Origin of the sequence: Pandoraea anapnoica (assembly GCF_902459765.1) — a bacterium.
GTDB lineage: Bacteria > Pseudomonadota > Gammaproteobacteria > Burkholderiales > Burkholderiaceae > Pandoraea > Pandoraea anapnoica.
Genome location: NZ_CABPSP010000012.1, coordinates 57,672 through 114,384, shown reverse-complemented (window position 1 = coordinate 114,384; position 56,713 = coordinate 57,672). Strand labels below are relative to the sequence as shown.

Here is a 56,713-nt window from a genome sequence, read left to right as displayed (position 1 = left end):
TTCGGGCACCGCGACACTCGAAATCGGCCTTCGCATCGCCGGCGTGCAAAGCGGCGATGAAGTCATCACTACGCCGCTGTCGTGGGTCGCCACGTCCAACGTCATTCTCGAAGTGGGCGCCACGCCGGTGTTCGTCGACGTCGACCCTGCCACGCGCAATATCGACCTCGACCTGCTTGAGAAGGCGATCACGCCCAAGACCCGTGCGATCATCCCCGTCTACCTCGCCGGCCTGCCGGTCGACATGGACCGTCTGTACGACATAGCGCGCCGCCACAAGCTGCGCGTGGTCGAAGACGCCGCTCAGGCTATGGGCGCGAGCTGGAACGGCAAGCGCATCGGCTCGATCGGCGATCTCGTCTCGTTCAGCTTCCACCCGAACAAGAATCTCACCTCCATCGAAGGCGGTGCGCTGGTATTCAACACGGACGACGAAGCGCGTCTCGCCGAGAAGTACCGCCTGCAGGGCGTGACCCGTTTCGGTCTCGACGGTATGGATGTCGATGTGCTGGGCGGCAAGTACAACCTCACGGACGTGGCCGCGCGTGTCGGCCTCGGCCAGATGCCGCATCTGGCGGCATTCAACAACCGCCGCACCGAACTGGCACGCCAGTATTTCGACAAGCTCGCGGGCGGTGCCGCCGTCGCACTGGGTGTTGGCCTGCCGCACGCCGATTTCACGAATTCGAACTGGCATATGTTCCAGATCGAACTGCCGCTGGCGAACCTCACGATCGACCGTGCGGGCTTCATGGAACAGTTGAAGGCGCGCGGCATCGGCAGCGGTGTGCACTACCCCGCCATCCACCTGTTTACAATGTATCGTGCACTGGGTTTCAAGGAAGGCCAGTTCCCGCATACGGAACGTCTGGGCCGTGCCATCCTGACGCTCCCGCTGTACCCCGCCATGACGGATGCCGACATTGCGCGCGTCTGCGAAGCCGTAAATGCTATTTGCGCTGATTACAAAAAATGAATCGACCACAACTCTCCGTCGTCATCCCCGTATACAACGAAGAGGCTGGCCTCGCCGCCCTCTTCGCACGGCTTTACCCGGCGCTCGATAAGCTGGGTGTGACCTACGAAGTGGTGTTCGTCAACGATGGCAGCCGCGACCGTTCGGCGGCCCTGCTTGCCGAGCAGTATCGTGCGCGCCCGGACGTGACGCGCGTGGTGCTGTTCAACGGCAACTACGGTCAGCACATGGCCATTCTGGCGGGCTTCGAGCACACCCGTGGCGAATGGGTCGTCACGCTCGACGCCGACCTGCAAAATCCGCCGGAAGAAATCGGCAAACTCGTGGCGCAACTGGCCGCCGGACACGACTACGTGGGCACGGTGCGCATGAACCGTCAGGACACGTGGTTCCGCCGTCACGCCTCGCGCGCCATGAACCGTCTGCGCGAGCGCATCACGCGCATTCGCATGACCGATCAGGGCTGCATGCTGCGCGGCTACAGCCGCCACATCGTCGATACGGTCAATCAGTGCCGTGAGATCAACACGTTCATCCCGGCGCTGGCCTACACGTTCGCCCAGAACCCGACGGAAGTGGATGTCGCCCACGAAGAGCGCTTTGCCGGCGAGTCGAAGTACTCCCTGTATTCGCTCATTCGTCTGAATTTCGACCTCGTCACCGGCTTCTCGGTCGTACCGCTGCAATGGCTCTCGGGTGTGGGTATCACGCTGTCGGCCGCCTCGGGCGTGCTGTTTGTCGTGCTGATGGCGCGACGCTTCCTGTTCGGCTCGGAAGTTCAGGGCGTGTTCACCTTGTTCGCCGTGACGTTCTGCCTGCTGGGTGTGATCCTGTTCGGCATGGGCCTGCTCGGCGAGTACATCGGCCGTATTTATCAACAGGTTCGCCAGCGCCCCCGCTATCTGGTGCAAGCGGTATTGCAGGCCCACGAGGCGCATGATGCTCACCCCGTTGCCCATGGCGACAAATCGGGCTCGCAGAGCGCCACGCTGAGCACCGGCGCGACCGAGCTGGGGTCACACACGTCATGAGCAATACGTCCATAACGTCGGCAGCCAAAGCGGTTGTCTTCGCGTATCACAACGTCGGCGTTCGCTGCCTGCAGGTGCTGCTCGCACGCGGTGTCGACGTTGCGCTCGTCGTCACGCATCAGGACAACCCGAACGAGAACATCTGGTTCGGCAGCGTCGCGAGCGTCGCCGCCGAGCACGGTATCCCGGTCGTCACCCCCGACGATCCGACCGATCCGGCCCTTGCCGAGCGTATCCGCGCCATCGCGCCGGACTTTATTTTTTCCTTCTACTACCGCCACATGATCCCGGTGGCCTTGCTGGATATCGCCCCGCGCGGCGCGTTCAACATGCACGGCTCGCTCCTGCCGAAGTATCGCGGGCGCGTGCCTGTCAACTGGGCGGTTTTGCGAGGCGAAACCGAAACAGGTGCCACGCTGCACGAAATGGCGCTGAAGCCGGACGCCGGGGCGATAATTGACCAGACGTCGGTGCCGATCCTGCCGGACGACACGGCGGGTGAAGTGTTCGAGAAGGTCACGGTCGCGGCAGAACAGACGCTTTGGCGCTGCCTACCGGGCCTGATCGCCGGGACTGCCGCTCGCCTGACCAACGATCTCGCCGCCGGCAGCTACTTCGGGGGGCGCAAGCCCGAAGACGGCCGAATCGACTGGACGCAGTCGGCGCAGAGCGTCTACAACCTGATCCGCGCCGTCGCACCGCCCTATCCTGGGGCCTTTGCTGACGTCGGCGAGCGCCGTTTCGTGGTCAATCGGGCCCGTCTGTCCCGCTCGCCCGCCCCGGCCGGTTTGCCCTGCGGACTGCAAGTAGTGGATAATGCGCTCCTCGGCATTTGCGGCGACGGAAATGCCATCGTCATTCATGAACTAACGCTGGACGGCAAGCCTCTCGCGCCGACACAGTTTTCCCAGCTCAATCACTGACCGTAATATGAAAAAAGTCCTGATTCTCGGTGTCAACGGGTTCATCGGCCACCATCTGTCGAAACGCATCCTGGAGACGACCGACTGGGAAGTTTATGGCATGGACATGCTCACCGATCGCCTCGGCGATCTGGTCAACCACGAGCGCATGCACTTCTTCGAAGGCGACATCACGATCAACAAGGAATGGGTCGAGTACCACATTCGCAAGTGCGACGTGATTCTCCCGCTGGTCGCCATCGCAACGCCGGCCACCTACGTGAAGGCACCGCTGCGCGTGTTCGAACTCGACTTCGAAGCGAACCTGCCGATCGTCCGCTCGGCCGTAAAGTACGGCAAGCACCTGGTGTTCCCGTCGACCTCCGAGGTCTACGGCATGTGCACCGACGGCGAATTCGATCCGGAAAACTCGCCGCTGATCTACGGCCCGATCAACAAGCCGCGCTGGATCTACGCTTGCTCGAAGCAGCTCATGGACCGTGTGATCTGGGGCTACGGCATGCAGGAAGGCCTGAACTTCTCGCTGTTCCGTCCGTTCAACTGGATCGGTGCCGGCCTCGACTCGATCTACACGCCGAAGGAAGGTTCGTCGCGCGTGGTCACGCAGTTCCTCGGCCACATTGCCCGCGGTGAGAACATCAGCCTGGTCGACGGCGGCAACCAGAAGCGCGCCTTTACCGACATCGACGACGGTATCGACGCCCTGGTTCGCATCATCGACAACAAGGACAATGTTGCGAGCGGCAAGATCTACAACATCGGCAACCCGACGAACAACTTCTCGGTGCGCGAACTCGCCAACATGATGCTCAAGCTGGCAAGCGAGTATCCGGAATACGCCGAGACGGCCAAGAAGGTTCAGCTCATCGAAACGACGTCGGGCGCCTACTACGGCAACGGCTATCAGGACGTGCAGAACCGCGTGCCGAAGATCGAGAACACGATGCAGGAACTCGACTGGAAGCCGACCACGTCGATGGAAGACGCCCTGCGCAAGATTTTCGAAGCGTATCGCGGTCACGTCGCCGAAGCTCGTCGTCTGGTCGAGGGCGAATAACGCCAGTGCTCTGCGCCGGTCTGACGCTGCGACGCGCTCGCGACATGGCGGCATGACCGGAACACCGCACGACACGCCCGGTGCGCCCTCGGCGCATCGGGCGTTTTTGACTCAGCAGTTTGACTGGGTAATCTGATTCGACATTCGGGACATCGCGCACCTCGGCAGCGATGGCTTCGATGTACCACTCAAGGGCGGCTATGGCCAAGATTGTCCTGAAGATCGACGTCGACACGCTGCGCGGCACCCGCGAAGGCGTGCCCAATCTGCTCGCCGCGCTGGCCGAACACGAGGCGATGGCGACGTTCCTGTTCAGCCTCGGCCCCGATCACACAGGCTGGGCGCTCAAGCGTGTCTTCCGCCCCGGCTTTCTGAAGAAGGTCTCTCGCACGTCGGTGGTGGAGCATTACGGCTTCAAGACGCTCATGTACGGCACGCTGCTGCCCGGCCCGGATATCGGCAAGCGCGCAGCGGACGTCATGCGCACTGTGCAAAGCGCGGGCCACGAGACCGGCATCCACACATGGGACCACACGTACTGGCAGGACAACGTGCGCACGCGCGACGCGGCATGGACGCAGCGCCAGATGTCGCAGGCGCACGCACGCTTCGCGCAGATCTTTGGTGCGCCCCCGCTCACGCACGGCGCGGCCGGCTGGCAGATGAACAATCACGCGTTCCGTCAGATCGACGCCTGGGGCATGAAGTATTCCTCGGACGGGCGCGGTGCCGCACCGCACTACCCGATCGTCGACGGTGTGCGCCTGAACCATGTCCAGATGCCCACCACCCTGCCGACGGTGGACGAACTGCTCGGCGTCGACGGCCGCGACATCAACGGCGTGGCCGAGCATCTGCTTGCCCTGACCCGCGATCCGGCGCAAGATCACGTGTTCACGCTTCACGCGGAGCTCGAAGGCCAGAAGCTGGCGCCGCTCTTCCGTCAGTTGCTTGCCGGTTGGCGTCGACAGGGGCACGATCTGGTGACGATGGGCGACTATTACGCGACGCTGGATCTGGCCGCACTGCCCGCACATCCGGTCGTGTGGGGCGAAATTCCGGGCCGCTCGGGCGACCTGATTCTGGAAGGCCAGGCCGCCTGAACCACACCCCCATATTCGAAAGACTTTCCGAACCGGCCCTGCGAGGCCACCCAAGGAGACCATAGTGACGGTAGCCATCGACACTCCCGTGCCCGATTTCACCGCACCGGCCACCGGCGGCGATTTTTCGCTCAAGGCCCATCGCGGCCAGAAGGTGGTGATCTACTTTTACCCGAAGGACAACACGCCTGGCTGCACGACGGAAGGCATGAACTTCCGCGATAGCTACGACCAGTTTCAGGCGGCCGGCGCACAGATCATCGGCGTGTCGCGCGACAGCCTGCGTTCGCATGAGAACTTCAAGAACAAGCTCGAACTGCCCTTCCCGCTGATCTCCGATGGCGATGAAGCGGTCTGCAAACTGTTCGGTGTCATCAAGCTGAAAAAACTGTATGGCAAAGAACATCTTGGGATCGAGCGCAGCACGTTTCTGATCGACGAGAAAGGGATTCTGCGCAAGGAATGGCGTGGTGTGCGTGTACCCGATCACGTGGCGGACGTGCTGGCTGCCGTGCAGGCGATCTGAGTCGGCAAGCGCGCACGACCCTCGCATGAAGCGGGTCGGCGGGCACGCGTGCGAGCGCTATTCGGGTCGGTGTTGCGCAGGGGCCGATAGCGACCGCCAGTGAGGACATTCGACGCTATACAAGCACGGCAAGAGACGTTATAGTCGGCCGTAATGATCAAGCGCATTGAACGAGACTATTGCAGGCGTCGCCACGGCGGCGCCTTCAGCCAAGCCGCCTCTCCGGTGCGTCCGGGCAGGCGGCTTTTTTGTTGCCGGGACGTGATGTATTGCCGTTTGCCCCGGCCGAGTAGTGTTGTGTTTTCTTGAACGGGAAATCTATGCCATTGCCATCGGCGCCGACCAAACCGGGCTCGCTGCTTGCCCCGGAACAATTCCCCACTCGCCTCAAACCTTCGCGCACGGAGGCCAAGAAACCGATCCCCTCGTCTGAACAACAAGCACTGGGCGAAACGTCCGGTGCCGCGGGAGCCGCCAGCGCGACTGAGTTGAAGGTCGTCCCCAAAACCGCTCCGGCGACGCAGACTGCACCACAGCCGTCGCCCGCTGCACGTTCGCCCCAGTCGCCGCCTTCGGCAGACTCCAGCGGCGCCAGCCCGTCCCTCAAGGCCGTGAAGTCGACGGCGACGGGCCAGGGTTCGAGACGTACACGCGGTAAAGATCAGGAACCGGCGAAACTTTTCGTGCTCGACACCAACGTGCTCATGCACGACCCGAGCAGCCTGTTCCGCTTCGAAGAGCACGACGTCTATCTGCCGATGATGACGTTGGAAGAGCTCGACAATCACAAAAAGGGCATGTCGGAAGTGGCGCGCAATGCGCGTCAGGTGAGCCGCACGCTCGACGGGCTGGTCGCGGAGAGCGGCACGAAGTCGATGGCCGAAGGCATTCCGCTCTCGCGGCTCGGCAATAAGGACGCCACCGGGCGTCTGTACTTCCAGACCGATCTGCCCGAGGTTCCGCCGCTCGAAGGCCTGCCGCAAGGCAAGGCCGACAACCAGATTCTGGGTGTCGTGCGCGCGCTGCAGGACAAGTTCCGCGATCGTCAGGTCGTGCTGGTGTCGAAGGACATCAACATGCGCGTCAAAGCGCATGCGCTCGGTCTGCCCGCGGAAGATTACTTCAACGACAAGGTGCTCGAGGACAGCGATCTGCTCTACTCGGGTGTGATGGCGCTGCCGCCGGACTTCTGGACGAAGCACGGCAAGGGCATGGAGAGCTGGCAGGACAACCGGACCGGCACCACGTTCTATCGCATCACCGGGCCGCTTTGCGCGAGTTTCCTCATCAACCAGTTCGTCTATCTGGAAACGAACAACGGTGAGGCACCTTTCTATGCGCAAGTGCGGGAGATCAACGGCAAGACGGCGTTGCTGCAAACGCTGCGTGACTACGGCCATCACAAGAACAATGTGTGGGGCATCACGGCACGTAACCGCGAGCAGAACTTCGCACTGAACCTGCTGATGAATCCGGAAGTGGACTTCATCACGCTGCTGGGTCAGGCAGGCACCGGCAAGACGCTGCTAGCGCTCGCCGCCGGGCTGGCGCAGACACTCGACGAGAAGCGTTACAACGAGATCATCATCACGCGCGCGACCGTGCCCGTCGGTGAAGATATCGGCTTCCTGCCGGGCACCGAGGAAGAGAAGATGCAACCGTGGATGGGGGCATTCGACGACAACCTCGAAGTCCTGCAAAAGACTGATGACTCCGCCGGCGAATGGGGCCGTGCAGCCACGCAGGAACTGATTCGCTCGCGACTTAAGGTCAAGAGCATGAACTTCATGCGCGGCCGCACGTTCGTGAACAAGTTCGTCATCATCGACGAGGCGCAGAACCTGACGCCGAAGCAGATGAAAACCCTCGTCACACGCGCCGGTCCCGGCACCAAGCTGATCTGCCTGGGCAACATCGCGCAGATCGACACGCCGTATCTGACCGAAGGCAGCTCGGGCCTCACTTACGTGGTCGATCGCTTCAAGGGCTGGGGTCACAGCGGACACGTCACGCTCGCGCGCGGTGAACGTTCGCGGCTGGCGGACTACGCGGCGGAAATTCTCTGACGTCGGTTCATGCCATCGAGCGCTTCGACGCTCCACACGACGGCGCCTTCGGGCGCCGTTTTTTATGGCTGGGACACCGCGTGCGACACCTCATCATTCATCGGCCCAAGATGGCAAAATCGTCCGGCAAGCGGCCAATTTGTGACGTCGATGCCACAGAACGCCCGGATTTGGGCACTTTTGCGATGCATTCGTGCGCTAAGCGTCGTAAACTCGGCGCATGCGAATCCAGCGCCCTCTGAGCATGTCTCGATCTCCGACTCGTCCGATGGCCCGATGCACGACGCAGCTCGCAACGTCCGCCCAGACTTCATGGGTGCCGTGGCGCTCGGCGGGGGTACTGGCGCTCACGCTGCTGGTCGCCGCATGTTCCTCCGGCCCGACGGTCCGGCAAGGCGGCAACGCGAACTTCGGCAATCGCACGGTCGGCCCCGAGCGCAGCGCAGGTCAGGAGGAAATCACGCTCGAAGCGATGAGCCTCGTTGGCATTCCTTACCGTTACGGCGGCAATACCCCAGACTCCGGATTCGATTGCAGCGGCCTCGTGCGCTATGTGGTGGCGCGCGCAGCTGGCGTCAATCTGCCGCGCACGACCGCCGACATGAGCGGCATCGGCACCGTGCTCGAACGCGACGACCTCGCCTCGGGCGACCTCATCTTCTTCAACACTACGGGACGCGCCCATTCGCATGTGGGCATCTACGTGGGACAGGGCAAATTCGTACACGCGCCGAATTCGGGCGGCACGGTGCGGCTAGAGAGCATCTTCATCCCCTACTGGGCTAAGCGTATCGACGGCGTAAGGCGGGTCGCGGCCAACAAGGCGCCAGCGGGCAATACAACCTACGTCAATCGTTCTGCACCTGACACGGTTGCGGCAGCGCCATTGGCGGCTCCTGCACCCGCCACGGCTACGGTGGCACCTGCCAGCCCGGCACCGAACCGTCCGCTGACAGCAGCGACACCGTCGCCGCTCGGCGCACCGCAGACCGCATCGCCGAGCAGCACGGCCAATCTCACGACGTCGCCTTCGCAGGACGACGATCCGATCGCCCGCTTCGCCAACAGCGCGATGTAATCACTTTCGCCCGACGAGATACTGCACGCCTGCCGGACCATAACGTTCGGCATGCGGTTCTCCGGCGGCCAGATGGAAGACGTCCCCCTCGCCATATCGACGCTCGACGTCACCCACCTGAATCACGATCTCGCCGGACAGAATCAGCGCCTTCGCTTCGAACGGATGCGTATGCGTATCAAGCCCACCCGCTTCTCTCGTCACCGTGACGAGCGCCGTGAAGCCCTCATTGGCGAGTTCTCGCTCGAATACATTGCGTTCCATACGCCCTCCGTTCTGGCGGCTGCGATGCGCTGGATGATCATCGCAGATGGGCAAGCAGCGTTGCCGCACCCCCGATATTGATGGCCGCGCCCATCAGCATGCTCAACGGACGGTGGCGCAAGGATTGAATCAATGACGTCATAGTAGCCTCAGGTGTGATTGAACAAAAACTATTGAAAAATGATAATAAATCACAATAAACTATTAAAATTGATTCTCCCGATGGCGTCGATTAGCGCTTTCAATCCTCCTTGCCCGCACCGAGCACAGACGTAAAAAAAGCGGCCGAAGCCGCTTTTTCCATTCGGTAGCTCATCCGTCAGAGGATTTGCTTGCCGACCCACCAGGCGATGGCGGCGATAAATGCCGATGCCGGAATCGTCAGCACCCAGGCCCAGACGATGTTGCCCGCCACGCCCCAGCGCACCGCCGATAGCTTGCGGGTCGCGCCCACGCCAACGATGGCGCCCGTGATAGTGTGCGTCGTCGAGACAGGCACGCCAAGCCACGAAGCGAAGAAGAGCGTGAACGCCCCACCTGTCTCGGCACAGAAACCGCCCACCGGCTTGAGCTTCGTAATCTTCTGACCCATCGTGCGCACGATCCGCCAGCCACCGAACATGGTGCCCAGACCGATTGCCAGATAGCAGCCGATGATCACCCACAGCGGCGGCTCGGCAGCTTCCTGCGGCCACATGCCCGCAGCGATCAGCAGCATCCAGATGATGCCGATGGTCTTCTGAGCATCGTTACCGCCGTGTCCGAGGCTGTACATACCCGCGGACACCAGTTGCAGGCGACGGAACCAGCGGTCCACGCGTGCGGGTGGCGTGCGGAAGAATAGCCACGACACGAGCAGCATGAAGAACGATCCGAGCACGAAACCGAGCAGCGGCGAGACGAAAATGAATGCCACGGTTTGCAGCAGGCCGCTCGCCACGAGCGAGCCCGTGCCGGCCTTGGCCACCGCCGCGCCGACCAGACCACCGATCAGGGCGTGCGACGAACTCGACGGAATACCGTAGTACCAGGTGATGATGTTCCAGGCGATGGCACCCACGAGCGCGCCAAAGATCACATAGTGATCGACGATCTCGGGGTGTACCGTGCCCTTGCCCACCGTCGCCGCGACTTTCAGGTGAAAGACGAACAGCGCGATGACGTTGAACATGGCGGCGAAAGCCACCGCCTGATGCGGTTTAAGCACGCCCGTCGAGACCACCGTAGCGATCGAGTTGGCGGCGTCGTGAAAACCGTTCATGAAGTCGAACAGGAGCGCCAGTGCGACCAATAGTCCGACCAGCCAAAGGCTGATGTGCAGCGTTGCCATCGAAAGTCTCCGCTCAGGCGTTTTCCAGCACAATGCCTTCGATGATGTTGGCAACGTCTTCGCATTTGTCGGTCACCGACTCGAGCAATTCGGACACAGCCTTCTGCTTGATCAGCTCTTTCACGTCGGCCTCTTCACGGAATAGCTTCGACAGCGATGCGCGCAGCAGGCGGTCGGCTTCCGATTCGAGACCGTCGATCTCTTCGCAGAACTTCAGAATTTCACGGGCACGATCCATGTCGTTGAGCAGTGCGACGGTGCTTTGCACACGCTCGCAGCATTTCACGCAGATTTCGCCCAGCATGCGGGCCTCAGACGGCACGCTCTTGATGTCGTACATCCACACGGCCGTCGCCACGTCTTCCATCAGATCCAGGATGTCGTCCATCGTGCTGATCAGCTTATGGATCTCGTCGCGGTCGAAAGGCGTGATGAACGTCTTGTGCATCAAGTCGATGGTCTCGTGCGTGATGCGATCCGCTTTCTTCTCGTTGTTCTGCACGGCAACAGTACGTGCCTCGGCGTTTGGCAGGTCGTTGAGCATGGCGGACAGCTCGCGGCTGCCTGCGACCATGCACGCCGCGTGCTGGTTGAACAGGTCAAAGAACTTGCCCTCGGTGGGCATGAAGCGACCGAACATTATGGGGAAACTCCGGGTATTAATAGGGGACGGGTCGACACAAAAACGTCACATTCTACCTCGTCGGAGGCATGCGATGCCGCATGCGCATCCGAACAGATGGAAATCGGTGCGTCAGTATTGCGGACCGGCCAGATTATCGAACTTCGTGTAGGCACCGATGAACGCCAGACGGACGTGGCCGATGGGACCGTTACGCTGCTTCGCGATAATGATTTCGGCCGTGCCTTTGTCTGGGGTGTCGGGGTTGTAGACTTCGTCGCGGTAGATGAACAGGATGATGTCCGCGTCCTGTTCGATAGCGCCCGATTCGCGCAAATCCGACATGACCGGACGCTTGTTCGGGCGTTGTTCGAGACTTCGGTTGAGCTGCGAGAGCGCGATTACCGGCACGTTCAACTCTTTGGCAAGGCCTTTGAGCGAACGCGAAATTTCGGAAATTTCGGTCGCACGGTTTTCGCCGCCGCCCGAGCCGCTCATCAGCTGCAAGTAATCGATGATGATCAGACCGAGCTTGCCGCACTGACGTGCCAGACGTCGCGCACGCGCACGCAATTCCATCGGGTTGAGCGCAGGCGTTTCGTCGACGAACAGTTGCGTCTCGTTCATCTTCTGCATCGCGTGCGTGAGCTTCGGCCAGTCTTCGTCGACCAGCTTGCCGGTACGCAGACGATGCTGATCGAGACGCCCCACCGAACCCAGCATACGCATGGCCAGCTGCGTCCCCGGCATTTCCATCGAGAACACGGCAACGGGCAAGCCCTCTTCCACCGCGATGTGCTCACCGATGTTCATCGAGAACGTCGTTTTACCCATCGACGGACGACCGGCCACGATGATCAGATCGCCGCCGTTGAAACCGGACGTCATGCGATCCAGATCGACGAAGCCCGTTGGAATACCGGTAATGTCGCTGCCGCCTTCGCGGTGGTACAGCTCGTCGATACGCTCGACCACTTGCGTGAGCAGCGGTTGCAGTTCGAGGAAGCCGTTGGTGCTGCGCGAACCCTCCTCCGCAATCGCGAAGACCTTCGCCTCCGCCTCGTCGAGCATCTGACGCACTTCTTTGCCCTGCGGATTGAAAGCATCCGAAGCAATTTCGTCGGCCACCGTCACGAGCTTACGCAGCACGGCTCGGTCGCGCACGATTTCCGCGTAACGGCGAATGTTCGCCGCACTCGGGGTGTTCTGCGCGAGGGCATTCAGGTAGGCCAGACCACCCACGTCCTCGGCTTTGCCGGCGGAAGTGAGCGATTCGAAGACGGTGATGACGTCGGCAGGTCGGTCGCTGGAGATCAGACGCCCGATGTGCTGATAGATCTGACGATGGTCGTAGCGGTAGAAGTCCGACTCGGACAAGAAGTCGCCGATGCGATCCCAGGCGCTGTTATCGAGTAGCAGACCGCCGAGCACGGATTGCTCCGCCTCGATGGAGTGCGGTGGCACCTTGAGCGAATCGAGCTGGGGATCGGGCGCGTTCATGCCGGGCATTATACCGTCCCCGCGATCCCGGTCAGTCCCGGCAAAATCGCGCTTGCGCGACGACTTTTCAGGACGTTGTTTGTTCAGCAGTTTCCCTGGAGGCAGCATAAGGTGGCGCTATCGAACGATGACTTGGATGGAAGGGAGCGAGCAACCGGGAGGCGGTCGGCGTACGGCAGTGCGAGACCGGCGACCGGATATTCCGGCAGCCAACACAACGGAACGGACAGACATAAAAAAACGGAAGCCGGTACTCCGACTTCCGTCTTTTATTCGCGTCGGGAAGCTGACGCGGGTACGACTTAGGCGTGCTCGCCCAGCACCGACACGGTGACGTCGATCACGACGTCGGTGTGCAGCGCCACTTGAACCGGGAAATCACCCACGGTCTTGAGCGGGCCGTTCGGCAGACGCACTTGCATCTTCTCAACCTTGAAACCTTGGGTGCCCAGGGCTTCGGCGATGTCGAAGTTGGTGACCGAACCGAACAGACGGCCGTCAACACCAGCCTTCTGCGAGATTTGCACGGTCAGACCCGACAGCTTTTCGCCTTCGGTTTGAGCAGCAGCCAGCTTGTCGGCGGCAGCCTTTTCCAGTTCGGCGCGGCGAACTTCGAATTCGGCGATCGCGTCCTTGGTGGCGCGGCGAGCCTTCTTCGTCGGGATCAGGAAGTTACGTGCGAAACCATCCTTGACCTTCACGATGTCGCCCAGGTTACCCAGGTTGACGACCTTTTCCAGCAGAATCACTTGCATTATCTATTCTCCTTCGTCGACTGGCGATTAAGCACCGTGCAGATCGGTGTACGGCAGCAGCGCGAGGAAACGCGCGCGCTTGATAGCCGTATCGAGCTGGCGCTGGTAGTGCGCCTTGGTGCCCGTCAGGCGAGCCGGGGTGATCTTGCCGTTGTCGCCGATGAAGTCCTTCAGCGTTTCGACATCCTTGTAATCGATCTGCTCGACACCAGCGACGGTGAAGCGGCAGAACTTCTTGCGCTTGAACAGCGGGTTTTGCTGTTGGCGGCGGCGATCAAACTTCTTGTTTTTACCGTTAGGACGCGGCATGTTCAACAATCCTTTTCAAATGCTTGCAATGCTGTGATGTGAAACACCAGGGTGCGGCTATTGCGATGCTTCTTAGCTAGAAACCCTGCCCACTGGGCCGGTTTCTCGAGTCCCAGCGCCATGACTTTGGCACTGATGGGACCGATCGCAACTGCCGGTATCGAGAACTCGACCTGACGGGCCACGCCCGCCTCTTCGGCTGTTCCCTCGTGCGCCAGCGTGACATCGATCACGGGAAGCCCGGCCGGGGTATAGCGCAGCGTGCCGATTTCGACGATGCTGGCCTCGAGCCGTAAGCGATTCACGCGTTCAATGTTTCCGTTGGCACCCTGATGCGTTCCGGTGCGCTAATTACGAAGCGGCAGCTTCGGTCGCGGGCGTCGCGGCAGCCTTCTTGGCTTCTTCGCGGGCCACTTCCTTCATCATCGGCGACGGTGCGGTCTCAGCCTTCTTCATCTTGACGACGAGGTGGCGCAGAACGGCGTCGTTGAACTTGAATGCGTGTTCCAGCTCGTCCAGGGTTTCCTGGTCGCATTCGATGTTCATGCAAACGTAGTGAGCCTTGGCCAGCTTTTCGATCATGTAGGCCAGTTGACGACGGCCCCAGTCTTCGACGCGGTGGATCTTGCCCTGACGGGTTTCGACCGTGCCACGATAGCGCTCGATCATTGCAGGCACTTGCTCGCTCTGATCGGGGTGAACGATAAATACGATTTCATAATGACGCATAGGGTGCTCCTTATGGACAAAGCTGCCTGGGCGTCAGAACCAGTGCAGCAAGGTTGCAGAACCCGCGATTCTAGCGGATTTCATGTCGAGCATCAACTCCCGCTCGATTAGTGACGTTCATCGCCCCGCCTGATCACCTCTCGGGCCTGGCTTCCCATCAATGGAAGATCGCCGTCGATCACAGGCGGCATCGACATCAGCCGCTCGTCAGCCGTTCTCCAGCCAGTAATTCGGGCGCGCGTAAATCTGCCGCAACTGTTCGATGAACAGCCGCACCCGCGCGGGCTGGAAGCGCTGCTGCGGGTACACGGCGAGGATGTCGTAATCCGGCAGCGCATATTCGTCCAGCACGGTCTCCAGTTCCCCGGACTGCAACTCGCGCTGAATTTCCCACGTCGAGCGCCAGCCGAGTCCCAGCCCTTCGAGCGCCCAGCGGTGCAGCAACTCACCGTCGTTGCAGTCGAGACTGCCAGCCACGCGAATGGTCACGAGCTTACCCTGCCGTTTGAAGTACCAGCCGCGCTGCTGCCCGCCCTGAAGGTTGAACGCCAGACAGTTGTGCTTCGCCAGATCCTCCAGCGTCTTCGGACGGCCGTGGCGCGCAAAGTACGCCGGGGTGCCGCACACCACGCGCCGGTTCTGCGCGAGTTTGACGGCCACGAAGTTCGGGTCGACGGAGCCGCCGATACGAATCCCCATGTCGTAGCCCTCGCGCACGATATCCACCACGCGATCCGTCAAATTGAAAGAGATCTGCACTTCGGGATGCAGGCGCAGGAACGCCGGTGCGTGCGGGGCCACGTGCTTACGGCCGAATGCCGCTGGGGCCGAGACGATCAGGTGACCGGAGACGGCGTGCCGCCCGGCGCTGATCTCGTTCTCCGCCATCTCCCAGTCGCCGAGCAACTGTTTGCAACGCTCGAGAAATGCGCCGCCCTCTTCCGAGAGCGCCAGCCGGCGCGTCGAACGGTACATGAGCTTGATGCCGAGACGCTTTTCGAGCGCGTCGATGCGCCGCCCGAGGATCACCGGCGAGACCCCCTCCTTGAGCGCCGCCGCGGCCAGACTGCCGGCTTCGGCCACCTGCACGAAGGTTTCGATCTGTTTGTAGCGGTCCATCACGTCTCCATTCGATACTTTTTGTTCTTAAAAAAACGATCTTTTGTGATCTTATCAAACAAATCGTACCGGCTTAAAGTGACCTCCAACAAGGTTCATCCCTATTCGTCCCGTATTCGTCATTACCCATTGGAGGAGTCACATGGCCAAGATGACCGCCGTAGAGGCCGCCGTCCGCGTGCTGGAGAAGGAAGGCATCACTACCGCATTCGGCGTGCCCGGCGCTGCCATTAATCCGTTCTATTCGGCCTTGCGCAAGGCTGGCAGCGTCGAGCACGTGCTTGCCCGCCACGTCGAAGGCGCATCGCACATGGCCGAAGGCTACACCCGTGCAGAAGCCGGCAACATTGGCGTTTGTATCGGAACGTCGGGACCCGCAGGCACGGACATGATCACCGGCCTGTACTCGGCACAAGCCGACTCCATCCCTATTCTGTGCATTACGGGTCAGGCCCCGCGCGCCCGTCTGTACAAGGAAGATTTCCAGGCCGTCGACATCGAGTCGATCGCCAAGCCGGTCACGAAGTGGGCCGTGACGGTCCGTGAGCCGGCCCTCGTGCCGCGCGTATTCCAGCAAGCGTTCCACCTGATGCGCTCGGGCCGTCCGGGTCCGGTGCTCATCGATCTGCCGTTCGACGTGCAGGTCGCCGAGATCGAATTCGATCCCGACACGTACGAACCGCTGCCGGTGTACAAGCCCGCCGCGACGCGTGCTCAGGCCGAGAAAGCCATTCAGATGCTGGTCGCGTCGGCGCGTCCGCTCATCGTGTCGGGTGGCGGTGTGATCAACGCCGACGCCGCCGATCTGCTCGTCGAATTCGCCGAAACGGTGAACGTGCCGGTCGTGCCCACGCTCATGGGCTGGGGCACCATCGCCGACGACCATCCGCTCATGGCTGGCATGGTCGGTCTGCAAACGTCGCACCGCTTCGGCAATGCGACGATGCTCGCGTCCGACTTCGTGATGGGCATCGGCAACCGCTGGGCGAACCGTCACACCGGTAGCGTGGATGTCTTCACGCAGGGTCGAAAGTTCGTGCACGTCGATATCGAGCCGACGCAAATCGGCCGCGTGTTTGGCCCGGACTACGGCATCGTCTCCGACGCAAAGGCCGCCCTCACGCTGTTCGTCGAAGTCGCCAAGGAACTGAAGGCCGCCGGCCGTCTGCCGGACCGCTCGCAATGGGTTGCCGACTGCCAGAAACGCAAGCGCACCATGCTGCGCCGCACGGACTTCGATCAGGTGCCGATCAAGCCGCAACGCGTGTATCAGGAAATGAACGCGTTCTTCGGCCGCGACGTGCGCTACGTCTCGACCATCGGTCTGTCGCAGATCGCCGCCGCGCAGTTCCTGCACGTGAACAAGCCGCGTCACTGGATCAACTGCGGTCAGGCGGGCCCGCTGGGCTGGACCGTGCCGGCCGCCATCGGTGCGAAGGTCGCATCGCCGTCGTCGGACGTCGTGGCCATCTCGGGCGACTACGACTTCCAGTTCATGATCGAAGAACTGGCCGTGGCAGCGCAGTTCAAGGTGCCGTACATCCACGTCGTGGTGAACAACTCATACCTGGGTCTGATCCGTCAGGCACAGCGCAACTTCGACATGGACTACTGCGTGCAGCTCGCGTTCGAGAACGTGAACTCGCCGGAACTGAACGGTTACGGCGTCGACCACGTGAAGGTGGCTGAAGGCCTCGGCGTGAAGGCGATCCGTGTGTTCCAGCCGAACGACATTCAGCCTGCGTTCGCTCAGGCACGCAAGCTGATGGCCGAGTTCTCCGTGCCGGTGATCGTGGAAGTGATTCTCGAGCGCGTGACCAACATCGCGATGGGCACCGAAATCAACAACGTCAACGAGTTCGAAGAAATCGTCGACGTCGTGGAAGAAGACGACGCAGTGTCGGCATAAGCCTGCCAGCACTGCCAATGGTTTGCGGGGCGCATGCGTCCCCTCCGCTTTCGGCTAGACCCCGTGAAACGGCCAAAGCACGCGCTCCGCAACCTTGCCGTACCCCGCATGACATTAGCTTCACCCAGCATTCACCCTTGCATCGAATCGTCGAAACCACCCCCTAAAAAGAGAGAGAGGAGTCAGCGCAATGCCGAAATTTGCCGCCAACCTGACCATGCTGTTCAACGAGGTGCCGTTCCTCGACCGCTTCAAGGCGGCCGCCGCAGCGGGCTTTCGCGGCGTGGAGTTCCTGTTCCCGTACGCGTTTCATCGCGACCAGATCGCCGACAAGCTGAACCAGTATCAGCTCGACCTCGTGCTGCACAACCTGCCCGCCGGTAACTGGGATGCAGGCGAGCGCGGCATCGCCATCTTCCCCGATCGCGTGGCCGAATTCCGCGACGGCGTGGGCGAAGCCATCACCTACGCCAAGGCGCTGGGTGTGAAGCAACTGAACTGCCTCGTGGGCAAGCAAGGCGCCGATCTGTCGACGCAGGCCGCCACCGAAACGCTCGTGGGCAACCTGCGCTTCGCCGCCGATGCCCTCAAGGCCGAGGGCATCCGCCTGCTGGTCGAGCCGATCAACACGTACGACATTCCGGGCTTCTTCCTGAACCGTACGAAGCAGACGCTGGAACTCTTCGACGCCGTCGGCTCGGACAACCTATTCCTGCAGTACGACATCTATCACATGCAACGCATGGAAGGTGAGCTCGCCAAGACCATCGAGACGAATCTGGCGCGCATCGCACACGTGCAGCTCGCCGACAACCCGGGCCGCAACGAGCCGGGCACGGGCGAGATCAATTACGCCTACCTGTTCGCGTTCCTCGACCGCATTGGCTACACGGGCTGGATCGGCTGCGAGTATAAGCCCGCAACGACCACCACCGACGGCCTCGGCTGGTTCAAGACCGCAGGCCTGCGCGAAGCCGCGTAAGCGGACGTAAGTCAGCGTAACCCTCGCAATAACCGACTGGGTTTCGACGAGGAAGGGCCCCGCCGGCCGCATGCAGGGGGCATGCGGCCGGAGCACGGGGGATGCGTGAACGCTCATTGCCTGTAGCACTCGCGCACCCATGCCCTGCCCGTCCCACGGTCGGCAACAACAACTTCAAACTTTGGCAACAAGGAGTCTCGAAATGGCACAACTCGGTTTTATTGGTCTGGGCATCATGGGCGCGCCGATGGCGAAGCATCTTCAAAACGCCGGTCACAAACTGTTCTTGTACGAGCGCCGCACGCCCCCGCAAGACCTGATCGACGGTCAGGCCACCGTTTGCACGTCGGCCAAGGAAGTCGCCAAGCGCGCCGATATCGTGTTCGTGATGGTGCCGGACACCCCTGACGTCGGCGCCGTGCTGTTCGGTCAGGACGGTCTGGCAGAAGGTCTGACGGCTGGCAAGATCGTCGTCGACATGAGCTCGATCTCGCCGATCGAAACGAAGGAATACGCGAAGAAGATCAAGGCACTCGGCTGCGAATACCTCGACGCTCCGGTCTCGGGCGGCGAAGTCGGCGCGAAGGCCGCGTCGCTGTCGATCATGGTCGGCGGCTCGCAAGCTGCGTTCGACGACGTGAAGCCGTTCTTCGAACTGATGGGCAAGAACATCACGCTCGTGGGCGACAGCGGTGCCGGACAGACCTGCAAGGTCGCCAACCAGATCGTGGTGGCACTGACGATCGAAGCCGTGGGCGAAGCCCTGCTGTTCGCGTCGAAGGCCGGTGCAGATCCCGCGAAGGTGCGTGCAGCCCTGATGGGTGGCTTCGCTTCATCGCGCATTCTGGAAGTGCATGGCGAGCGCATGGTCAAGCGCAACTTCGAACCGGGCTTCCGCATCGCACTGCACCAGAAGGATCTGAACCTGGCGCTGCAAACGGCGAAGACCCTCGGCGTGTCGCTGCCGAATACGGCCACCGCGCAGGAACTGTTCAATGCCTGCGCAGCCAACGGCGGCGCAGCATGGGATCACTCGGGCATGGTGCGCGCGCTGGAGATGCTCGCGAACCACACCGTCGCCTGAAACTGAACGACAGGCCCCGCCGCGGCGTCATGTCGCGGCGCGAGGCCACACCGCGCATTTCGCGAGAAGACGAAGAAAGCGGCCGTCAGAAAAGCCGTCAGCAATAGCAGGGAGAGGTGGGAAACAGGGCGAGCGCGTCGACCGACGCCACGCCGAGCGTCACGGCGCCAGTCAAGCGAAAGCGCGACTCGCGCCGTATTTTTTTGGCGCCGATTAATACTCGTCGAAAAGACTCTGCATGCGCTCACGCGGCACGCCCGCTTGCAGCGCCAGCATCAGCAGCACGCGCGCCTTGTACGGATGCAGGTTGCCGGTGCTCACGAACCCGTACTGATCGTCCGGCGCGGCGCCGTTATGCATCACGTGACCACTACCCACGCGCGACGCACGCACCACCGTCACACCGCGCTGCACCGCCTCGGCCAGCGCCTGTTGCAACAGCGAGTGCAGCGAGCCATTGCCGGTACCGGCAACCACAATGCCCTGCACACCCGCTTCCACCAGCGCGTCGACCGCAATGCGCGACACGCCCGCATAGCTCGATACCACTTCCACCGCAGGCAACTCACCGGAGAGCCCGACAAATTCGCTCTCGACGGTATGGTACTGAAGCGGCTCGCGCTGAAACGCCACGCGCTCGTCCTGCACCCAGCCGATCACGCCGATTTCCGGCGAATGGAAGGCGTCGACCTTGTACGTGCTCGTCTTGATGACGTCGCGTGCGCAGTGGATCTGGTTGTTGATGGCGACCATTACACCGCGCCCGGCCGAAATCGGGTCGGTTGCCACCCGCACGGCGTTGAGCAGATTGAGCGGGCCGTCGGCCGAGAGTGCCGTCGCAGGCCGCATGGCAGCGGTCATGACAACCGGCTTGCGGCTGTTGATCGTGAGATGCAGGTAATACGCTGTCTCTTCGAGCGTATCGGTGCCGTGCGTAATCACGGCACCGGCCACGTCGGGCTGCGCCAGCAAGGCGTTCACGCGGGCGGCCAGTTTCTGCCATAGCGAAACGCTGATGTCCTTGCTGTCGATCTGTGCAACCTGCTCGGCGTGAATGTGGGCCACGTTACCCAGTGCGGGCACGGCGGCGAGCAGATCCTGAACACCAAGCGCTCCGGCCTGATAACCGGCGGTGCGCGTGGCGTCGGCCGCGCTGCCCGCGATCGTGCCGCCCGTGGCGAGCAGCGCAATGCGCGGCAATTCGCCCGAGGACACGGTGTAATGAGGAATCGGGTTGAATGAGGTCAATGTCATGCAGCGATTGTATCCAATACTGCCCCGCTTCCCAATCGCTGAAAACATCGATCCCGCCACCAGAGCGGGATCGGGCTCAGCAGGACGCCAGCATCCGGCGGAAAACGTCAGGCGGCAAACTCCAGCGCCTCGCGCAACTGCGTCGAGATTTCCTGCTCCTTGAGCGCAGGCGCGAGCATTTCGATGAAACGGTACGCGTACGAGCGCAGGAACGCACCGCGTCGCAGGCCGATGCGCGTCGTGCTCGGCTCGAACGCATTTTCGAGTTCCAGCACCGCCAGATCCTGATCCTTGCGCGGATCGACGGCCATCGCCGCCACAATGCCGATGCCCAACCCCAGTTCGACGTAGGTCTTGATGACGTCCGTATCGAGCGCGGTGAGCACGATATCCGGCACCAGTCCTTGATCGGTAAACGCCTTGTCCACGTGCGAGCGCCCCGTGAAATCGCCGTCATACGTGATGATCGGGTATTCGGCGATATCGGCGAGCGTCAGGTTCTCGCGTCCGACCAGCGGGTGCTCCTTGGGCACAACGGCCACGTGATGCCATGAATAGCACGGAAACGTGACGATGTCGGGAAAGCGGTCGAGCGCCTCGGTCGTGATGCCGATATCCGCTTCGCCGTCGATGACCATCTGCGCGATCTGGCGCGGGCTGCCCTGGCGCAACGCCAGATGCACCTTCGGGAAGACGCTCGTGAACTGCTTGATCACCTGCGGCAGCGCATAGCGCGCCTGCGTGTGCGTGGTGGCGACCACAAGGTGCCCGCTGTCCTGATCGGCGAACTGACGCGCCACGCGGCGCAGGTTCTCGGCGTCGAGCAGCATGCGCTCGATCAGTTGCAGCACCGCCTTGCCCGGTTCGGTCAGGCCCGTGAGACGTTTGCCGCGGCGCACAAAGACATCCACGCCGAGTTCGTCCTCCAGATCCTTGATCTGCTTGCTCACGCCCGATTGCGACGTGTACAGCGCACTGGCCGCTTCCGTCAGATTGAGGTTCTGCCGAACCGCTTCGCGCACGTAGCGCAATTGCTGGAAATTCATGATTTAACTCCGCCCTGTTGCTTGTCTGTCCGTGACGTCTATGGATGAAGTACCGCTTGTAGTTTTGATGTGTACCGCTCGTTATGCCTGCGCCGAAAACACCCGCAACTGACGCGGCACCGCGCGCAGCGTCGTGCCTGCATCCGCGCCGAGAGCCTTCCAGCCCGAGCGTGTGAGTTCGGCCTCCCACACGGCGTCGCCGGGTGCCGCAAGCTCCACGCGCACCGTGCCGCCCAGCGGAATCGCGCGGCGCACCGCCACGTCGATACCGGGGCCGCCGTCGCCCGCAGGCACCAGCGCCAGATCGTGCGGACGCACATACGCAATCGCCCGACCGTCCTGCGGCACGGCAGGCAGATCGTCCTTGTGCACGGTGACGCGATACTTGCCCGCGTCCGCAATGAAATCGTGCGTCTGCAACTCGCCCGACAGACGGTTCGCCGCGCCGAGAAACTCAAACACGAAGGCACTCTCCGGGGTGTCGTAGACGTCCTGCGGTGCACCGATCTGTTCAACCTTGCCGCGATTCATCAGCACGATGCGATCGGCCACTTCGAGCGCCTCTTCCTGATCGTGCGTGACGAAAATCGTCGTGATGTGAAGCTCGTCGTGGAGACGGCGCAGCCAGCTGCGCAATTCCTTGCGCACCTTGGCATCGAGCGCGCCGAACGGCTCGTCGAGCAACAGCACCTTCGGCTCGACGGCCAGCGCACGCGCGAGCGCAATACGCTGACGCTGCCCGCCCGACAGCTCTGCCGGGTAATGATCGGCCAGCCAGTCCAGTTGCACGAGACCCAGCAGCTCATGCACCTTGTTGCGAATCTGTGCGTCCGATAGGCGATCGCGACGGGACTTCACGCGCAGACCGAACGCCACGTTCTCAAACACCGTCATGTGACGGAACAAGGCGTAGTGCTGGAATACGAAGCCGACCTGACGCTCGCGCGTGCCTACCGAAGCGACGTCCTCGCCGTTGAGGACCACGCGCCCCGCGTCGGCAAACTCCAGTCCGGCGACGATGCGCAGCAGCGTCGTCTTGCCGCAGCCCGACGGCCCGAGCAGCGCGACCAGTTCCCCCGTAGGGAATTCGAGACTGACGTCGTCGAGTGCGGCGAAATCGCCGAAACGCTTGGAAACCTGTTGTACCTGGATGCTCATTTGTCTTGCTCCTCGATGCTGTTCGACGCGACTTGTCTGCTGTGCGTGAATACCCGCTCAGGCCTGCACGGCGTCTTCGCGACGCGCGGCCTTGTCCTGCGCCAGCTTGCGTTCCGCCCAGAGCTTCAGCCCCAGCGTGGCCAGTGCGAGCAGCGCCAGAATCGACGCCGCAGCGAATGCGCCGACCGTGTGGTAGTCGTTGTATTCAATTTCCACGTGCAGCGGCAGCGTGTTCGTCTCGCCGCGAATGTGCCCCGAGACGACCGACACCGCCCCGAACTCGCCCATGGCGCGCGCGTTGCAGAGAATCACGCCGTACAGCAGGCCCCACTTGATCTTCGGCAGCGTCACGCGCGTGAACACCTGCCAGCCGCTTGCGCCCAGCACACGGGCCGCCTCTTCTTCCTCGCTGCCTTGCGCCTGCATCAACGGAATCAGTTCGCGGGCCACGAACGGGAACGTGACGAACACCGTTGCAAGCACAAGTCCCGGCAATGCGAACACGATCTTCAGGTTGTGCGCGTCGAGAAAGTCCCACAGCGGACCCTGACGACCGAAAATCAGCAGGAACGTAAGCCCTGCGATGACCGGCGAGACCGAGAACGGCAGGTCGATGAGCGTAGTCAGCACGCTCTTGCCCTTGAAGTCGAAGCGCGCAATCGCCCACGACGCCGCCACCCCGAACACCAGGTTGAGCGGCACGGCGATGAACGCGATGAGCAACGTCAGACGGATCGCCGAGAGCGCGTCGTCGTTCGTCAGCCCTTCCCAATACGGCGCGAGCCCCTTGCCCAACGCGGTGACGAAGACCGATGCAAGCGGCAGCACCAGAAACAGTGCGAAAAACACCAGCGCCACAGCGATCAGGATGGCTTTGACGTACGCGGGTTCGTCGGTCGGATCGGCTTTGCGTGCCTTCACCGTTTGCGGCAGGGCCTGCGAGAGTGCGAGTGAATCGGACATGATCGAAACGTTCTCTTCGTGATTTCCGGGTAATCCTGTGTCACACGCCGCTGGCGCGTCGGCCTGAATGACGGCGTTGCAGCCACCATTGCAGGGTATTGATGAGCAGCAACAGCACGAACGAGATCAGCAACATCACCACGGCCAGCGCCGCCGCGCCAGCAAAGTCATATTGTTCGAGCTTCGTCACGATCAGCAGCGACGTGATTTCCGAGACCATCGGAATGTTGCCCGCGATGAAGATGACCGAGCCGTATTCACCGACCGCACGGGCGAACGCCAGCGCAAAGCCCGTGAGCAAGGCCGGCAGCACCGCCGGGAGAATCACGTGACGCAGCGTCTGCCAGCGCGTCGCGCCGAGGCAGGCTGCCGCCTCTTCCTGCTCGCGCTCGAACTCTTCGAGCACCGGTTGCAGGGTGCGCACCACGAACGGCAGGCCGATGAACGTGAGCGCCACGAAAATGCCCAGCGGCGTGAAAGCGATCTTGATGCCGAGCGGTTCGAACCAGCGTCCGATCCAGCCGTTCGGCGCGTAGATGGCGGCCAGCACGATGCCTGCGACCGATGTCGGCAAGGCGAAAGGCAGGTCGATCAGCGCGTCGACGAAACGCTTGCCCGGGAACGTGTAGCGCACCAGCACCCACGCCAGGATGAAGCCGAAAAATGCGTTCAGCGTCGCCGCCGCGAGCGAGATGCCGAACGTGAGGCGGTACGACGCCAGCACGCGCGGCGAACTCACTGCGCCGACGAAGCTCGCCCAGTCGAGCGAGCTTGCCTTGATAAAGACCATCAGCAACGGCACCAGCACCACAAGGCTCAGGTACGCGACGGTGTAGCCCATCGTCAGGCCAAAGCCCGGCAAGGCACTTGGCTTGCGCCACATTGGAAAGAGTGCGGTACTCATGCGATGGCCCCTACCCTTACTTCTTGGTGTAGATCTGGTCGAAGATGCCGCCGTCGGCGAAGTGCTTCGCCTGCGTCTTAGTCCAGCCGCCCAGATCGGCGTCCACCGTATAGAGCTTGAGCTTCGGATACTGCGACTCGTACTTCTTTGCGATTTCCGGCGAGCGCGGACGATAGAAGTGCTTCGCGGCGATCTCCTGCCCCTGCGGCGAGTACAGCCATTGCAGGTAGGCTTCGGCGGCCTTGCGCGTACCGTGCTTGTCGACGTTCTTGTCGACGATCGCCACCGGTGGTTCCGTCAGAATCGACGACGACGGCACCACGATGTCGAACTTGTCCGGACCGAGGTCCTTCACCGACAACAGCGCTTCGTTTTCCCAGGCGATCAGCACGTCGCCGATGCCGCGCTCCACGAAGGTCGTGGTCGCGCCGCGCGCGCCTGAATCCAGCACGCCGACGTTTTTGTAAATGGCCTTCACAAAATCCTGCGCCTTCTGCTCGTTACCGCCCGGTTGCTTGAGCGCGTAAAGCCATGCGGCGAGGTAGTTCCAGCGCGCGCCAGCCGACGTCTTCGGGTTCGGCGTCACCACGCTGATGCCCGGCTTGGCGAGGTCGTTCCAGTCCTTGATGCCCTTGGGGTTGCCCTTGCGCACGAGCAACACGATGGTCGACGTGTACGGCGTGGCGTTGTCCGGCAGACGCTTCTGCCAATCCTTGTTCACGAGACCGGCGGTGGCCAGTTCGTCGATATCGGCGGAGATGCCAAGCGTGACGACGTCAGCAGGTGCGCCGTCGAGCACGGTACGGGCCTGCTTGCCCGAGCCGCCGTGCGAAGCTTTCACCGTCACCGTGTCGCCAGCGACTTGCTTGTAGTGGGCCTCGAAGGCCTTGTTGTAGTCGGCGTACAGCTCACGCGTCGGGTCGTACGACACGTTGAGCAGCGACAGGCTTGCGGCCTGCGCCTGAATCGTCATGCCGGCGGCCAGCGCCAGACCACCCAGCGCGACTGCCAGCTTCTTAGCTTTCCATCCCCGTGCTGCTTTGTTCATGACTTGCACTCCTTGTTTGCTTCTCGTGTGTAGGAGGCCAGTCTATGAGGGCGTCTAAATAATTAAAAATAATATTTTCGCTTTTGTTTATGCCGGAATAAGGATTAGAGAAATTGTGCTGACGAGGAAGCCATCAGACGTAGGGGGTGCCGGTCAGTGCGGCAGCAACGCCTGCACAGCCCCTGTCTACAAGGCTCAGGAAGGATTTCTGTGCAGCAACGGTGTCCTGCGTCAGGCCGAACGTGCGATGGGCGCTAAGGAAGGCAACCGTCCACGCGGCGAGCAACAGCCCAGCGGCCAGTTGCGCGTCGACGTCCGGCGTCGGCCGGTCGACCGTTTCGGCGAGCGCCTGCGCCACAACGTCGGCCAGCTCGTCCCGGATCGCCCGGGCGCGTGCCTTGAGCGTCTCACTGCCTTCGATCGTTCGGATGAAGCCCTGGCTCTGGGCCGAAAAGTTCACAAAGGGGCTGTTCTGCGCCACCAGACGATGCGCCAGACGCCGCAGCGCCTCGACGGGCGAGACACCGGCGTCCCGCTCATGGATGGCTTGCCGAAGCGCGTCGCGCCCCTCCTCGTCCCGGTCGAAGAACATGTCTTCCTTACGGGGGAAGTAATTGAAAACGGTCATGCGCCCGACGTCGGCGGCCGCCGCGATCTGGTCGACCGTCACATGATCGAAGCCGTGTTCGTGGAAAAGCCGTGTCGCGGCATTGGAAATGCCCTGCCGGGTAGCAAGGCGCTTTCTCGATCTCAAATCGGTTGGCGTTGACATGAGGTTCCTGATGGCCTAGTTTACATATACTCAGTACATATTTATACGAAGTATATGACAAACTCCATAGATGTTGTAGTGGTCGGTGCCGGTCCCGTCGGGCTGCTCGCCGCCATCGAACTGACGCTCGGCGGCGCACGCGTGCTCGTGCTCGAACGGCTGGCGTCGCCCAGTCAGGCGATGAAGGCGCTGTCGTTCGGGCCACTTGCGGGCGAAGCGCTGTTGCGTCGTGGCATGCGCATGGCCATCGACGACGCACAGCAGCGCAACGCGCAGGCGATGCAGGCGTTCACCCAGCAGACGGGCGCAGATCTGAGCGTCCGTGCTTCGAAGTTTAATGGCCATTTCGCCGGGCTTTCCCTCATTCGGCGCGACGCACAGGTCGACCCCGACAGGCGACCGCGTCACGTCGATCAGCCCGCACTGGAAGCCATGCTGGCCGCACGAGCGCAGGCACTTGGCATTGAAGTGCGGCGCGAACATGAAGTGACGGGGATTGAGAATTCCGATGACGGCGTAGAGGTCTCGTGGGTCTCGCCCACCGGGCCCGGTCGCGTGCGCGCGGCTTACCTCATCGGGTGCGACGGCGGGCGCAGCACTGTGCGCAAGATGTGCGACTTCGCGTTCCCCGGCACCACGCCGACGCTCACCTTTTATCAGGCGACGGCCGACGTCGATTACCCCGAGCGCTTGTTGCCTATCGGATGGAATCGCACCGAGCGGGGGGTGTTTTGCTACGGACCTGTGCCCGGACGCCTGTTCATGCTCGACTTTTCCGGGCCGCCTGAGGATCGGCAAGCGCCTGTCACGCGCGAAGAGATCGAAGCGGTCCTGCGCCGCACCAGCGGCCAGGAGGTGCGCCTGAGAGCGCTGCATGCCGCCAGTCGCTGGGCAGACAACACGCGTCTCGTCGACACCTACCAGCAGGGACGCGTGTTCCTCGCAGGCGACGCCGCACACGTTCACTCGCCGTTCGGCGGCCAGGGCCTGAGCCTTGGCCTGCTTGACGCTGCCAACCTTGGCTGGAAACTCGCCGCCGTCATTCGCGGCGATATGCCTGAAAGCTTGCTCGCGACTTACACCGCAGAGCGGCGTCCGGTAGCCGAAGCGGTGCTGGGGAATACACGGGCGCAAGTGGCGATCCTGCGTCCAGACCCGCAATCGGGCGCAATGCGCGATCTCATCGCCAAACTGATGGACTTCGACGACGTCAACCGCTTCATAGGGGAGATGATGACCGGTGTGTCGACACGATACGAGCTTGTGGCGTCCGAGGGCTCGCACCCGGATGTCGGTCGTCTGGCGGGCGATTGGCAACTCGCAGACGGCGCGCGCGTTTTCGACACCATGCAAGACGGTCACGGTGCCCTGCTCGACGGCACCGGGGATCGGCGTGCATCGCAACGCGTGACATCCATGACGTCACAGGTACGCTGTATCCCCGTTGCGGAAGGCCCGTCCTGGCTGCTGCGACCCGATGCTTGCATTGCATGGCGCAGTGAGCCGGATTGCGCCGACGAACTCGCTGGGCTGGAAGACGCGTTGTGCCGCTGGTTTGTCGTCTGAGTCCGCCGCGCGGATGAACGACGTAGTGATACACGACGACGGACTCGGCGTTTCAGTATTGCTATACACCTCGACCGGTATGGTGATGCTCGTTCACGGCGCGATGAGCAACATCGCCATGCCTGCCATCACGATGGCCTACAAAGCGAAGGACGCTGCCATGGCCAAAAGTGTGCACGCGGGCGACAAGGTCCGGGTACGCGTGGAGAACGTGGGCGGAACGCTGACGATCGTTCGCATGGACAAGTATGCGTAACGCCGTGGCGCGACGGACGACAGGCGTCCCATGACGTAAAGCCTGTCGTCCGGCCCACGGCGGCGGGCACGTGTGGCGGAAACTTCACGCAGTACATGAAGTTTTCCCTTGCGTTTTTGCAAACACTGTACAAAAATACAGCCACCTGTGCTTCCATACAGTGATGCCATGATCAAACTTACCGCCCGTCAACAGCAGGTCTACGAACTGGTTCAGCAAGCGATCGAGCGCACCGGCTTTCCGCCGACGCGCGCGGAGATTGCCGCAGAACTGGGCTTCTCCTCCGCCAACGCCGCCGAGGAGCACCTGCGGGCACTGGCGCGCAAAGGTGTCATCGAGCTTGCCGCCGGTCAATCGCGAGGCATTCGCCTCAAGCGTCTGGACGACGCGGGCGGCACGCATCAGTTCACGCTGCCGCACATGGGCCTCATGCAGTTGTCGCTGCCGCTCGTCGGCCGTGTCGCTGCGGGTAGCCCGATCCTGGCGCAGGAACATATCGAACGCAACTTTCAGTGCGACCCGAACATGTTTGCGCGTCAGCCCGATTACTTGCTGAAGGTGCGCGGAATGTCGATGCGCGACGCGGGCATTCTCGACGGCGACCTGCTTGCCGTGCAGAAGGCTGCCGACGCGCGCGAAGGTCAGATCGTCGTGGCACGCATCGGCGACGACGTGACCGTCAAACGTTTTCACCGCGTGAAGGGCGGCGTCGAACTGATCGCCGAGAACCCCGACTTCGAGAACATCAATGTCGACGAAGGCAGCGGTGATTTCGCGCTGGAAGGGATTGCGGTCGGTCTGATTCGCAACAACGATCTATGAGCGGCCGCTGACGGTCGCCCATCGCGAACCGGGGCAACGCGACTTAGCGACTCGCCCCACTCCCTGAAGATTTGCATTTGATTGCGCCGGGCTGGGTCCGGCGCCCGTGCCCTGCTGCGCCTGCGATTTGTGAGATAAGCGCCATTCGCAGCAAGACATGTCCCTCTGACCCGCTTTGAAAGAAGGATCGCATCATGGCTCGACTCTTTGGTTTGCTGCGTACGTCTCTCGGCCAATCGCCCGTTCGCGTGTCATCGCAGACCCGCCTCTCTGCGGTATACGGTCTCTCTGCGCTGTCTGGGCCGTTCGCTTCGGCACCCGCCATCGCCCGCTCCTACACCGTGCCCACCCGCACTCGCACGACCACGCTGCCGCGCACAATTGCGGCCGCCGTCGCGTCGGCTACCCGCCGAGGCTGCCCCGCCGGAAAAGCCGTGAAAGCGTTGCGCAACGTTCGGGAACAGCAGGCACGTCGTGAAGCGCATGACACGCAGGAAGGTCACGATGTGCGCGTCTATCGCGACAGATCGCACATCGTGATGGTCGGCACGTTCGCCGACATCTGCCGCAAACTCGATCAGGCCGTTGGCGAACAATTCTGCCAGGCGGCGGTTTGATGAATTGCGTTGGTCCTTTAGCTCGTTAGCGCGTTACGCGAATACGGGCTGAAGCTACCGTAGCGCACTGGTTCGTGCAGCTTATTCGCTACGACGACCGGCGGACGGGTTCACTTGCCTTGCAAGGCGCGCGCGCCGTGAATCACTGCCCGAGCGTGAGCAACGGATTATCGGCACCGTGGCGCTCGCCGCCGAAGAAGCGCGCAACGTCTTCCGGCTTTACGGCTTCGATGTTCGCGTGCTGCCAGCGCGGCTTGTGGTCCTTGTCGATCACCATCGCGCGAATGCCCTCGACGCCTTCGGCACCGGTGCGGCCGTCCAGATTGAAGACGCTGCGCATCATCAACCACTCTTCACGCAGTTCGTCCGCGAGGGACAACTTGCGGGCACGACGCACCTGCTCAAGCGCCACGCATGTCATCAACGGCGACCGCTTGGTGCGCAGCAGGTCCTCCGTCTCCTCCGCCCAGCCCGAGTATTCGCAACGCGCTTCGAGTTTTAGGCCCTTCAGAATCGCAGGCATGTCTGCGAGACCGAAGTGTTCATCGATCACGCTGCGCAACGGTGCGAGCTTACCGGGTGCGAGACCGGCAGGCGGCAGACTTTCGCGCGCGAACGTACGTGCCGCGTCAAGCACGGCATCGCTATCCTGCCAGTGGCCATTGGCCAGCCGGTCGCACAACTCGGGCAACGACGTGCGCGGCACCACCACGTCCGCCAAACCGATTTCACACGCATCGACTGCACCGAACACGATCCCCGTGGTGCCAAGGTACTCACCGAGATGCCCCGCGAGATTCGCAAGGAAGAACCCGCCGCCAACATCCGGAAACAGACCGATAGCCGTCTCGGGCATCGCCATGCGCGTCGCCTCGGTGACGATGCGCAACGTCGCGCCTTGCGAGATGCCCATGCCACCGCCCATGACCACGCCGTCCATCAGTGCGATGTACGGCTTCGGATACGACGCGATCTTGTAGTTGAGCCGATATTCGTCGGTGAAGAAGTCCATGATGTCGGTGCGGCCTGCGCTGACGGCCTCATGGAAGTAGCGAATATCACCTCCCGCGCACAGCCCCTTCTCACCCTCACCTTGCAGTACGACGCCCAGCACCTTGGGATCGTCGCACCACTGATCGAGCGCGGCAGCCATCGCACGAATCATGTCGTGCGACAACGCATTGAGTGCCTTCGGGCGCGTCAGCGTGATGAAGCCGATACGGCCACGGATTTCGGTTCGAACAAAATCGGTCATGTCAGGCAAGGACTCCGGAAACGTCAACGGATTGGGGGATGAAAGTTCGGGATGACAAAAGCAAAAAGCCGGCGCATGGCACCGGCTTTTCTTCCAACAGACGGATCCCGCAGCGCGACGGACGTTTCATCCGTTGCGCCGCGCTACCATCGCCGGCGTTACTTCTCTTCGCGCGAAGCGCGCTTGCGCTCGTGTTCGATCAGGTGACGCTTGCGCAGGCGAATCGTCTGCGGCGTGACTTCGACCAGTTCGTCGTCGTCGATGAATTCCACCGCGTATTCGAGGCTCATCGCGATCGGCGGCACCAGACGCACGGCTTCGTCGGTACCCGACGCACGCACGTTCGTGAGCTGCTTGCCCTTGATCGGGTTGACCACGAGGTCGTTATCGCGGCTATGAATACCGATGATCATGCCTTCATAGAGGGCGTCACCCGGCTTCACGAACATGCGACCCCGATCCTGCAGCTTCCACAGTGCGTAGGCCACGGCATCGCCGTTGTCCTGCGAGATCAACACGCCGTTACGACGCTCACCCAGCGAACCATCCTTGACCGGTGCGTACGCATCGAAGATGTGGCTCATCAGGCCCGTACCACGGGTCATCGACAGGAAATCGCCCTGGAAGCCGATCAGGCCGCGGGCCGGAATGCGGTATTCAAGACGCGTACGGCCACGACCGTCCGACACCATGTCCAGCATTTCGCCTTTACGACGACCGATTTCTTCCATGACGCCGCCCTGGTGTTCGTCTTCCAGGTCGATGGTCAGCATTTCGTACGGCTCGTGCTTCACGCCGTCGATTTCCTTGATCACCACGCGCGGACGCGACACGGCCAGTTCATAGCCTTCGCGACGCATGTTCTCGATCAGAATCGTCAGGTGCAGTTCGCCACGGCCCGACACTTCAAAGACCGAGTCGCTGTCGGTGTCCTTCACGCGCAGCGCCACGTTGTGATTCAGTTCCTTGTCCAGACGGTCGCGGATCTGACGGCTCGTCACGAACTTGCCTTCACGGCCGGCGAGCGGCGACGTGTTCACGCAGAAGTTCATCGTGAGCGTCGGCTCGTCGACGGTCAGCAGCGGCAGCGCTTCCGGCGTATCCACGTCGCAGATGGTCACGCCGATACCCACGTCTTCAATACCGTTGATCAGCACGATGTCGCCAGCTTCGGCGCCTTCGTCCGACATCACGCGCTCCAGACCCTTGAAGGTCAGCACTTGATTGATCTTGCGCTTGAGAATTTCACCGTCCGGGCCCGAACGCATCACCACTTGCTGGCCCGGCTTGACGCGGCCACGCGTGATACGGCCGATACCGATACGGCCGACGAACGTCGAGTAGTCGAGCGAGCTGATTTGCAGCTGCAGCGGGGCATCCGGATCGGCGTCGCGAACCGGCACGTGTTCGAGAATCGCGTCGAACAGCGGCTTCATGGTGCCTTCGCGGACATCCGAATCAAGGCTTGCGAAACCGTTCAGGGCCGAAGCGTAGACGACCGGGAAGTCGAGCTGTTCGTTGGTGGCGCCAAGCTTGTCCATCAGGTCGAACGTCTGGTCGATGACCCAGTCCGGACGCGCGCCCGGGCGGTCGATCTTGTTGACCACGACGATCGGCTTCAGACCGAGGCCCAGGGCCTTGCGAGTCACGAAGCGCGTTTGCGGCATCGGGCCTTCGACGGCGTCGACCACCAGCAGAACGCTGTCGACCATCGAGAGCACACGCTCCACTTCACCGCCGAAGTCCGCGTGTCCCGGGGTATCGACGATGTTGATGTGCGTGCCTTCGTATTCGACGGCGCAGTTTTTGGCGAGGATCGTGATGCCGCGCTCTTTTTCGATGTCGTTCGAGTCCATCACGCGTTCAGCGACTTGCTGGTTTTCGCGGAAGGTGCCCGACTGGCGCAGCAACTGGTCGACGAGCGTGGTTTTGCCGTGGTCGACGTGCGCGATGATGGCGATATTACGGAGAGCGCGGGTCATGAAAGGGGTGCTCGAAAAAGCCTTTGAGGAATCCGCGATTCTACCACTTGCGCATGTCTCACGTCATGGCCTTTCTGCATTGCAACAACGGCATGCCTCTCTGATTCGCCGATTGACCCACATTCGTCACGAAACAGACCGGCGATTCTCCTCCCCTCCTCGTCCCCACATTTTCGATGCTACGCACCAAATTAGAGCATTTCGTCTAATTTCCATCGCAATATTTGCCTAGTCAACTATTGCATCGACTTGAAATTAATTAAGTACCCGCTATAATCGTGACAAGTCAACTATTGCAGCTGCACGAAAATGTCCGATCCTTCCGTCACTTTCTCCGCGACCGCGCCGACGTCTCAGCCGGAAGCGCCGCAAGCCGATCCCCCGCGTAACGGTTACGACATCGACGATTCCCTCGGGTATCTCGTGGCGCGTGTGCGTCAGCTGATTCTGGCGGAACTGACGAAGGAAACCTCGCAGTACGGCCTTACCAGCACGCAGGCGACCATGCTTTACAAGGTGGCGACAGGCAAGAGCAAGACGGCGGCGGACCTCGCCCGTGACTACTGTATCGATGCAAGCGCGGTCACTCGCCTGCTCGACCGGCTCGAAGCCCACGGATTGCTCATTCGCGAGCGCAGCAAGATGGACCGCCGCACCGTGAACCTGAGTGCAACGGAGGCTGGCAATGCAATGGCCGACCGGATGCCCGACATCTTCACCCGTGCTGCCGACCATCTGATGAGCGGTTTCAGCGTCGAGGAAATCGGGTTTCTGAAGAGTCTGCTGCGACGGGTGATCGCCAACGGCGAAGGCGGATGACGGCGCGAGCCCCCGAGAAATCCATCTGAATTGCCTCGATTCCCGTTCAGAAAAGCTTGTCGAGTCCACTATTGCAAGTCCTCGTCAGCCCCTGATTCCCGATTATTGTCAGTACAAGACTTCACTCGTAAAGGTTTTGCGATGAAAGCGGCCTCACCGTTCCTCCCGCATCTGCGGGCCCGCTCAGCGATTTCCGCCCTCTGTCTGGCGGCTGTGACGCTGGGTTTTGCCGGTTGTGCGAACTTCGCCGGCATCCATAGCGACAAGCAGATCACCGCACCTGAGCACTATCAGACCCAGCGCAGCCTGCCCTCTGAGGGTGGCCAGTGGCCGGGCACCGATTGGGCCCAACGCTTCGGCGATCCGCAACTCGTCTCCCTGATCGACGAAGCCCTCGCCGGCAACCCCGATCTCGCCATGGCCGCCGCCCGTCTGAAGGCTGCGCAGGCGCAGACGGAAGGTGCCGCTGCCGCGCTGCTGCCGTCGGTGAATTTCAACGGCGACGTGTACCGCCAGAAGTTCACCGAAAACACCATTTACCCGCCGGGCTACGGTGGCACGTGGTTCACGCAGGGTGATCTGAACGCGTCGCTGTCGTGGGAACTCGATCTGTGGGGCAAGAACCGTTCGGCACGCGCGCAGGCCACGTCGGCCGAGCGTGCCGAAGAAGCCGAAGACCAGGAAGTGCGCCTCGCGCTGTCGACCGCCGTCGCCCGTTCTTACAACCAGTTGGCGCAGCAATACGCGTTGCACGACGTGCTCGACCGAATCAGCAAGCAGCGCCAGAACCTCGGCAAGCTGACGGCCGATCGCGTGCGCGCCGGTCTCGACACGCAAGTCGAACAGAAGCAGGCCGACAGCAACAGCGCCGACATTCAGACGCAAATCGCACAGCTCGACGGTCAGATTCTGCTCACGCGTCACCAGCTCGGCGTGCTGCTGGGCAAGGGTCCGGATCGCGGCCTGGAAATCGCACCGCCGAAGCTCGCACAGCTCGCAACGCCGGCCCTGCCGGACAACCTGCCGCTCGCCCTGCTCGGCCGCCGCCCGGACATCGTCTCAGCCCGCTGGAGCGTGGAGTCGCAACTGCAAGGTGTGGACGTTGCAAAAGCCCGCTTCTATCCGGACGTGAACCTGAACGCCGCGTTCGGCTTCTCCACCTTCGGGCTGGGCAAGCTGATCGATCCGAGCAGCCAGAACATTCAGGCCGGACCGGTGATTACGCTGCCGATCTTCGACGGCGGACGCCTGCGCGCCAACCTGAAGGGTCAGTATGCCGCGTATGAAAGCGCCGTGGCGAACTACGACTCGACGCTCAACAAGGCGCTCGGCGACATCGCGGACCGCATGTCGTCGATCCGTTCGGCCGACAAGCAGATGGTGTCGCAACGCGTGGCGCAAGAAGCCGCACAACGCGCCTACGACCTCGCCATCGACCGCTACAAGGCGGGGCTGACACCCCAGTTGACCGTGCTGACGGCCGAATCGTCTCTGCTGGCGCAGGAACAAGCGCGCGTGAACATCGACAGCGCACGTCGTGACCAGCAAATCGGCCTGATCAAGGCGCTCGGCGGCGGTTTCGACGCGCAATCGGCGGGACTCGTCGTCGGCCAGGAGCGCGCGGCAAAGACCGACGCAGACGCGGCTAACGCCCAAACGCACTGAGCACACTGAGCGCACTGAACGTCACGCAAAACAAGACAAACGTCAAAAGCACATTGAGAGATTAGTACGGAGCAAATGATGAGCGACAACCAACAACAAGCGCCTGCCCAACCGGCACCGAACAATGGCAAGCGCCGCCGCATGATGCTGACGCTGACGGCCGTGATCGCCATTGCGGCTATCGGCTACGGCGCCTATTACGCGCTGTATGCGCGCTACTACGAAGACACCGACGACGCGTATGTCGCCGGTAACGTCGTGCAGATCACGCCGCAAGTGGCCGGCACCGTCACCGGTGTTAAGGTCGACGACACGCAAATGGTCAAGGCTGGCCAGCCGCTGGTCACGCTGGATCAGACGGATGCCCGCGTCGCCCTGCTGCAATCCGAAGCCAACCTCGCGCAGACCGTGCGTCAGGTCCGCACGTACTTCGTGAATAACGATGCGTACGCCGCCACGGTCGCGATGCGTCAGTCGGAACTCGCGAAGGCGCAGGCCGACGTGAAGCGCCGTGAAATGGCAATCGCCACGGGCGCCGTGTCGCGCGAAGAACTGGCCCACGCGCAAGACGCCGTGAAGTCGGCACAGGCCGCGCTCGAACAGGCACGTGCACAACTGGTGTCGAACAAGGCGCTCACCGACAAGACGTCGGTGACCACGCATCCGAACGTGCAACAGGCGGCCGCCAAGGTGCGTGCGTCGTATCTCGACTACGCCCGTACGTCCATCCCGGCACCGGTCGACGGCTACGTCGCCAAGCGCTCGGTGCAGGTCGGCCAGCGTGTCGCCACGGGTGCACCGCTCATGGCACTCGTGCCGCTCAACGAAGTGTGGGTCGACGCCAACTTCAAGGAAGTGCAGATCTCGCACATGCGCGTTGGCCAGCCGGTCACGCTCACCGCAGACGTGTACGGTTCGTCGGTGGAATACAAGGGCACAGTGGCTGGCTTCTCGGCCGGTACGGGCAGCGCCTTCTCGCTGCTGCCGGCACAGAACGCCACGGGCAACTGGATCAAGGTGGTGCAACGTCTGCCGGTACGTATCGCGCTGGACCCGAAGCAGTTGCAGCAGCATCCGCTGCGCGTGGGTCTGTCGATGCAGGTCAAGGTGAACGTGCGTAATACCGACGGCAAGGAACTGGGCGAAGCACCGACCCTGCCGGTGTATTCGACCGACGTATACGACAAGGTCGGCCACGACGCCGACGACATCGTCGCCAAGATCATCACCGAGAACGCCGGTGCCGCGGCTGCCAATGCAGGCGCGAACGCAGGCGATGCCAACGACACGCGTAACCAGCCGGCCCGCGCTCGTCCCCTGTAAATCGGAGGGGGGTGCCCCCACCCCCTTTGACAACTCATGGCAACTCAAAACGCTCCTGCCCCGCTCTCGGGAGGGCAACTGGTACTCGGCACCATCGCGTTGTCGCTCGCCACGTTCATGAACGTGCTCGACACTTCGATTGCCAACGTATCGATTCCCGCCATTTCCGGCGACCTCGGTGTCTCGTCGAGCCAGGGAACGTGGGTGATTACGTCGTTCGCCGTCGCCAACGCCATTTCGGTGCCGCTCACAGGCTGGCTCACCGAGCGCTTCGGCGCGGTGCGACTGTTCATCACGTCGATCCTGCTCTTCGTACTGGCCTCGTGGCTGTGCGGCATGGCGCCCACGCTCGAAATTCTGCTGGCCGCCCGCGTGTTGCAAGGTGCCGTGGCCGGACCGATGATTCCGCTGTCGCAGTCGCTGCTGCTCTCGAGCTATCCGCCCGCGAAGAGTTCGATGGCCCTCGCCCTATGGGGGATGACGACACTGGTCGCCCCGGTGATGGGCCCGATTCTCGGCGGATGGATCTCGGACAACTACCACTGGCCGTGGATCTTCTACATCAACATTCCAGTGGGTATCGCGGCCGCTTACGTCACGTGGATGATCTACAAGAAGCGTGAGACACCGACACAACGCAAGCCGATCGACACCGTCGGTCTGGCCTTGCTCGTGCTGTGGGTCGGCTCGTTGCAGGTGATGCTCGACAAGGGTAAGGAACTCGACTGGTTCAACTCGTCGACGATTGTCATCCTCGCGCTCGTTGCGCTGGTGTCGTTCTGCTTCTTCGTCGTCTGGGAAATCACCGAGAAGCACCCGGTGGTCGATCTCACGCTGTTCAAGCGGGTGAACTTCACCGGTGGCGTGGTCGCCATCTCGGTCGGTTACGGATTGTTCTTCGGCAACCTCGTGATCCTGCCGCAGTGGTTGCAGATCTATCTCGGCTACACGGCAACGGAAGCCGGTCTGGTGATGGCCCCGGTCGGGCTGTTCGCGATCATCCTGTCGCCGATCATCGGCAAGTTCCTGCCCAAGCTCGACGCCCGCTGGGTCGTGACCGTCTCGTTCCTGTTGTTTGCGCTCGTGTTCCTGATGCGCTCGCACTTCAATACGCTCGTCGACACGCGCACGCTGATGATCCCGACGTTCCTGCAAGGCGTACCGATGTCGATGTTCTTCATCCCGCTGACAGCCATCATTTTGTCGGGTCTGCCGGCGCATCGCATTCCGGCGGCGGCGGGGTTGTCGAACTTTGTGCGGATTACGTGCGGTGCGGTCGGCACCTCGATTGCGACGACTGTGTGGGATAACCGCATCTCGCTGCACCACGCACAACTGACGGAGAATCTGACGCCCTACGACGCCACGTTCAACGGCTCGGTCCAGTCGCTCAATCAGCTCGGCATGTCGACCCCGCAGGCCCACGGTTACATCGACCGACTGGTCACGCAACAGTCGGCGATGCTCGGTGCAAACGATATTTTCTGGATCTCGGCGGTGCTGTTCGTGCTGATGATCGCGATGGTGTGGATCACGCGACCGATTCGAGGTGGCGGTGGTGGCGGTGCAGATGCCGCAGCCGGTGCCCACTGAAGTCAAGACTTCCCCCCGAGTGCCCGGCCCTGCTCTGTACTACCGGGCACTTCTTGAACCCCGCTGAAGCTAGCGGGGTTTTTTTATGGGTGCTGAGAAATGAGCAGATGTGCAGTGCACACAGGGGTGGGGGGAAGGCAGATAGCCGCTTAGCCGACGAGGTAACGCAGTGCCCCCGTCGCCGCGATGCTGATGACGACAGTGGGCAACAACGAGAAGCGCAGCGAGACGAGCAACGTCACAGCCAGCGCCAGCAGATCGGCTGGGCGGTCCGATACGAAGGACGGCGCGATCACCGAGATCAGTACGCAACCCGGCAGGCACTCCATCACCGAGCGCGTGCGCGGACTCAGCACGCGATCGCGCAACAACAAAAAGCCGACGATGCGCGTGGCATAAGTGGTCGCCGCCATCAGCGCCACCGTCGCAATGGGCAGAAACACTGCGGCATCAATCATGGCGCGGCTCCACCAGCACGGCGGCCAGCAAGCCTGCGATCGCCCCGGCTGCCACGTACCAAGACCCCGGCACATACAAATACGTCAGCGCAGCGGCGACGAGACTCACCAGCCACGGCAGACTCTTGCGCATGCCGCGCCACATCCCGCGAAGCAGTACGAGGAAGACAGCGGCAAACGCCATATCGAAGCCGTACTGTTCGATGTCGCCGAGCACCGGCCCCAGCACCGCGCCGAGCGCAGTAAAGGCAATCCATGCGAGCCAGAGATTGATGGCGACGCCCAGGTAATACGGCAGGCTGATACGGTCGGCCTTGCGCGCCTGCGTGTCGGCCAACGCCATCGCCCACGCCTCGTCGCACATCAGAAATAGCGACGGCAGCGCACGACGCAGCGGCACGTGACGCAGCAACGGCGCGAACGCGGCCCCCATCAGAATGTGACGCGAATTGACGAGGCACGACATGGCGACGATCAGCGCGAGATGCGGCGGCGAGGTCCACAAATGGACCGCCGTGAACTCGGAACCACCGGCGAAATTCATGCCGGTCATGAGCGGCACGAGCCACGCGGGCATGCCTTTCTGAGTGGCTTGTGCGCCGAGCACCATCGCGAATGGCACGAATCCCAACATCACCGGCAACGAAGCGCGCATCCCGCGCGCAACTTCGAGTTTGACATCGGACTGCGCTGTCGACGCAGCCGAAGAAGACATTCCAGACACAAATACTCCTGCAATAACGACTGATAACCACTGGCATCGCAGGATAGCGAACTCGACTTGCCATCGTCTTGTATGTTCTTGCGGTTTTGGGAGAGCGGGCGTGGCGTTTGGGATCGTCAATGCTCCACAAGCTCAAGTGAATCGACATAAACACTCTGAAGTGCCTCAGGATCTACAGTGTCGCCAACGTCTGCGCCCCCACCACCGCTGGCCTCTGACTGCGCAGGCTTCACGAGCGACTCGGCGCTGGCCGCTGCCAGCTTTGTCGCGGCCCCCGCCTTCTCCAGCCACATGTAGAAATCCAGCAGCCCTGCAGGCAGCGACACCGTGTCGTCGCTGAACGGCAAGCGCGCAATCAGAATCACGAACGCCGCGGCAGACGCCTGTCGAATTTGCCTCGCGATGGACTTCTGCCATTCCGGATCGTCGTGATGTGCCAGCGTGTTGCGAAGTTTGTCGAAAAGCCCCGATACCGCGCGTTTGGGTAACGACATCTTTACGGGCAAATCACCTCCTGGGCGTTCATGCGTTCCCGGCCCTAACACGTCCAGCACCTTCGTAAACCCGCCATGCGAATTGATCCATGAGATCAGATTCGCCAGGCTGTCGCCCTGAAACGGCTGACTGCCGGGGTTCCGGAATTCCTTTCCCCAACAGATCAGGTCGCCTAGCGCGAGCACAGCGAAGTACGGCGCCACCATCATCCCCGGCGTAAATACCGCGTTACCGACGCGCAGCACCTTGCAACTCGCCTCCCGGGTCACTCGCGGTTTCTCCGGCCGCACCAATTCGCAGACCATGACGTTCGCCCACAGGGAGAAGAGATCGGGCGCAATGTACGGTGACAGGCAACTCACCAACTGACTCGCCAGATTAGCGACGTGGGTCGCCACCACAGTGATCCCGAGCAGCCTGGGATAGCTGGGCGATGTTGCGACGGGGACGGGTTCGGATGGCCCGGCGGGCGCGAGGGCGTCTATGGGGGGTGACAACGACGGTAGGGATACGCCCGGGACCACCAATGGATGAGGCAGGTCTGAACCGCCGTCTTCGACTTTCGAATTGTTGTCGCCGTCATTGGCGTGCAGGGCTTTCGCGGCGAACTGTCGCGCCATCACTTCGCGCACAATCGTGCGCATCCCAGCTTCGATGTCTGCTATCGAACTATCGTCGCCAAACCGCGCATCGGACGTCGCAGACGCGCTCGCATTGCGTGCATGTTCGAAGTCGTTGAGCAAGGGAACCGTCGACGCGTCGTGCTCGTGCGGCAAGGTCTCGGACGAAGGCATCCGTTGACACTCGATCGGAATGCAAACGTGTGGCGAACCACCTGGAGTCTGGATCATCATGCACCGCCCTGCCCGTTGAATTCGGCCTTCACAAGCTTCGCAACGAACGAGGCCCGCGTTGGCACAACCGCGACACTCTGCGCCGCGCGCCGCACCGGGCGCTTGCGGAATTCGCTCCCGGGTACCAGGTCGGGAAAAGGTAGATGGGCCGGGCGTCGGCAGGTGTCACGCAATCGCAGTATCATTGCGCATCCCCCGGCCCGACGCCCCCACGGTCATACGCCGTTCGACGGCCGGAAAGTACTATCCGTCAGCAAAAAACAAAACACCATGAATACCCCGCAGAACCCGATCGAACGCTCCGAAGTCACTTTCCGCTTTCTGGCCGAACCGGCTGCCGTCAACTTCGGCGGCAAGGTGCACGGGGGCTCGCTGATGAAGTGGATCGACGAAGTGGCCTACGCTTGCGCCGCGACGTGGTCGGGCCGCTATTGCGTGACGGTCAGCGTCGGCAATATCCGCTTCCGCCGTCCGATTCTGGTGGGCAATCTGGTGGAATTGCGCGCGCGCATCGTGGCTACGGGCCGCACGAGCATGCACATCCACGTGTCGGTTCACGCGGGCGACCCGAAGTGGGGTGAACTGCGTCAGACAACCGACTGCCTGATGGTGTTCGTCGCGGTCGACGAGAGCAACCACCCGGTGGGCGTGCCGTCGTTCGAACCGAAGACGGAAGAGCAAAAGGCGCTGGCCAAATACGCGATGGATGTGAAGGCGGCGCTTGACGCCATCGTCGAACTCAAGCCGGAAAACGTCGCGAACTGACGCGTTCGATGCGTTTCGCGGACGGCACTGCCGTCCGCACCCCAGTAGCAGAGGAAGGCATCAGGTTTCGATTTGTCGCTTTGAAGGGGAGCGAATCATGCCGCGCGGAACCGTCAAACTCTATTACCCCGAGAAGGGTTACGGCTTCATCACCCCGGAACACGGCGGCGAAATCGTCTTCGTCCATGAAAGCGAAGTCTGCATACCGGGTGTGACGCACCTCCAGAGTGGCCAGATCGTCGAGTACGACACGACGCGCGGCGACGCCTATCTGCTCGCGACCAACGTTCGCGACGCGTCGGACTGACCGATCAGTCTCCCATCCGCTTCAAGTACCCCACATTTGCGCTTGCATCGTAACTGTCAACGTTGACAGTTACCGAGTGCCGTCTTTAGTGCTCGAATGGCATTGCACACGTCATGTGTCCGGGCATCATCCAATGGTTGAATGGGCACCGAAACTTCGACGATTGCTGCGTTGCGTCCCATCGCTTCTTCAAGGAGATCGATCATGGCCCACGGGCAAGGAACGTTCGCCAACCCGGCTGACCACCTCTGTGGTGGTGCGAAATGGCTCCCCTTTGCTACGCTCTGAAGCGTGTCGTGATCGCGGGTTTCGGCGTCCTCATCGCCCTGCTCGCCTCACTTCTCTTCGCGTCACCGGCCAACGCACTTACGGGCACGGACATTGCGGCGCTCGTCAACGCCCGATACAACGACACCCGATCGGCATGTGCCGTCAATAAGCCCGCCTACTTTTGCTCGGGGGTGGTCGTTCGTCCACTCGACGGCGCCAGTGCACAGGCCTTCTGGGCACCGACACCCGGCGAAACCGCGGCGCTGTCGATGTCGTTCGCTTATTTCCGGCGCGATATCGATGTCGGCCGCCTGCCCTATAGCGCGGGCTTTATCCTGTCGGATTATTTGACTGCTGTCGGGCAACACAAGTCGATGGAAGTGCGCTGCGCTTATCCACTCGACGATCCTGTCACCGGTGGCAGCGGCGATTACGGGTGCAATCTTGGAGGCGGCAATTCCGGTGCCCCCGACCTGAACTCGTGCGATGCGCTTGGCGTGGTGAATGTTGCGGACTGGATCAATCACTTTGCCGCGAGCGGATGGCAATGCTCGTTCAGCACCGCCAGCGCTTCGAAGTTCTACACGGCGTTGCTGGCGCACAAGGCCTACGCCGCGACCACGCGGATTCCATCGCTGCTCATCGCGCCCTGGACTCACGACGCACCCCGTTCGATGCCGATTCAGGCGATTTACTTCGACGTCTCGAATGGCGGGCAACTCTCGCAGGCACAGCGATATCAGAACGCATATTTCAACGCGACAGGGGAATGGCTTGCGATCTTGCGGATGTCGTTCGATGCCGTTGGAAAGGCGTCGTTTGGCTTCGCCGAGGACGATCAGTTGGACGTCGGATTCGCAACAGCCGACGATCTGAATCGGCGGTTCAATGAGACGCCCAAATCGTGTCCAGGCGCAAAGGCCTCGGTGTTTTGCAGCGGTGTTGTCATCCGGGCTGTGGTCGCCAGCAATACGGCTTGGAACCCCAGTGCGGACGCGATCTCCAAAAATGGCGTTTCGACGTCGTTCCTGCGCACCGATGCTCAGTTTCACATCCCGTTCCGTCCGCAAGGTATCGTCTTTAAGCCTTTGGATGCCCCTTCGGCCTACCGCCTTACGCCGCGATGCATGTATCCCCCCGACGGCAATCTGCACATACGGGCAGATGGTTGCGGCCCATCCAATGCGGGGCCTGCGACAGGGCCATGCGCCGCCATCGGCGTCGACACACTGGACAAATGGCGCACCCATTACGCACAGTACAGCACCACCGGGTGCTCATTTGCCATCACCGTGGACGCCTTTGATTTAGCCTTGCAAGCACGACGGACCTTCGGATGGCCGCCGCCCGCAGGATACGAGTCGAGAAACGAACTCGTGATTGCCGCCTGGCCAGCGAACATTCCCGGATCACTACCGCTTGAAGCGTTTTTCTACACCGGTGCCACCGTGAGTGATGCGCAAGTGCTCCAGCAGGCCTACTACGGGATCACAGGTCGCTTTTTGCCGGTGGTCCGGATGGAAAATCCGCTTCCGATCTCGGGCACGGTCTTTACGTACCGCGTCGAGGACCAGATCACGCCGCGCGGTGCAGTTGCAACGAGCCTGACAGCGCCATCCGCTCCGTTCGAACGAGATGACGATGCCCCTGATCCGATAGAGCCGGATCTCGACGTCTCCATCTCCCGTCCCTGACCTTTTTCCAGGCGACGTTTCGGGCCTGAAAAATAAGACAAGACAAGACGCGACACGGCGTCTCGTCAGGAATGTGGCGATTACTGTGTCTTCAGCAGACGTTGCGGTGTGAGCAGCGCTTCGCCGTCCAGCCGGGCGACACCCAACAGTCGCGCGGCCGCGTCTGCGGTGGCTTCGGCGTAGACCTTCACTTCGATGCCGTCATGCGACGCAGCGCACTCGCGCAGGGCTTGCGGGCATCGCACCGCGTCAAGACGCAAACGCTGACCGTGACTGAACCGCTTGGCCAACGTCTCGTCGAGCGACACCACCGGGAGCGTCTTGAGTAACGCATCGACCGGCGCAAGCTTCTCCACGCGTTGCGCATGATCGAGCGCACTCAGGTCTTCGAGCGTCACCGCGCCGTCGAGTGTCAGCGGGCCGACCGCCGTGCGGCGCAATGCGCGCAGATGCGCGCCACATCCCAACGCTTCGCCGATATCTTCCGCCAGCGTGCGCACGTACGTGCCCTTGCTGCACGTCACCCGGAAGGTGAATTCGTTCTCGTCCGGCAACGCGCACGCAGTCATCTCCAGCAGATGGATCGTGACGTTGCGGGCTTCGCGTTCGAGCGTCTGCCCTGCACGCGCATATTCGTACAACGGCTTGCCGTCGCGCTTGAGCGCGGAATACATCGGCGGGACTTGCGAAATCGGACCGGTAAAGCGCGGTAGCACAGCGCGGATCGCCGCTTCGTCCACCGTCACCGGACGCGTTTGAAGCACCTCACCTTCCGCATCGCCCGTGGTCGTTGTCTCGCCGAGACGCACGCGCGCCTCGTAGGTCTTGTCGGCTTCGAGCAAGTCCTGAGAGAACTTCGTCGCTTCGCCGAAACACAACGGCAGCAAACCCGTCGCGAGCGGATCGAGCGTACCGGTATGGCCCGCCTTCAATGCCTGAAGCAGACGTTTGGCCTTGATCAGGGCGTCATTGGACGACAGGCCCAGCGGCTTGTCGAGCAGCAACACACCGTCGAGCGGGAAACGAGGGAGTTTTTGGCGGGGTGCCTGCGAACGCGGGTCCGTCATGTGTGGGAGTACTTGAGAAATTCTTGCGGGATGTTGCCAGGCCGCCGTCTCGGAGGCACAGGCATCGCAGGACTACCGGGCGCGCTTGGCGTTGGCCCGGCAGGCTGCGTCGTCAACGGACGGCTTACTTGCCGTCGTCTTCCTTGTTGCTGCCGCCATGGTCGCTATCGACGTTGTCACCGTCCTCGCCCTCGGCCGCTTCCGCATCTTCCTTCGCGCGGGTCGCGTTGGCCGTGTCGATCAGACGCGACATCTCGATGGCACGTTCGATCGACTGATCGAAGTGGAAATGCAACGTCGGCACCGTGTGGATGTGCAACCGCTTGAACAGCAGATTGCGCAGGTAGCCAGCCGCTTCATTGAGTGCTTCGCCGGTCGCTTTCGGATCGCCGGTGAGCGTCGTGTAAAACACTTTCGCATGCGCGTAGTCGGGCGTCACTTCCACGCTTTGCAGCGTGACCAGACCAATGCGCGGGTCCTTCACTTCGCGTTGAATCAACTCCGAAAGATCACGCTGGATCTGATCGTTGATGCGAAGATTTCGACCGGGAACGCCACGTTTCTTTGCCATAACAAACTCGCTAGTAATGCAATGGCCCACGCCACCGGTTTCCCGGCTTGGTGGGCCATTCCACATCTGTTGTGCAAATCGCGTTACAGCGAGCGCGCAACTTCCGTGATTTCAAACGCTTCCAGTTGGTCGCCTTCCGTAATGTCGTTGAAGTTCTTCACCGACAGACCGCACTCGAAGCCTGACTTGACTTCCTTGACGTCATCCTTAAAGCGCTTGAGCGAATCGAGCTCGCCCGTGAAGATGACCACGTTGTCGCGCAACACGCGCACATGCGACGAACGCTTGACGAAGCCGTCGAGCACCATACAACCCGCGACCTTCCCGATCTTCGGCACGCTGAACGTCTGGCGCACGTCGACGAGACCCGTGATCACTTCCTTCTTCTCCGGCGCCAGCATGCCCGACATTGCCGCCTTCACCTCATCCACTGCGTCATAGATGATGTTGTAGTAGCGAATGTCGATACCGTTCGACTCGGCCAGCTTGCGGGCCAGTGCATCGGCACGCGTATTGAAGCCGATGATGACCGCCTTCGAAGCCGTTGCCAGGTTGACGTCGCTTTCGCTGATGCCACCGACCGCAGCGTGCACGATCTGAACACGCACTTCCGGCGTCGAGAGCTTGTTGAGCGATTGAGCCAGTGCTTCCTGCGAACCCTGGACGTCTGCCTTGATGATGAGGGGCAGCGTCTTGACTTCGCCTTCGGCCATCTGCTCGAACATGTTCTCGAGCTTCGCGGCCTGTTGCTTGGCCAGCTTCACGTCGCGGAACTTGCCCTGACGGAACAGCGCGATTTCACGTGCCTTGCGTTCGTCCTGAACCACCAGCACTTCTTCACCGGCGCCCGGCACTTCCGACAGACCCTGGATTTCCACCGGAATCGACGGACCTGCGTCCTTCGTGTTCTTGCCGGTTTCGTCGAGCATGGCGCGAACGCGACCATAAGCCTGACCTGCCAGTACCATGTCGCCACGCTTGAGCGTGCCCGACTGCACCAGAATCGTGGCGACCGGACCCTTACCCTTGTCCAGCTTCGCTTCGATCACGATGCCCTTGGCCGGAGCTTCCACCGGTGCCTTCAACTCCAGCACTTCGGCTTGCAGCACCACGTTCTCGAGCAGATCGTCGATACCCGTACCGGTCTTGGCCGACACCGGCACGAACGGCGAATCGCCACCGTACTCTTCCGGCACCACACCTTCGGCCACCAGTTCCTGCTTCACGCGGTCCGGGTTGGCTTCCGGCTTGTCGATCTTGTTGATCGCCACCACGATCGGCACACCAGCCGCCTTCGCGTGAGCGATCGCTTCCTTCGTCTGCGGCATCACACCGTCGTCCGCCGCGACCACGAGAATCACGATGTCCGTTGCCTGTGCACCGCGAGCACGCATGGCCGTAAAGGCCTCGTGACCCGGCGTGTCGAGGAACGTCACCGTACCGCGCGGCGTGTCGACGTGATACGCACCGATGTGCTGCGTAATGCCACCGGCTTCGCCCGACGCCACCTTGGCGCGACGGATGTAGTCCAGCAGCGAGGTCTTGCCGTGGTCGACGTGACCCATCACGGTCACCACCGGCGGACGCGGCAGCGCTTCGCCTTCCGTTACGTCGTTGCCGAGGTCGAGCAGCGTTTCCGGATCGTCCAGCTTGGCGGCGATCGCGCGGTGGCCGAGTTCCTCCACCACGATCATCGCCGTTTCCTGATCGAGCACCTGGTTGATGGTCACCATCTGGCCCATCTTCATCATCAGCTTGATGACTTCAGCGGCCTTGACCGACATCTTGTGCGCCAGATCGGCAACGCTGATCGTTTCCGGCACGTGCACGTCGCGCACCACCGGTTCGGTCGGCGCCTGGAATGCATTGCGATCGTCCTGCGAATGACGGTCGCCACGACGGCCGCCACGGCCACCGCCACGCCAGCCATCCGAACCGCCGCTCGCGTCGCCGCGGGTCTTCATGCCACCGCGCTTGTTACGGTTGTCCGTATCCTTCTGCCACGCGCCCGGCTTCTTGTCCTTCTTGTCCGCTGCGCCAGCCGTCGTCGACGCCGGTGCGGCAGTCGGCTTCTTGTCTGCCGGTTTTGCTGCGGCACCTTCCGGCTTGGCAGGCTTGTGCAGCGTGCCCTTGGCGGCATCCGCCTTGGCCGGTGCGGCCGCAGCAGGTGCCGGCTCCGGTGCCTTAAGCACACGGCGCGGGGCGTTCATCATTTCGCGAATGGCACGCGCTTCGGCTTCCGCCGCAGCACGACGCTTGCGAATCGCCTCCTCTTCGGCACGAGCCTTGTCGGCAGCAGCGCTCGCCTTTTCGGCGGCAGCGCGGGCTTCCTCGCTGGCCTTGCGGGCCTGCTCGCGCTCGGCGTCGGCCTTGGCAGCCGCAGCCTTGTCGGCTTCCGCTGCCTTCTCGGCGTCGGCCTTGGCGACCTTGTCGGCTTCCTCGCGGGTTTGCTGCGCCTGCTTTTCGGCGTCTGCGTCGGCCTTGGCTTCCGCCTTGGCCTTCTGCTCTTCCGCCGCCTTCGCAGCAGCAGCCACACGCTCGGCTTCCTCACGCACACGGCGCTCGGCAGCTTCCTTCTCTTCGCGCTCGCGACGCTCGGCTTCTTCGCGTTCCAGTTGTTCCTGGCGACGCTTCAGTTCGGCTGCTTCCGCAGCCAGACGCTCCGCTTCACGGCGTGCGTCTTCCTCACGCAGACGAAGCGCTTCGTCTTCCGCGTTGGCAGCGGCGTTGTCCGCGCCTTCGGCGACGTCGTCACGCTTGACGAAGGTGCGCTTCTTGCGCACTTCGACCTGAATCGTACGCGCCTTACCGGTCGCGTCGGCCTGCTTGATTTCCGAGGTCTGGCGACGCGTCAGAGTAATCTTCTTTTTGTCGCCGTCGCCAGCGCCGTGCGAACGGCGCAGGTGCTCCAGCAGACGGGCCTTGTCGGCTTCCGTCACGGAATCGTCGGCGCTGAGTTTGTCCACGCCGGCGGCTTTGAGTTGCTCCAGCAACACGCCGGCCGGCATTTTCAGTTCTTCAGCAAATTGGGCTACGTTGATGCTCGCCATTCAAACCTCTTCAAGCAAGGCCACGCGCCTTGCGGTTAACTTCAAAGTTCACTGTTCCATATGCATGCCGGGGCAGGTCATCATTGGAACCAGTGCTCTCGCGCTTTCATGATCAGGGCCTTTGCGGCTTCCTCGTCGACGCCGGTCATCTCGGTCAGTTCGTCGACGGCCAGCTCGGCCAGATCATCGCGCGTCTGAATTTCATGCTCGGCCAGCTTGGCCAGCAACTCGGGCGTCATGCCGTCAAGGCTTTTCAGATCGAGCGCAACACCCTCAACCTTCTCCTCGGTGGCAATCGCCTGCGTCAGCAGTGCGTCGCGTGCACGATTGCGCAGCTCATGGACCGTGTCCTCGTCGAACGCTTCGATTTCGAGCATTTCGTTCAGGGGCACGTAGGCGATCTCTTCCAGGCTCGAGAAACCTTCCTCGATCAGGATGTCCGCCACTTCCTCGTCCACATCGAGACGCTGCATGAACAACGTACGCAGCGTGCCGCGCTCTTCGTTCTGCTTCTCGGCCGATTCGTCCGGCGTCATGATGTTGATCTGCCAACCGGTCAGTTCCGACGCGAGTCGCACGTTCTGTCCGCTGCGACCGATCGCCACGGCCAGTTCGTTCTCGTCGACGACGACGTCCATGCTGTGCTTTTCTTCGTCAACGACGATCGACTGCACGGCCGCCGGCGCCAGCGCGCCGATCACGAATTGCGCGGGGTCTTCCGACCACAGCACGATATCGACGTTCTCGCCGCCGAGTTCGTTACGTACAGCCTGCACACGCGTGCCGCGAATGCCCACGCAGGTGCCGATCGGATCGATACGCTTGTCGTAAGCCACCACCGCGATCTTGGCGCGCATGCCCGGGTCGCGAGCCGCCGACTTGATCTCCAGCAGACCCTGCTCGATTTCCGGCACTTCCATGCCGAACAGCTCGATCAGGAATTCCGGCGCCGTACGCGAGAGTTCGATCTGCGGGCCACGTGCCGTGCGGTCCACCTTCGAGATGTACGCACGAACGCGGTCACCGATACGCAGGTTTTCCTTCGGGATGAGTTGATCGCGACGCAGCAGTGCTTCCACACGGCCCGACTCGACGATCAGGTTGCCCTTGTCGAGACGCTTGACCGTGCCCGTCATGATCTTTTCGCCGCGCTCTAGGAAGTCGGAGAGAATCTGCTCGCGCTCGGCATCGCGAATGCGTTGCAGGATCACTTGCTTAGCCGCCTGCGCACCGATACGGCCGAATTCGACCGATTCCACCGCTTCTTCGACGAAGTCGCCGACGTCGAGGGACGGATCGTCTTCCTTGGCTTCGAACGACAGAATCTGCTTGTCCGGCTCCTGCAGACCCGCTTCGTCCGGCACTACCAACCAGCGACGAAAGCTCTCGTGCTCGCCCGACTCACGGTCGATGTGCACGCGAATGTCGACGTCTTCGCTGTAGCGCTTCTTCGTGGCCGAAGCCAATGCTGCTTCAAGCGCGCCGAACACGACATCCTTGTCGACGTTCTTTTCGCGCGCGAGCGCATCGACCAACAGCAATACTTCGCGACTCATCGTTTGCGACTCCTAAAATCAATCTGCGGCACAAGGCGCGCACGGTCAATATCCGCGAGGGTGAATTCGAGCAGCGCCGGGCCGCCCTTGCCTTCGAACTCAAGGCTCAAGTTTTCGCCTTGCGGTGCCTGCAAAATGCCGCGGAACTGCTTGCGGCCTTCGAGCGGCACACGCAACGTGAGACTTATTTCGACGCCGGCAAAACGCTCGAAGTCACGCAGCTTGCGCAACGGACGGTCAAGCCCCGGCGACGACACTTCAAGTCGGTCGTAATTGACGTTCTCGACCATCAGGACGTGCGAGAGCTGACGGCTCACCGTCTCGCAGTCATCGATAGAGATGCCTTCCGGCTTATCGATATACACGCGCAGCAGTCCGCCGCCCGCGCGCTCAAGATCGACCAGCTCGTAACCCAGGCCTTCGACCGTGGTCTCGATCAGTTCTGGCAATTGCAACTTTGCTCACCCTAGAAAAACTCGCGCGCATCAGCAGCGCCCGACATGTCTGCGCGCCCCGCATGGGACGTCGCACGATACCTGCCTCGACCGTCAGGGCCGGTGTGCCTGAGTCGACACACCCACTCCCCGACGTGGCGGCATCGGCCGCGCTAAACGCTCGCGGCAAAAAAAAATGGGCGAAACGCCCATTTCTTACAGCCTCATTGCGCATGAGGTGCGCATCGCAGCAGAACGCCCGACACGCAAACCAGCTTATTCATTGATTTTATATGGTTTTGGGCCGATTTGCAACGCTTGACGCCCGAAATGCCTTAGGAACAGGCCACAGTGTCACATTGCCGCAATGCAAGATCGGCACCTTTCAGCGAGACCGGTTGCCGCCGCGATTGCCACGGCTGCCCTGGCCTCCGCCGCCACCCGTCCGGTTGCCGCCACGGCCGCGATTGCCGTTAGCGTTGCCGCCACCATAACCCCCGCTTCCGCCATTCCCGCCATTCCCGCCATTCCCGGCGTTGCCGCTGCTGTTACCGCCGCGCGACTGACCGCCGAAACCGCCCGTGCTGTTGCCACCGCCGAAGCGGCGACCTTCGCCGCGAGGCGAAGGCGTCTGCCCCGGATAGCCGCCGCTCGGACCGACAAACGCGGTCAGCGGATTGGCTCGCGGACGACGCGACTGTCCCGGCTCACGAGCGAAGACACCCAGCGCCGTTTGCATCGGATCCGGCTGACGGCGCGGCTCCTTCGCGGCACCGGCCTTACCGCCACGACCACCGTTTGCGCCATTGCGCACACCCTTTTCGTCCGACGCCGCGCCGGGCATCTTCATGCCAACGGCGGCGAACAGAGAACGCACCTGCGCTTCGTCCATCTCTTCATAGCGACCGCGCTTGAGGCCACGCGGCAGCGTCAGCGGGCCGTAACGCGTACGGATCAGACGGCTCACCATCAACCCGGCCGCATCGAACATACGACGCACTTCGCGGTTGCGACCTTCGGCCAGCGCCACGTGATACCAGTGGTTCGAGCCTTCGCCGCCGCCATCTTTCAGGCGCAGGAAGTTGGCTTCACCGTCGTCCAGCTTGATGCCATGCAACAGTTGCTGACGCGACGCTTCGGTCAGTTGCCCCACGGTACGCACGGCGTATTCACGCTCGATTTCGTAACGCGGGTGCATGAAACGGTTGGCCAGATCGCCCGACGTCGTCAGGATCAGCAGACCTTCCGTATTGAAGTCCAGACGCCCGACTGCGAGCCACTTGGCCGTCTTCATCGGCGGCAGACGGTCGAACACCGAGGTGCGGCCTTCCGGGTCGGCGTGGCTGACGATTTCACCGGCAGGCTTGTGATACAGCAACACGCGCGGCGGCTTGCTGGTGATGCGACGCTTGACGAGCTTGCCGTTGATGCGGACCTGATCGGTCGGCAAAATGCGCTGCCCGATGTGCGCCGGCTCGGAATTCACCGACACGCGACCGGCAAGAATCAGCTCTTCCATCTCGCGACGCGAACCCATACCGGCCTCGGCCAGCACCTTATGCAGCTTCGGCGCCTCGTCGTCGGGCGAGAGCACGCGACGATCGGCCGGACGGCGACCGCGCTTGGCGGCTGCGTTGTCGCCCTCGGCGTCATCACCATCGAAACCGCCGGACGTCACAAAGGCGAACAGATCGCTGTCGCCCGCATTCCCTGCGCCACCCTTGCCACCGGCACCGCTGCGAGCCCCGCCCGCCGGACCCTTGCGGCCACGACCCTGCGTCTTGCTTGCAGCACCCTGTCCGCCTTGACCACTTTGGGCACCCTGAGCGCCGCGTTGCTGACGGCCACCCGGCGCAGCACCGCCGGCCTGTGCCGGTTGCGCAGCCTGCTGGGCCTCGTCACGCTTGCCGCCACGCGGCTTGCGCGTGTTGGCACGGCCTCGCGTCTGCGCGGCCGACGGCGCACCTTCGGCAGCGGACGCCGGGCCTTGCTGAGCCTCGGGAGAAGGTTGGCCTGACGCGGCGTCCGAGCCGGCGAACTCGCCGGTGTCGTCGCCTTCGCGCTTGGCTTGCTGAGCCGCACGGCGGCGAGCGATCAGACTGCGCGGGCCACGGCGCAGACCGCGGCGCGACGCCTTTTCATCGCCGCCCTCGCCTTCCGGCGAACGCGCTTCGGCACCGGCATCGCGTGCGTGCAGGTCCTGGGATTCTTCGTTTTGTTTCAACACAACCTCATTGGAAAACGGGATCGTCGTGGGCAGGCTTGGGTCGCTGCCCTGATCCGTGTTCGCACCATGAATGCGCGGCAAAAACTTGCCGCGACTTCGTTCTTATCGCTAACGGCCCCGAAGGTGTGTGCGGCGCAGAGCGCCGCCGCCTCAGGTACCGGTGACGAGATTCTTGCCGTCCCCGTCGTTCTCGTCGTCATCCATCGCACCGGGCGTAGGCTGCCCGGCGGCGGCTTCGTTCGCTGCCGGGTCGACAGCGTGCGGGGAAACCTCTTGCGCCAACGACGCTGCGGGATCTGCCGCCTGCGTCGCACTTTCTTCCGCGCCTTCTTCTATATCGACGTTCTGCACATCTTGCGGCGAATCGTCGCCGGTAGGAACCGCAGATTCCGATACTTCGGAAAATTCCTCGTGTTGCGCGTCAGATGCCACCGCCGATTCGCTGACGATGTCATCGCCCGGCGCTTCGACAGTTGCGGCAGTTTCGGCATCACGGGTTGCCAACGACGTATCGTCCTGCCCATCTTCCTTGCTGCCCGCCGTCTCATCGGCATCGTCCTGCTCACTGACGTGCGCCGTGTTCGCGAGTTCCGCGACATCGGACGAAATCTCTGCCGATGCATCGGCGTCGAGCGCCGCGACATCGGTCGATGCCTGCACTTCGCCTTCGGCCATCACGGCGTCGAGCAGCGCGTCTTCCGACAGCGCGTCGTCGCCGACCAGTGGCGGGCGCTGGCCTTCCGGCAGCCCTTGCGCGAGCGGCAGATCGTCGGCACGCGTTTGCGCCAGACGGGCCAGTGCCTCGGCATCGGCCACCGGCGCGTCGTCCGTGGCTTCCGCTTCGCCTACTTCGCCCTCGGCACGCTCACCGAATTCGATGTTCTGCTGCGCCAGCAGATCGATCTGCGCCTGCGCAGCCGGGTCTTCCAACGGCGGCAACGCATCGAGCGCGCGCAGGCCAAGATCGTCCAGAAAGTCCTTGGTCGTCGCATACAGACCGGGGCGTCCCGGCACGTCGCGATGACCGATCACTTCGATCCAGCCACGATCTTCGAGCTGCTTGATGATCTGCGTATTGACCGTCACGCCGCGAATCTCTTCGATATCGCCACGCGTGACCGGTTGACGGTAAGCAATGATCGCCAGCGTCTCCATCACAGCGCGCGAGTACTTCGGCGGCTTCTCCGGATTGAGGCGGTCAAGGTATTCACGCATGCGCGGACGGCTTTGGAAACGCCAGCCGGTGGCCAGCGCCACCAATTCCACACCTCGGCCGTCCCATTGCACGCGGATTTCCTCGAGCAGCGCGCGCACCGTGTCACCAGACACGGCGTCATTGAAGAGCTTACGCAGATCGCCGACCTTGAGCGGCTCCTGCGCGCAAATCAACGCGGTCTCGAGGACGAGTTTCGCCTCTTGGGTATTCATGTGCGACTAAGCAGACCGGGGGCATGGCAACCCGGTATCAGGAATAAATGGATGCTTGGAACCAGAAAACGGTCGTCGATGGAAGACTACCGTTTCGCATAAGCGCGCGCCCTATTGTGTTCGGTCGTAGTGACGGCGGCGCGACCAGAATGCTTCGAAACGACCTGCCGGGAAAACGCCCACGCCGATAGTACGGCAAGACGGACGTCCGGTATGTGCGCAATTATTACTGAAACATCCACGCCCGTAAAGCGCCGTCACAAACCCGGTCGTCCCGACCAGCGAAACGACGGGTCGACGCCTCATGGTAAACTCTCGAAATAACTTCAGGGGCCTCCATGACCACCGACATCGGTCGCATTCCCGGCAACCCCATTCCGGTTGCCCAGCCTCGTTGTTCCACGTGCTCGCTGGGGCAGTTCTGCCTGCCCGTCGGCATCCCTGAGCCGGAGCTGGAACGACTGGACGCACTCGTGAGCGAGCGCCGCCGCCTCAAGAAGGGCGAAGTGCTCTATCACGCCAACGATGACCTCACCGCCATCTACGGCATTCGTTTCGGGTCGCTCAAAAGCTGCGTCACGGCCCCCGACGGCCGTGAACAGGTCGTCGGATTTCACCTTCAGGGCGAGCTGATCGGCCTCGACGCCGTGGCCGACAACCATCACCCGAGCACCGCTGTGGCGCTCGAAGACAGCGAACTGTGCATCGCCCGCTTCGGCGAGCTGGAGACGCTTTCGCGTCAGGTGCCGTCGCTGCAACGCCAGTTGCATCGCCTGATGAGCCAGGAAATCCGCAACGAGCACCAGCAATTGCTCGCCCTGGGGACGATGCGCGCCGAGGAGCGCCTCGCCGTCTTCCTGCTGAATCTCTCCGAGCGCCTGTCCGCAAGAGGTTACGCGGCCAACGAGTTCGTGCTGCGCATGAGCCGTGAGGAAATCGGCAGCTTCCTGGGTCTCAAACTGGAGACGGTCAGCCGCCTGTTCTCGCGTTTCGCGCAGAATGGGATGATCGAAATCCGTCAACGTCACGTCAAGATCATCGACGGCGTCGCCCTGCGCGAACTCGCCGGCGTGCATGACTGCTGATCCGGCTTCCGGGGGTGCGGAGCGCCCCCGCTCACACACCCCCGCCGGCTCGCTAGCACTTCCCCCACAGAACCTGGCCCCCCTCTGCGCCGCGACGTTCTCGCATTACCTATCTGTCGCCAATTCGCTACTGATCCGTTACCGATAAGCTACCGGCCGGGCGCTCCCCGTGCCTTGCGCCAGATCAAAAGGACCGACGTTCGACAAGCCCCGGCAAACGCTCCATAATCGGCGCGTTCGTCGCCCCGTCTGTCAGTCGAGGTCGACCACGCATACGACACGCGCTTGTCTCCGATGGAGGACGCCGTTATGCCCGCTGCCATATTTCTCAGTCCTGAAGACGCCGAACACGCGTTCTACGAAGCGCTGCGCGCTGGCGATACGGACTTGCTGATGGATGTCTGGTCGGAAGACGAGGAAGTCGTGTGCATTCACCCTGCGGGGCCACGGCACGTCGGCCCGGCGGCGGTCAGAGCAAGCTGGCGGGAAGTCCTCGCCAAAGGTGGCTTGCACGTAACGGCGAATCAACTTCAAGTGGCCCACAACCCGTTGTGCGCCGTTCACAACGTTCTTGAGCAGATTCAGGTCGAGCGTCACCCGGAAGCGCGCTTCGCGTTCGTGCTCGCCACGAACGTCTATCTGAAAGAAGCAGACGGCTGGCGTCTGGTACTGCATCACGCCAGCCCGGCCATCGGCCACGAGGACACCGGCTCGCAGTTGCCGAGGACGCATCGTCTCCATTGAGCAGGCCTAAATTAGTACTCGTCAGCGCTCGTCAACGCTAGCCAGTCCTCGCCGACCTTAATCCGCCACCGTCGGCCACTGCGCCTCCCAATACGGCACCGGGCTAAAGCGCGCCTGCAGGAATTCGATCATCGCCTGCGTCTTGGGCGGCACAAATACCCGGCTCGGATAGACGGCCCAGATGGCGACCTCCTCCGCGAGCGGATACGCCGGCAACACCGGCACCAGCTCTCCCCGCTGCAAGTAAGCCGCAACATCCCACGTCGACTTCAGCGCAATGCCCAACCCTGCCAGCACGGCGTCACGCAGCACCTCTCCGTTATCCGACACCAGTCGCCCGGACACGCGCACGTTCATCGGGCCACCCGGCGTCACAAACCGCCAGTCGCGCTGGTCGCCGAGCGTCAGACACTCGTGCTGCGCGAGATCGCCGGGATGCTTGGGTGCGCCATGCGCCGCGAGATACGCGGGCGACGCGCACAGCGTGCGCCGATTGGCCGCGAGCTTCCGAGCGATCAGGGTCGAATCGCGCAACGCCCCAACGCGAATCGCCATATCGACGCCCTCTTCCAGCAGAT

The 56,713-nt window shown here is 62.2% G+C and carries 52 protein-coding genes and 2 pseudogenes (2 of these 54 only partly in view); 24 read left to right on the top strand and 30 right to left on the bottom strand.

From position 1 onward, the window contains the following. The 8 genes from PAN31117_RS19145 to PAN31117_RS19110 form a co-directional block, all read left to right on the top strand. On the top strand, positions 1–976 hold the 3' portion of the coding sequence (locus PAN31117_RS19145) for a DegT/DnrJ/EryC1/StrS family aminotransferase (protein WP_150739599.1). The gene continues 191 nt to the left of window position 1, outside the view; the window shows 976 of its 1,167 coding nt (coding positions 192–1,167); the start codon falls outside the window, past its left edge; the stop codon is at positions 974–976. Then, a complete protein-coding gene (locus tag PAN31117_RS19140) occupies positions 973–2,007 on the top strand; it encodes a glycosyltransferase (protein ID WP_150739598.1) in 1,035 nt (344 codons plus the stop codon). Before PAN31117_RS19145 ends, PAN31117_RS19140 begins: the two co-directional genes overlap by 4 nt. Further along, on the top strand, positions 2,004–2,930 hold the full coding sequence (locus PAN31117_RS19135) for a formyltransferase (RefSeq protein ID WP_150739597.1): 927 nt from the start codon (positions 2,004–2,006) through the stop codon (positions 2,928–2,930). The genes PAN31117_RS19140 and PAN31117_RS19135 overlap by 4 nt, the downstream gene beginning before the upstream one ends. Positions 2,931–2,937: 7 nt before the next feature. Continuing rightward, positions 2,938–3,987, top strand: a complete 1,050-nt coding sequence (locus PAN31117_RS19130) for a bifunctional UDP-4-keto-pentose/UDP-xylose synthase (RefSeq protein WP_150739596.1) — start codon at positions 2,938–2,940, stop codon at positions 3,985–3,987. 200 nt (positions 3,988–4,187) lie between these two features. Continuing rightward, positions 4,188–5,090 (top strand): polysaccharide deacetylase family protein, encoded by a 903-nt coding sequence (locus PAN31117_RS19125; RefSeq protein ID WP_150739595.1) that lies wholly within the window; start codon positions 4,188–4,190, stop codon positions 5,088–5,090. A 64-nt stretch (positions 5,091–5,154) separates the two neighbouring features. Next, entirely contained in the window at positions 5,155–5,616 is a 462-nt protein-coding gene (locus tag PAN31117_RS19120) for a peroxiredoxin (RefSeq protein WP_150739594.1), read from the top strand. A gap of 320 nt (positions 5,617–5,936) precedes the next feature. Continuing rightward, positions 5,937–7,682 carry a PhoH family protein gene (locus tag PAN31117_RS19115; RefSeq protein ID WP_150739593.1) on the top strand — a complete coding sequence of 582 codons (1,746 nt, stop codon included), beginning with the start codon at positions 5,937–5,939 and terminating at the stop codon, positions 7,680–7,682. A gap of 268 nt (positions 7,683–7,950) precedes the next feature. Next, positions 7,951–8,760 carry a C40 family peptidase gene (locus PAN31117_RS19110; protein WP_150739592.1) on the top strand — a complete coding sequence of 270 codons (810 nt, stop codon included), beginning with the start codon at positions 7,951–7,953 and terminating at the stop codon, positions 8,758–8,760. Here PAN31117_RS19110 and PAN31117_RS19105 read toward each other — a convergent pair whose 3' ends face one another. The 9 genes from PAN31117_RS19105 to PAN31117_RS19065 all read right to left on the bottom strand — a co-directional run bounded on the left by PAN31117_RS19105 (position 8,761) and on the right by PAN31117_RS19065 (position 15,388). Continuing rightward, complete coding sequence (locus PAN31117_RS19105) at positions 8,761–9,024, bottom strand: cupin domain-containing protein (protein WP_150739591.1); 264 nt, start codon at positions 9,022–9,024, stop codon at positions 8,761–8,763. It lies immediately after the preceding gene. A gap of 319 nt (positions 9,025–9,343) precedes the next feature. After that, positions 9,344–10,354 carry an inorganic phosphate transporter gene (locus PAN31117_RS19100; RefSeq protein WP_150739590.1) on the bottom strand — a complete coding sequence of 337 codons (1,011 nt, stop codon included), beginning with the start codon at positions 10,352–10,354 and terminating at the stop codon, positions 9,344–9,346. A gap of 13 nt (positions 10,355–10,367) precedes the next feature. Further along, entirely contained in the window at positions 10,368–10,994 is a 627-nt protein-coding gene (locus tag PAN31117_RS19095) for a DUF47 domain-containing protein (RefSeq protein WP_150666357.1), read from the bottom strand. 114 nt (positions 10,995–11,108) lie between these two features. Beyond that, positions 11,109–12,476: a replicative DNA helicase gene (locus PAN31117_RS19090; protein WP_046293642.1), complete on the bottom strand. Its 1,368-nt coding sequence runs from the start codon at positions 12,474–12,476 to the stop codon at positions 11,109–11,111. 302 nt (positions 12,477–12,778) lie between these two features. Beyond that, entirely contained in the window at positions 12,779–13,231 is a 453-nt protein-coding gene (gene rplI, locus PAN31117_RS19085; RefSeq protein WP_150666356.1) for a 50S ribosomal protein L9, read from the bottom strand. 27 nt (positions 13,232–13,258) lie between these two features. Next, a complete protein-coding gene (rpsR, locus tag PAN31117_RS19080; protein ID WP_010803800.1) occupies positions 13,259–13,540 on the bottom strand; it encodes a 30S ribosomal protein S18 in 282 nt (93 codons plus the stop codon). Between the two features lie 2 nt (positions 13,541–13,542). Beyond that, a complete protein-coding gene (gene priB / locus PAN31117_RS19075) occupies positions 13,543–13,845 on the bottom strand; it encodes a primosomal replication protein N (protein ID WP_044455532.1) in 303 nt (100 codons plus the stop codon). A gap of 46 nt (positions 13,846–13,891) precedes the next feature. Beyond that, the gene (gene rpsF, locus PAN31117_RS19070; RefSeq protein ID WP_150666355.1) at positions 13,892–14,269 is read right to left on the bottom strand and encodes a 30S ribosomal protein S6; all 378 of its coding nucleotides are present in this window, start codon (positions 14,267–14,269) and stop codon (positions 13,892–13,894) included. Positions 14,270–14,476: 207 nt separating this feature from the next. Then, a complete protein-coding gene (locus PAN31117_RS19065; protein ID WP_039398832.1) occupies positions 14,477–15,388 on the bottom strand; it encodes a LysR family transcriptional regulator in 912 nt (303 codons plus the stop codon). A gap of 142 nt (positions 15,389–15,530) precedes the next feature. Here PAN31117_RS19065 and gcl point away from each other — a divergent pair, with 142 nt between their 5' ends. From gcl to glxR, 3 genes are all read left to right on the top strand, one after another. Beyond that, positions 15,531–17,297, top strand: coding sequence for a glyoxylate carboligase (gene gcl, locus PAN31117_RS19060; RefSeq protein ID WP_150739589.1), 1,767 nt, complete (start codon positions 15,531–15,533; stop codon positions 17,295–17,297). 190 nt (positions 17,298–17,487) lie between these two features. Then, entirely contained in the window at positions 17,488–18,279 is a 792-nt protein-coding gene (gene hyi, locus PAN31117_RS19055; RefSeq protein WP_150739588.1) for a hydroxypyruvate isomerase, read from the top strand. 139 nt (positions 18,280–18,418) lie between these two features. Next, entirely contained in the window at positions 18,419–19,363 is a 945-nt protein-coding gene (glxR, locus tag PAN31117_RS19050; RefSeq protein WP_370855773.1) for a 2-hydroxy-3-oxopropionate reductase, read from the top strand. A 213-nt stretch (positions 19,364–19,576) separates the two neighbouring features. Here glxR and PAN31117_RS19045 read toward each other — a convergent pair whose 3' ends face one another. The 8 genes and pseudogenes from PAN31117_RS19045 to PAN31117_RS19015 form a co-directional block, all read right to left on the bottom strand. Further along, positions 19,577–20,617, bottom strand: a complete 1,041-nt coding sequence (locus PAN31117_RS19045; RefSeq protein WP_046291729.1) for an asparaginase — start codon at positions 20,615–20,617, stop codon at positions 19,577–19,579. A gap of 107 nt (positions 20,618–20,724) precedes the next feature. Next, positions 20,725–21,663 (bottom strand): CysB family HTH-type transcriptional regulator, encoded by a 939-nt coding sequence (locus PAN31117_RS19040; RefSeq protein ID WP_039398842.1) that lies wholly within the window; start codon positions 21,661–21,663, stop codon positions 20,725–20,727. An 81-nt stretch (positions 21,664–21,744) separates the two neighbouring features. Then, positions 21,745–21,957, bottom strand: coding sequence for a TOBE-like domain-containing protein (locus PAN31117_RS27820; protein ID WP_370855776.1), 213 nt, complete (start codon positions 21,955–21,957; stop codon positions 21,745–21,747). A 128-nt stretch (positions 21,958–22,085) separates the two neighbouring features. Continuing rightward, a pseudogene (locus PAN31117_RS19035) lies at positions 22,086–22,821 on the bottom strand (sulfate/molybdate ABC transporter ATP-binding protein); the annotation flags it as partial. Positions 22,822–22,878: 57 nt separating this feature from the next. Then, entirely contained in the window at positions 22,879–23,784 is a 906-nt protein-coding gene (gene cysW / locus PAN31117_RS19030; RefSeq protein ID WP_150739586.1) for a sulfate ABC transporter permease subunit CysW, read from the bottom strand. Between the two features lie 40 nt (positions 23,785–23,824). Continuing rightward, entirely contained in the window at positions 23,825–24,688 is an 864-nt protein-coding gene (gene cysT, locus PAN31117_RS19025) for a sulfate ABC transporter permease subunit CysT (protein WP_150739585.1), read from the bottom strand. A 16-nt stretch (positions 24,689–24,704) separates the two neighbouring features. Continuing rightward, positions 24,705–25,736, bottom strand: a complete 1,032-nt coding sequence (locus PAN31117_RS19020; RefSeq protein WP_150739584.1) for a sulfate ABC transporter substrate-binding protein — start codon at positions 25,734–25,736, stop codon at positions 24,705–24,707. A gap of 133 nt (positions 25,737–25,869) precedes the next feature. Then, positions 25,870–26,508 carry a TetR/AcrR family transcriptional regulator gene (locus tag PAN31117_RS19015; protein ID WP_150739583.1) on the bottom strand — a complete coding sequence of 213 codons (639 nt, stop codon included), beginning with the start codon at positions 26,506–26,508 and terminating at the stop codon, positions 25,870–25,872. 54 nt (positions 26,509–26,562) lie between these two features. On the opposite strand from PAN31117_RS19015, the gene PAN31117_RS19010 reads away from it, so the two are divergent. From PAN31117_RS19010 to PAN31117_RS18995, 4 genes and pseudogenes are all read left to right on the top strand, one after another. Further along, entirely contained in the window at positions 26,563–28,074 is a 1,512-nt protein-coding gene (locus tag PAN31117_RS19010; RefSeq protein WP_150739582.1) for an FAD-dependent oxidoreductase, read from the top strand. A gap of 73 nt (positions 28,075–28,147) precedes the next feature. Further along, positions 28,148–28,330: pseudogene (locus tag PAN31117_RS27540) on the top strand (copper-binding protein); the annotation flags it as partial. A 168-nt stretch (positions 28,331–28,498) separates the two neighbouring features. Further along, a complete protein-coding gene (gene lexA, locus PAN31117_RS19000; RefSeq protein ID WP_039398858.1) occupies positions 28,499–29,152 on the top strand; it encodes a transcriptional repressor LexA in 654 nt (217 codons plus the stop codon). Positions 29,153–29,346: 194 nt separating this feature from the next. Further along, on the top strand, positions 29,347–29,769 hold the full coding sequence (locus PAN31117_RS18995) for a hypothetical protein (RefSeq protein WP_150739580.1): 423 nt from the start codon (positions 29,347–29,349) through the stop codon (positions 29,767–29,769). A 142-nt stretch (positions 29,770–29,911) separates the two neighbouring features. Here the strand turns inward: PAN31117_RS18995 and PAN31117_RS18990 are convergent, their stop codons facing one another. Both PAN31117_RS18990 and typA read right to left on the bottom strand, forming a co-directional pair. Next, positions 29,912–31,024, bottom strand: coding sequence for an enoyl-CoA hydratase/isomerase family protein (locus PAN31117_RS18990; protein WP_150739579.1), 1,113 nt, complete (start codon positions 31,022–31,024; stop codon positions 29,912–29,914). Between the two features lie 158 nt (positions 31,025–31,182). After that, a complete protein-coding gene (gene typA / locus PAN31117_RS18985; protein WP_150739578.1) occupies positions 31,183–33,006 on the bottom strand; it encodes a translational GTPase TypA in 1,824 nt (607 codons plus the stop codon). A 309-nt stretch (positions 33,007–33,315) separates the two neighbouring features. On the opposite strand from typA, the gene PAN31117_RS18980 reads away from it, so the two are divergent. From PAN31117_RS18980 to PAN31117_RS18965, 4 genes are all read left to right on the top strand, one after another. Further along, the gene (locus tag PAN31117_RS18980; RefSeq protein ID WP_150739577.1) at positions 33,316–33,825 is read left to right on the top strand and encodes a MarR family winged helix-turn-helix transcriptional regulator; all 510 of its coding nucleotides are present in this window, start codon (positions 33,316–33,318) and stop codon (positions 33,823–33,825) included. Positions 33,826–33,966: 141 nt separating this feature from the next. Beyond that, positions 33,967–35,490: an efflux transporter outer membrane subunit gene (locus tag PAN31117_RS18975; RefSeq protein WP_150739576.1), complete on the top strand. Its 1,524-nt coding sequence runs from the start codon at positions 33,967–33,969 to the stop codon at positions 35,488–35,490. 78 nt (positions 35,491–35,568) lie between these two features. Then, complete coding sequence (locus tag PAN31117_RS18970; protein ID WP_039403474.1) at positions 35,569–36,813, top strand: HlyD family secretion protein; 1,245 nt, start codon at positions 35,569–35,571, stop codon at positions 36,811–36,813. Positions 36,814–36,849: 36 nt separating this feature from the next. Then, positions 36,850–38,406 carry a DHA2 family efflux MFS transporter permease subunit gene (locus PAN31117_RS18965; protein WP_150739575.1) on the top strand — a complete coding sequence of 519 codons (1,557 nt, stop codon included), beginning with the start codon at positions 36,850–36,852 and terminating at the stop codon, positions 38,404–38,406. Between the two features lie 149 nt (positions 38,407–38,555). Here the strand turns inward: PAN31117_RS18965 and PAN31117_RS18960 are convergent, their stop codons facing one another. From PAN31117_RS18960 to PAN31117_RS18950, 3 genes are all read right to left on the bottom strand, one after another. After that, on the bottom strand, positions 38,556–38,864 hold the full coding sequence (locus PAN31117_RS18960) for an AzlD family protein (RefSeq protein ID WP_150739574.1): 309 nt from the start codon (positions 38,862–38,864) through the stop codon (positions 38,556–38,558). Beyond that, the gene (locus PAN31117_RS18955) at positions 38,857–39,579 is read right to left on the bottom strand and encodes an AzlC family ABC transporter permease (protein ID WP_150739573.1); all 723 of its coding nucleotides are present in this window, start codon (positions 39,577–39,579) and stop codon (positions 38,857–38,859) included. The genes PAN31117_RS18960 and PAN31117_RS18955 overlap by 8 nt, the downstream gene beginning before the upstream one ends. A 125-nt stretch (positions 39,580–39,704) precedes the next feature. After that, positions 39,705–40,877 (bottom strand): hypothetical protein, encoded by a 1,173-nt coding sequence (locus PAN31117_RS18950; RefSeq protein ID WP_150739572.1) that lies wholly within the window; start codon positions 40,875–40,877, stop codon positions 39,705–39,707. 330 nt (positions 40,878–41,207) lie between these two features. On the opposite strand from PAN31117_RS18950, the gene PAN31117_RS18945 reads away from it, so the two are divergent. The 3 genes from PAN31117_RS18945 (at position 41,208) to PAN31117_RS18935 (ending at position 43,973) form a co-directional block, all read left to right on the top strand. After that, a complete protein-coding gene (locus PAN31117_RS18945; RefSeq protein ID WP_150577802.1) occupies positions 41,208–41,702 on the top strand; it encodes an acyl-CoA thioesterase in 495 nt (164 codons plus the stop codon). A gap of 97 nt (positions 41,703–41,799) precedes the next feature. Continuing rightward, positions 41,800–42,009: a cold-shock protein gene (locus PAN31117_RS18940; protein WP_150739571.1), complete on the top strand. Its 210-nt coding sequence runs from the start codon at positions 41,800–41,802 to the stop codon at positions 42,007–42,009. 263 nt (positions 42,010–42,272) lie between these two features. Beyond that, positions 42,273–43,973 carry a hypothetical protein gene (locus PAN31117_RS18935; protein WP_150739570.1) on the top strand — a complete coding sequence of 567 codons (1,701 nt, stop codon included), beginning with the start codon at positions 42,273–42,275 and terminating at the stop codon, positions 43,971–43,973. Between the two features lie 80 nt (positions 43,974–44,053). Here PAN31117_RS18935 and truB read toward each other — a convergent pair whose 3' ends face one another. From truB to scpB, 7 genes are all read right to left on the bottom strand, one after another. Next, the gene (truB, locus tag PAN31117_RS18930) at positions 44,054–45,040 is read right to left on the bottom strand and encodes a tRNA pseudouridine(55) synthase TruB (RefSeq protein ID WP_150739569.1); all 987 of its coding nucleotides are present in this window, start codon (positions 45,038–45,040) and stop codon (positions 44,054–44,056) included. 124 nt (positions 45,041–45,164) lie between these two features. Then, positions 45,165–45,611, bottom strand: coding sequence for a 30S ribosome-binding factor RbfA (gene rbfA / locus PAN31117_RS18925; RefSeq protein WP_174991028.1), 447 nt, complete (start codon positions 45,609–45,611; stop codon positions 45,165–45,167). A gap of 83 nt (positions 45,612–45,694) precedes the next feature. Further along, positions 45,695–48,661 carry a translation initiation factor IF-2 gene (gene infB / locus PAN31117_RS18920; protein WP_150739568.1) on the bottom strand — a complete coding sequence of 989 codons (2,967 nt, stop codon included), beginning with the start codon at positions 48,659–48,661 and terminating at the stop codon, positions 45,695–45,697. Positions 48,662–48,741: 80 nt separating this feature from the next. After that, complete coding sequence (gene nusA, locus PAN31117_RS18915; RefSeq protein ID WP_150739567.1) at positions 48,742–50,217, bottom strand: transcription termination factor NusA; 1,476 nt, start codon at positions 50,215–50,217, stop codon at positions 48,742–48,744. Then, a complete protein-coding gene (gene rimP / locus PAN31117_RS18910; protein WP_039398892.1) occupies positions 50,214–50,672 on the bottom strand; it encodes a ribosome maturation factor RimP in 459 nt (152 codons plus the stop codon). The genes nusA and rimP overlap by 4 nt, the downstream gene beginning before the upstream one ends. A 364-nt stretch (positions 50,673–51,036) precedes the next feature. Continuing rightward, a complete protein-coding gene (locus PAN31117_RS18905; protein WP_442417694.1) occupies positions 51,037–52,770 on the bottom strand; it encodes a pseudouridine synthase in 1,734 nt (577 codons plus the stop codon). A 258-nt stretch (positions 52,771–53,028) separates the two neighbouring features. Continuing rightward, on the bottom strand, positions 53,029–54,306 hold the full coding sequence (gene scpB / locus PAN31117_RS18900) for an SMC-Scp complex subunit ScpB (protein WP_150739565.1): 1,278 nt from the start codon (positions 54,304–54,306) through the stop codon (positions 53,029–53,031). A gap of 338 nt (positions 54,307–54,644) precedes the next feature. Here scpB and fnr point away from each other — a divergent pair, with 338 nt between their 5' ends. Then, complete coding sequence (gene fnr / locus PAN31117_RS18895) at positions 54,645–55,391, top strand: fumarate/nitrate reduction transcriptional regulator Fnr (protein ID WP_150739564.1); 747 nt, start codon at positions 54,645–54,647, stop codon at positions 55,389–55,391. 309 nt (positions 55,392–55,700) lie between these two features. After that, the gene (locus tag PAN31117_RS18890; RefSeq protein ID WP_150739563.1) at positions 55,701–56,135 is read left to right on the top strand and encodes a YybH family protein; all 435 of its coding nucleotides are present in this window, start codon (positions 55,701–55,703) and stop codon (positions 56,133–56,135) included. A gap of 57 nt (positions 56,136–56,192) precedes the next feature. Here the strand turns inward: PAN31117_RS18890 and PAN31117_RS18885 are convergent, their stop codons facing one another. Next, on the bottom strand, positions 56,193–56,713 hold the 3' portion of the coding sequence (locus PAN31117_RS18885; RefSeq protein ID WP_150739562.1) for a LysR family transcriptional regulator. 400 nt of this gene lie beyond the right edge of the window; only the last 521 of its 921 coding nucleotides appear in the window; its start codon lies beyond the right edge, outside the window; its stop codon occupies positions 56,193–56,195.

Excerpts from the sequence above, each read along its gene's own strand:
- PAN31117_RS18965 (WP_150739575.1), top strand. The coding sequence starts at position 36,850 with ATGGCAACTCAAAACGCTCCTGCCCCGCTCTCGGGAGGGCAACTGGTA.
- PAN31117_RS18890 (WP_150739563.1), top strand. The coding sequence starts at position 55,701 with ATGCCCGCTGCCATATTTCTCAGTCCTGAAGACGCCGAACACGCGTTC.
- PAN31117_RS19065 (WP_039398832.1), bottom strand. The coding sequence starts at position 15,388 with ATGGACCGCTACAAACAGATCGAAACCTTCGTGCAGGTGGCCGAAGCC.
- PAN31117_RS19115 (WP_150739593.1), top strand. The coding sequence starts at position 5,937 with ATGCCATTGCCATCGGCGCCGACCAAACCGGGCTCGCTGCTTGCCCCG.
- rpsF (WP_150666355.1), bottom strand. The coding sequence starts at position 14,269 with ATGCGTCATTATGAAATCGTATTTATCGTTCACCCCGATCAGAGCGAG.
- glxR (WP_370855773.1), top strand. The coding sequence starts at position 18,419 with ATGCCCTGCCCGTCCCACGGTCGGCAACAACAACTTCAAACTTTGGCA.
- PAN31117_RS19090 (WP_046293642.1), bottom strand. The coding sequence starts at position 12,476 with ATGAACGCGCCCGATCCCCAGCTCGATTCGCTCAAGGTGCCACCGCAC.
- PAN31117_RS18975 (WP_150739576.1), top strand. The coding sequence starts at position 33,967 with ATGAAAGCGGCCTCACCGTTCCTCCCGCATCTGCGGGCCCGCTCAGCG.
- hyi (WP_150739588.1), top strand. The coding sequence starts at position 17,488 with ATGCCGAAATTTGCCGCCAACCTGACCATGCTGTTCAACGAGGTGCCG.
- PAN31117_RS18935 (WP_150739570.1), top strand. The coding sequence starts at position 42,273 with ATGGCTCCCCTTTGCTACGCTCTGAAGCGTGTCGTGATCGCGGGTTTC.
- lexA (WP_039398858.1), top strand. The coding sequence starts at position 28,499 with ATGATCAAACTTACCGCCCGTCAACAGCAGGTCTACGAACTGGTTCAG.
- cysT (WP_150739585.1), bottom strand. The coding sequence starts at position 24,688 with ATGAGTACCGCACTCTTTCCAATGTGGCGCAAGCCAAGTGCCTTGCCG.
- PAN31117_RS18945 (WP_150577802.1), top strand. The coding sequence starts at position 41,208 with ATGAATACCCCGCAGAACCCGATCGAACGCTCCGAAGTCACTTTCCGC.
- rplI (WP_150666356.1), bottom strand. The coding sequence starts at position 13,231 with ATGCAAGTGATTCTGCTGGAAAAGGTCGTCAACCTGGGTAACCTGGGC.
- PAN31117_RS19040 (WP_039398842.1), bottom strand. The coding sequence starts at position 21,663 with ATGAATTTCCAGCAATTGCGCTACGTGCGCGAAGCGGTTCGGCAGAAC.
- PAN31117_RS18980 (WP_150739577.1), top strand. The coding sequence starts at position 33,316 with ATGTCCGATCCTTCCGTCACTTTCTCCGCGACCGCGCCGACGTCTCAG.
- PAN31117_RS19045 (WP_046291729.1), bottom strand. The coding sequence starts at position 20,617 with ATGACATTGACCTCATTCAACCCGATTCCTCATTACACCGTGTCCTCG.
- PAN31117_RS19140 (WP_150739598.1), top strand. The coding sequence starts at position 973 with ATGAATCGACCACAACTCTCCGTCGTCATCCCCGTATACAACGAAGAG.
- PAN31117_RS19110 (WP_150739592.1), top strand. The coding sequence starts at position 7,951 with ATGGCCCGATGCACGACGCAGCTCGCAACGTCCGCCCAGACTTCATGG.
- PAN31117_RS18955 (WP_150739573.1), bottom strand. The coding sequence starts at position 39,579 with ATGTCTTCTTCGGCTGCGTCGACAGCGCAGTCCGATGTCAAACTCGAA.
- cysW (WP_150739586.1), bottom strand. The coding sequence starts at position 23,784 with ATGTCCGATTCACTCGCACTCTCGCAGGCCCTGCCGCAAACGGTGAAG.
- infB (WP_150739568.1), bottom strand. The coding sequence starts at position 48,661 with ATGGCGAGCATCAACGTAGCCCAATTTGCTGAAGAACTGAAAATGCCG.
- nusA (WP_150739567.1), bottom strand. The coding sequence starts at position 50,217 with ATGAGTCGCGAAGTATTGCTGTTGGTCGATGCGCTCGCGCGCGAAAAG.
- PAN31117_RS18940 (WP_150739571.1), top strand. The coding sequence starts at position 41,800 with ATGCCGCGCGGAACCGTCAAACTCTATTACCCCGAGAAGGGTTACGGC.
- rbfA (WP_174991028.1), bottom strand. The coding sequence starts at position 45,611 with ATGGCAAAGAAACGTGGCGTTCCCGGTCGAAATCTTCGCATCAACGAT.
- PAN31117_RS19015 (WP_150739583.1), bottom strand. The coding sequence starts at position 26,508 with ATGTCAACGCCAACCGATTTGAGATCGAGAAAGCGCCTTGCTACCCGG.
- rpsR (WP_010803800.1), bottom strand. The coding sequence starts at position 13,540 with ATGCCGCGTCCTAACGGTAAAAACAAGAAGTTTGATCGCCGCCGCCAA.
- PAN31117_RS19095 (WP_150666357.1), bottom strand. The coding sequence starts at position 10,994 with ATGTTCGGTCGCTTCATGCCCACCGAGGGCAAGTTCTTTGACCTGTTC.
- PAN31117_RS19135 (WP_150739597.1), top strand. The coding sequence starts at position 2,004 with ATGAGCAATACGTCCATAACGTCGGCAGCCAAAGCGGTTGTCTTCGCG.
- fnr (WP_150739564.1), top strand. The coding sequence starts at position 54,645 with ATGACCACCGACATCGGTCGCATTCCCGGCAACCCCATTCCGGTTGCC.
- PAN31117_RS19125 (WP_150739595.1), top strand. The coding sequence starts at position 4,188 with ATGGCCAAGATTGTCCTGAAGATCGACGTCGACACGCTGCGCGGCACC.
- PAN31117_RS18960 (WP_150739574.1), bottom strand. The coding sequence starts at position 38,864 with ATGATTGATGCCGCAGTGTTTCTGCCCATTGCGACGGTGGCGCTGATG.
- PAN31117_RS19130 (WP_150739596.1), top strand. The coding sequence starts at position 2,938 with ATGAAAAAAGTCCTGATTCTCGGTGTCAACGGGTTCATCGGCCACCAT.
- PAN31117_RS18950 (WP_150739572.1), bottom strand. The coding sequence starts at position 40,877 with ATGCCTTCGTCCGAGACCTTGCCGCACGAGCACGACGCGTCGACGGTT.
- truB (WP_150739569.1), bottom strand. The coding sequence starts at position 45,040 with ATGACGGACCCGCGTTCGCAGGCACCCCGCCAAAAACTCCCTCGTTTC.
- typA (WP_150739578.1), bottom strand. The coding sequence starts at position 33,006 with ATGACCCGCGCTCTCCGTAATATCGCCATCATCGCGCACGTCGACCAC.
- PAN31117_RS18995 (WP_150739580.1), top strand. The coding sequence starts at position 29,347 with ATGGCTCGACTCTTTGGTTTGCTGCGTACGTCTCTCGGCCAATCGCCC.
- PAN31117_RS19010 (WP_150739582.1), top strand. The coding sequence starts at position 26,563 with ATGACAAACTCCATAGATGTTGTAGTGGTCGGTGCCGGTCCCGTCGGG.
- PAN31117_RS18990 (WP_150739579.1), bottom strand. The coding sequence starts at position 31,024 with ATGACCGATTTTGTTCGAACCGAAATCCGTGGCCGTATCGGCTTCATC.
- PAN31117_RS18970 (WP_039403474.1), top strand. The coding sequence starts at position 35,569 with ATGAGCGACAACCAACAACAAGCGCCTGCCCAACCGGCACCGAACAAT.
- PAN31117_RS19020 (WP_150739584.1), bottom strand. The coding sequence starts at position 25,736 with ATGAACAAAGCAGCACGGGGATGGAAAGCTAAGAAGCTGGCAGTCGCG.
- PAN31117_RS19105 (WP_150739591.1), bottom strand. The coding sequence starts at position 9,024 with ATGGAACGCAATGTATTCGAGCGAGAACTCGCCAATGAGGGCTTCACG.
- scpB (WP_150739565.1), bottom strand. The coding sequence starts at position 54,306 with ATGAATACCCAAGAGGCGAAACTCGTCCTCGAGACCGCGTTGATTTGC.
- gcl (WP_150739589.1), top strand. The coding sequence starts at position 15,531 with ATGGCCAAGATGACCGCCGTAGAGGCCGCCGTCCGCGTGCTGGAGAAG.
- PAN31117_RS19100 (WP_150739590.1), bottom strand. The coding sequence starts at position 10,354 with ATGGCAACGCTGCACATCAGCCTTTGGCTGGTCGGACTATTGGTCGCA.